We start from the raw sequence: 57,671 nt of genomic DNA on the forward strand, positions 1-57,671 counted from the left end.
TGGCCAATACGGTGTTCAGGGCCACCACAATTTCTGCAGTTTCCAAATAGGTAAATCCAATTTTTTTAAAAGTTTTATTTTTTGCCTTTACAGCTTCCATCTTTGTATTGTTTTTTTGTTCATACTCAATATACCCATCAGTAACAGGAGGTATTGATTCGTTTGATGGAAATATTGATTCAAAACGATTTTGACCAGAAAAGAGGTGTTTTTAGTGGTTTTGCCCCTCAAATAGGAAGTAGGTTAGTTTGATGCTGTTTGTTTTTGCCAACTATAGGGCACCTATACTTATTTCCAATTATTTACATCCGTTTACAAACGAAAACAAATATTTTAAAACCGATTCATGCTTTTTGGTGATTCTATGTTTGCCCTGTCGAATGAATCGATTCGATGTGCTAAATGTTTAATTCTTAAATCTTAAACCATGAATTCACTTAAAAACAAAGTACAGTTGATTGGAAACTTGGGCAATGACCCAGAAATCATCACCATAGAAAATGGCAACAAACTGGCCAAATTTTCCATCGCAACCAATGAAACCTACAAAAATTCAGAAGGCGAAAAGGTGACCGATACCCAATGGCACAATATAGTGGCATGGGGCAAACTGGCCGAAATCGCGGAGAACTATCTTACCAAAGGAAAAGAGGTGATGATAGAAGGCAAATTGATGTCCCGTTCCTATGAGACCAAAGAAGCGGAAAAACGCTACATCACAGAGGTTAAGTGCAACGAAATGTTGATGTTGGGCAAATAGATTGCTTTGCAAATCATCGGAAAAGGGGGCAATTTGTCCCCTTTCTTTTTCTTTTTCGTGTTTTCAACATAACTTAATATAGAACTGCGTAACACTTGGGGTGGTTGTACGTCAAATGAAGTAAGATTGTTATGAAAACCAAAGCCCTATTATTAGTTTTTATCCTGTGTTCCGGTCCTGTCTCTTTGGCCCAGGAAAGTGAGTCCACTGCCGCTAACCTCCAATTTTATGAAAAGTTGGCACATCGTGATGCCGCCTACGAACAAACGGTTCAGTTTGCCAATGAGCATGATGAGCGGGACTATTGGAAAGATCAGAAGAACTTTGAAAAATTGCTCTTGCAAGAAAACCCCGAGGCCAATCAGGTTTATATCAGCAACAAAGGGCCGTCCTATATTGATCATATTCAACAATGCCAGAAAGAATGTACACATGGCGATTTTTATCGCAGAGAGGTTGCTTTTTTTCTACTAAAGACTACCCAAGACCCGATGCAGGGATGGTCACTTACCAATACCACCAGAAAAGAAGGTTCAGGGCAATATAAATAGGAAAATTTCAAATTCTTCAACTTTTCAATTAGGGTATTTCCCGTCCTGGTTGTTCTACTACTGAAAACCTCATCTTTCGTAAGTAAGTTAAATTGTAAAACTTAGAATATGAAACGGTTAGGTTTTGTTACACTACTACTTTTTTTTGGTTGCTCCAATTTCGTATGGACCCAAGACCCTGATGAAAATCCCAATTTAGAAAAGGCCACTTTTTTTGAGCAACTCGCCTTGAAAGATGCCGATTATGAGCAGTCTTTGGTTCTAAGCAATGAAAAAGATGAATTGGACTTTTGGGAAGATCAAAAGCGCTATGAGCAGGATTTAATGAAAAGCGATGAAGCTGCCTACAGATCATACATGAAAGCAAAAAAGGAAGCCTATCATGAGCATTTTCAAAGTTGCTCCAATGTTTGCAATCACTCTAAACAAAACCTGAAAAGGGCAGAAGAGTATTTATCTTCACCACAGGAAGACTATACAACCAACGAGATCGTGGCGAATTCCTTCAATTGCGGGAATGAATAACTTCACAAAAAACAAAATCCACTGCGATGAGTGGATGTTTCTAGGCAACTTTCTTCATAAGGTCAAAGCAAGGGCATTTTTTACACCGTTTGCTCTCCTTTTTCTTGTATTTCTCACAGCATTTTGATTTTACATTGCCTTGGGACGGCAATTCTCTCAACAATGCTTTCTTGAGCTTCTTTTTTTCTTTCTTCTTTTTTCCCATCATGAATAAAGATGGGCAAATCTAACTATTTTAATTAAATCTAAATAAGAAATTAACACTAATGTGTCCTGATGTAATCAAAAGTGAAGTGACATCCCTATAGTATTGGGCCCAAAAGAGAGGTTCCAGCTCACATTTTTAGGTTTGCCATCATTATATTTTTCATTGTATTTTGAATCCAAGTATTTGTCGATGGATTCCACAATAAAAATACTCAACACCGTACTGAAGGCCACGTCAGAGACCCAGTGAAAATCATCCATGACCCTAACCAATCCCGGTATGGATCCCACTGTATAGAGTCCTATTTTCACCCAGGGACTTTTAAATTGTTTGGCAATGGCATAGGCATTGCTAAAGGCCAACATGGCATGGCCAGAGGGAAAAGAATCATAGTTGTATACCCTGTTGAGGTGAAAAGGATCATAAACATCTGAATTTTCCCCACTTTTGGGTCTGGCACGCCCAATAATACGCTTACTGACCTGCTGTAAAAACCCTCCAGCCGTGGCAGAAGAGATAAGAAGTACCCCGGTTCGACGTAATTTTTCATTTTTGGTAAAAAGTCCAGCGAGATAGACCCCTCCGGTCAACATATAATTGTTTTCGGGGCTTCCGTATTCGTGGCCGTAATCCATCACAAAATCGGGCACATCTTCCCGAAAACCGTTTTTCCAATCATTGAGTTCGTCATCCACCGTAAAAAGAAGCAATGTGCCACCGGCCAAATAGCCAAAGTTGGCCCAGTCATTTCCTTTCCAGTGATAGGGCCGTGAATAGGAATATCCCACCCCACCAAAAATGTTGCCGACATCATAGGTGAAATCGTTCCAAAGCGTTGTCTCTTTTTCAGATTGAAGTTCCTGTGCGGTAAGTGGCATTACCACCAGCAGGGCAATTGCGTATTTTACTAATTTCATTGAGGTTGAAAACTATATAGTCGGCAAAATTATGCAAAAATATCCTGAGCCAATCGAAATGTATTGGCATGGGCCTCCACAATAATCTTGATGTCAGGGGAATATCCACCACCCATGCTGCACTGCACCGGAATTTGTGCATCATAACAAGTTTGCAATACATAACGGTCACGTTCTTTGCAGCCTTCCAAAGTCATGGCCAGCGTGCCCAACTTGTCTGATTCCAAAATATCCACTCCACAGAGATAGAAAACAAAGTCAGGTTGTACTTGTTCCAACAATTCAGGAAGTGTCCTTTTAAGGATGGAAAGGTATTCTTGGTTCGTGGTTCCCTTCTCCAGAGGGATGTCCAAGTCAGAAGTTTCTTTTTTAAAGGGATAATTGCCCTTGCCATGCATGGAAAACGTAAAAACAGAATGGTCGGTCTTAAATATTTCTGCCGTACCATTGCCCTGGTGCACATCCAAATCAACAATCAAAATGTTGTTGGCCAGTCCTTTACCTTGCAGATAACGGGCGCCAATGGCTTGGTCGTTCAGCATGCAAAATGCCTCGCCTCTATTGGAATAGGCGTGGTGCGTGCCTCCCGCAATGTTCATGGCAATGCCATTTTCGAGCGCAAATTCACATCCTTTGATGGTCCCATCAGCTATAATTTGTTCCCGTTGTACCAGCTCTTTGCTCAAGGGGAACCCAATCTTTCGGGCAGCACTCGGGGCAAGTTCAAGGTTGACCAGATCCTGATAGTAGGTCGCATCATGGACTTCCAAAATATGGGAATCGTCAGGAAAATTGGGCTCAAAAAAATTTGCTTCGGTACAAGTGCCCTCATGGATCAACTGCTGGGGCAACAGATCATATTTCATCATGGGAAAGCGATGTCCATTGGGCAAATGGTGCTTGTAAATGGGATGGTAGGCTATTTTCAGCATTTTAAGTGCCTTGTTTGTGCAATGCCAACTGAATCCGTTTTCTTGGCACATCAACATCCAAAACTTTGACAACTACTTGTTGGTGCAAGCTTACATGCTCGTTGACATCCTTCACAAAAGTATCCGATAGGTTGGAAATGTGGATAAGGCCACTTTCCTTGATTCCGATATCCACGAAACAGCCAAAATTGGTAATGTTGTTGACAATACCCGGTAACAATTGACCCTGCCTCAAATCTGTAATTTCCTTGATGTTTTGATTAAAAGTAAACACCTTGGCTTTTTCGCGAAGGTCCAAGCCCGGTTTTTCCAGTTCCTTCAAAATATCTTCCAGAGTGGGCATGCCAATGGTGTCCGTGCAATAGGATTTTAGGTCGATGCCTTGCAGGGCCGATTTGTTCCCCACGATGTCATTGAGTGAGACGCCTTGATCTTTGGCCATTTTTGCCACCAAACCATAGCTTTCTGGGTGTACGGCGGAATCATCCAAAGGATTATCACCATTTTTGATGCGTAAAAATCCGGCACTTTGCTCAAAGGCCTTTCCTCCCAAACGGGGTACTTTCTTTATTTGGTCCCTGTTTTTGAACTTGCCATTTTCATTTCGGTGGGCCACAATGTTTTCGGCCAGTTTGGGTCCAATGCCGGACACATAACTCAAAAGTGGAACACTGGCCGTGTTTATGTTGACCCCAACGGAGTTTACACAGCTTTCTACTACGGTGTCCAAGGATGTTTTTAATTGGGTTTGGTCTACATCATGCTGATACTGCCCCACACCAATGGACTTGGCATCTATTTTTACCAGTTCGGCCAAGGGGTCGGCCAATCGGCGGCCAATGGAAACGGCACCCCGCACCGTAACATCATAATTGGGAAATTCATCACGGGCTATTTTAGAGGCCGAATAAATGGAGGCGCCAGCCTCACTCACCACAAATACCTCAATTTCTTTTTTAAAAGGGATGCGCTTTACCAATTGTTCCGTCTCGCGTGATGCCGTCCCGTTGCCAATGGCAATGGCCTCAATTTTATAGGCGTCCACCAAGGAACTAATTTTTTTGATGGCTCCAGAACTGTCCCGCTGTGGCGGATGGGGATAAATGGTTTCGTTGTGTTTTAAATCACCCTGCTCATCCAAACAGACCACTTTGCAACCCGTTCGAAAACCTGGGTCAATGGCCAAAATTCGTTTTTCGCCCAACGGCGCACCCAGGAGCAATTGCTTCAGGTTCTTGGAAAAAACCTGAATGGCAGAAGTATCCGCTTTTTCCTTGGCGGTCTTCACAAGTTCGTTGGAGAGCGAGGGGAACAAGAGTCGTTTGTAGGCATCCGCAATGGCCATTTCAATGTGCTCCGCACAGGCATTGTTGGATTTGATGACACGCCTTTCAATAGCATCCAGAGCTCTTTCATCATCTATTTCAATTTTCACTCGGATGAAACCTTCCTTTTCGGCTCGCATAATGGCCAAAAACCGATGGGAAGGACAACGGTTCAACGGTTCGCTCCAATCAAAATAATCCCGGAACTTTTGGGCTTTCTCATCCTCTTTTTTGGTCTTGATGACTTTCGTGGTGATAAGGGCATGGCGCTCCAACTGACCGCGCAGCTGATTTCGGATATCGGTACGTTCATTGATCCATTCGGCAATAATATGACGGGCCCCTTCCAGTGCATCATCTTCATTGATGACATTCTTGCTCAAGTATTTGGAGGCAATGAACTCGATTTCATCACTGTTTTGCGCCATAATGATCTTGGCCAAGGGTTCCAAACCGTTTTTACGCGCAGTTTCAGCTTTGGTTTTTTTGCTTTTCTTGAAGGGGAGATACAGATCTTCCAGACTGGTAAGGTCGGCACAGTTCAAAAATTTCGCCTCCAGTTCTGGGGTAAGGGCATCCTGCTCCTTAACCGCTTTGATGATGGCCGCCTTTCTCTTTTCCAGTGCCTCAAACTGGGTTTTGTATTCCACGATGGCACCAATTTGAACCTCGTCCAGATTACCCGTGCGTTCCTTTCTATACCGGGAAATAAAGGGAACGGTACAATCTTCGTTCAGCAGGGCCACGGTGTTCTCGACACTTTTTTCGGAAAGTTGGGTATGGTTTACAATGTAGGGGACAAGTTGCATGATGTTTGTTTAGTAGTTGTCACTTCGCGCGCAGTCGAGAAGTCTTACAATCCAAATTTTTTTAAGTGGGTCTCGACTGTGCCTGTCTGCCGACAAAGGCAGGCTCGACTGGACAGTTTCTTTGGATATGAATTAACTTATACCTTCCCCATTCCCAACACCATCCTCATCCGGATTCAGGAAAACGATTTTCCCATCCTTGTTTTCGGTCATCAAAATCATGCCCTCACTTTCCACGCCACGGAGTTTTCTGGGTGCCAAATTGACCAAAACGGTCACTTTTTTGCCCACAATATCTTCGGGTTTGAAACTTTTGGCTATCCCGGAAACAATGGTTCTCGTATCCAGTCCGGTATCCACTTTCAAAACCAAAAGCTTATCGGCCTTTGGCATTTTCTCAGCTTCGATGATGGTGCCTACGCGCATATCCAATTTGGCAAAATCCTCGTAGGTGATGGTTTCTTTTTGGGGAATTAGCTCTTTTTCCATGGAATCTGTAGTGTTTGTAGCCGAAGCATTCGTTTTTTTGGTGGCTTCCAGTTTGTCCAATTGCTGTTGAATCTCGGCATCCTCAATTTTTCGGAACAGCAGTTCGCTTTTGTTGATTTGATGGCCTCCAGGAAGTAATGTTTCTTTTGAACTAACATCGTCCCAAACGATAGATTTCTCACCTTCCTGCCCGTCCGGCAGGTGGGCGTTCGAAATGACTCCGTCTTTGTCATTCTGAGCAATGCGAAGAATCTTTTTCAACTTATTTGATGTAAATGGCAAAAATGGCTCACTCAATACTGCCAACCCAGTTGCAATTTGAAGCGCCACATACATAATGGTCTTTACCCGTTCCTCGTCTGTTTTAATGAGTTTCCACGGTTCGGCATCAGCCAGGTACTTATTGCCCAGTCGGGCCAAGTTCATCAATTCCTGACTGCCTTCACGGAATCGGTAGCGTTCCAACGAATTGGAAAGGATTTGGGGATACCCTTTTAAGGCTTCCAGTGTTTCTTTGTCCACAGATTCAAACGCATTGGGTGTGGGAACGATGCCATTATAATATTTGTGGGTCAATACGGTCACACGGTTCACAAAGTTGCCAAAAATGGCCACAAGTTCGTTGTTGTTCCTGGATTGAAAATCCTTCCAGGTAAAATCGTTGTCCTTGGTTTCCGGGGCATTTGCTGTTAATGCATAGCGAAGCACATCTTGCATATCCGGGAATTCTTCCAAATATTCATGCAACCAAACCGCCCAATTTTTGGAAGTGGAGAGCTTGTTGCCTTCCAGATTCAAGAATTCGTTGGCCGGGACATTTTCGGGAAGAATAAAATCACCATGTGCTTTTAACATGCTTGGGAAGATGATACAGTGGAAGACGATATTGTCCTTGCCGATAAAATGGACCAATTTGGTATCCTTGTCCATCCAATAGGGCTTCCAATCCTTTCCTTCACGTTCAGCCCATTCCTTGGTGGATGAAATATAACCAATGGGGGCATCGAACCACACATAAAGCACTTTTCCTTCGCCCCCTTCCACGGGCACGGGAATGCCCCAATCCAAATCGCGGGTGACGGCACGGGGTTTTAGCCCCTCATCTATCCAAGATTTGCACTGACCATATACATTGGGTTTCCAATCGGCTTTATGGCCTTCGAGAATCCATTTCCGTAAAAAACCTTCGTAACGGTCCAAGGGCAAAAACCAGTGTTTGGTCTTTTTTAGCACGGGAACGCCACCTGTTATGGTGGATTTTGGGTTGATAAGGTCCGTGGCGTTCAAGGAAGACCCACAATTTTCACATTGGTCACCATAGGCTTCTTCATGACCGCACCTGGGACAGGTGCCCACCACAAATCTATCGGCCAAGAATTGCTGCGCCTCTTCATCATAGAGTTGTTCGGTTTCTTCCTCAATAAAATCGCCTTGTTCGTAGAGTTTTTTGAAAAAATCCGAAGCCGTTTTGTGGTGTACCTCGGCAGAAGTTCTGGAATAATTGTCAAAAGAGATTCCAAAGTCTACAAACGACTTTTTTATGATGTTGTGGTATTTGTCAATAATTTCCTTGGGAGTGACTCCTTCTTTTTTGGCCTTCATGGAAATGGCAACACCATGCTCATCACTTCCGCAGACAAAAGCCACATCGTGCCCTTTTAGGCGAAGATATCGGGAATAGATGTCCGCAGGAACATAAACGCCAGCCAAATGGCCAATATGAATGGGGCCATTGGTATAGGGCAGGGCCGAAGTTATGGTATATCTTGAAGGGGTTGTTGTCTGAGACATGTACAAATTGAATTAAGCCCCAAAAATACTCATTTTAGGAGAAGCCAAAAACGGGATTTGCGCTAAAAAAGGAAACCTCCAAATTGTGCCTCCCAAAATTGGGGTGAGGTGATGCACAATCAGAGGTTTCCTAAAATGGATGATAAATGTTCCGCTTGTTTACATAATCATTACGGATTTACTCATTCGCTGATCCGCAACGGATATCCGATAAATATATTTTCCTGTGGACAGGCTATCCCGCACACGTTCCCTAATATTGATTTCGGTGGCGCCTTCGAGCATCATTTCATTGAAAACAGTGCCTACTTTCTGTCCCAAAATATTGAAGAGCTCAATATCAACATGGGCGGCAAAAGGCATTTCCAAATGGATATGGGGAGCGCGCTCATTTGGATAATATGGGACGTGCACAATGTTGTTCACCAATTCTGGATCTGGTGGTGTCATTCCATCATCACTTGGCGGTGTTTCCGGGAATGTTGGTGGATCGTTGTCCATGGCAATGTCATCAAATTCTTCACCACTACAGTTAAAGCCTAGATCAATGGCCCTGTATGGATAACCCAACAGGTGCTGTTCAACTGCAGTTCGGGGAACACAAAGCCATTCAGCGAGAACGGTTCCGTAGAGATCCCTAAAATCCATAGTGTATTCCAGGTTACCTCTATTGTTGGGCTCATCAAGGGAAGGGTGGTCACCCACAAAAGCGCTTCCATTTAAACCAGAACCAAAGAAAAGGGTAGGGGCAGCTTTTCCGTGGTCGGTTCCGTTGGAACCATTTTCGAAGATTCTACGGCCAAACTCAGAAAAGGTCATACTCAAGACCTTATCATCTTGTTCGGTACAGGCCAAATCCTCATAAAAGTTGTTGATGGCAATGGATAGGTTGGACATCAATTGCTCGTGAACAATAGGCTGATTGCCGTGTGTGTCAAACCCGCCCATGGAAATCATATAGACTTTGGTTCCGAGCCCCCCTTTGATCAATTTGGCCAAAAGGGACAATTGCCTTGCAAAACCGTTATCCTGATATTCAACGCATCTCAAGGCATCGCCACGCTCATAGGCTTCGTGGATTTTCCCGGCGTACTCATACGTGGTGTTGGCCACACCTCGTAAAAAGCGTAGCTGATCACCGTACATACAATCATCAAACGGTGCTGTTTCAATGTCGTAGAACAATCCTGTTTCTGCAATTTGCTCTAACTGGTCAACATTGTTGGTCACGAAAGCATAATTGGTCTCCTCTCCTTGGAAAACCAAATTGGACAAGTTCCCAATTTGAATGGCAGCCGGGGCTTCCGGTGGATTGATCAAATAATCTGGATAAATGTTTTCAAAGTGCCTACCCATCCAACCTGTGGGTTCACCACTAAAACCAGTGGTATTCAAGTCGGTGTTGGCAAAAATATCGGACCCAGTAAAATGGGACAGACTTTGGTTTTCGTACCCTACGCCGTGGACGGCCTTAAATTGGCCTTCGCCCCAAAGGGGTTCCAAGGAGCTCATGTAGGTGGGAACACCAAAATCATCAGTAAGTTTTAGGACTTTACTTTCTGGAATGTAGATGTTGGGCCTTGCATTGGCATACGTATCATATTGTTGTATTGGGATAACCGTGCTCAATCCGTCATTTCCCCCGGACAATCGAATAAGAATCAATATGTTGTCAGTTTCGGCGGCCGCAATGGCAGCGGTTAGGGGTGAGGGGGCGGAAGCAGAAATAAAATTGCTTCCCAAGAACATGGATCCAGATCCGGCAATGCCCAAAGCTTGGATAAAGGACCGTCTGCTCCAATTTTTATGTTCCAAATCGTGGCCTTTGTGTTCAAGACCTTTATGGGGTGATGTATGGTGGGTGTTGTGATTATCGCACATAATGGTAGGGGTTATTTAAGTTGAAATTCGGGTTCTCTGGACAAGTGACGCAACAGCACATACACTTGGGTAGGTGCTTCCATGCTCACTGCCAGCATCCAAAGGCTCAATCCGCCCGGGATATAATCCGGGGAATAATAATTCTCTGGCACATCATCAATTTTGAAGGCGTCCATGGCCTTTTCAAAATCAGCGTCCGTCAACAGGCCTTTTGGTGTAAACTTGTTCACCAAGGCCCTTACCACTATTTCAGGATTACTGGTATTGCTATCTGCAGCACCTACAGCATCCATGGCCAATGTTCTGAATTGCTCTGGATTTTCCTGGTAAAAACGTTCCAAGAACACTTCAGAGGTCAGCCAACGTCCAATAATGAAATTGGAGTTGATCCACTGGCGATCCCGTTGCCAACCGGCTACATCATACGGGTCAAAAAGTTCCTGTCCTATAAGCCCGGCAGAATCTATCATGTTGATGACAGTGCCGTCATCGTAAGCAAAGCCGGTTTCTTTGACCAAATGTAAATACAGGTCGAAAGGGCTTTTTATGATGACTCCAATTGCGGTTGGGTCAAAAAAGTGTTGGCTCTTCAACAATTGGCGCAATACCGGGGCAATTTCAAAATTGTTGGCGATAAAGGTCTGTGCCATCCCAGCAATAATATCCTGTGCATTGCCACCTTCTTCACCAGATGAATCGGGGTGCACATAATATTCGTACAACTTCATGCAGATGAAACCGGCAATCTCATTGGGCCTTTCGTTGAAAAGAATATCGATGACATCGTCATAGCCCCAATTTCCGGTCTGGCCAAGAATGGTTTTGTTCTCTGTATTAAAGTCCTCAGGGTTAAAGGTTACTTGGGTGCAACCCTCCTCACCTCTTTCGGTATAACCCGAAATTGCCTTTGCTGTTTCTATAATATCTTCTTCCGTGTAACCATTGCCCTCTCCCAAAGTGAAGAGTTCATAAAGTTCACGCGCGTAGTTTTCGTTTGGGTTGTCTCCCCGGTTCCGGACGCCGTCCAAATAATAGAGCATGGCACTGGTAAGGCCAATTTCATGGACAAAGGTCTTAAAGTTTCCGAGGGCATTACGTTGCAGGCAATTGATGTAGTAATACAAAAATTGGTTACAGTTGTACACGTCCAACTCCGTTACAAAGTGGTTGCTCCAAAAGAAGCTCAAGCGATCCCGAACACTGTTGTCCAACAGGGAATTTCCATAGGCCGTGGTGAATTCTTCCAACTGGGCACGCCTTATTTCCCTGGCCAAGTCGTCATCAGCGGGATAATTGGAATCGTTCCAATCTGCCCAAGCTGGGGCTGGAAGAACCGGAGCCGCAAGGGCCTGATCTATTAAGTTGTCTACTAAGGTTCCTGCTGTTTGTCCAACAGCAGCGTTAATGGTCTGTACTGAGGCACTGAAACCAAGCCTCCGATACAAGTGGGCAGCACGTAACTCGTCCAAGGGAGTAGTGTACGGCGCCAACGTTGAGGAATTACAATTAATGAAGTATTCCATAGCAATGTCTGGCGTTAATTAGGAACATAGTTTTGGGGCAACTATATGTTTAGCTAACGTTGGGCGTGGTTCAATTCAGCCAACAAATTACAATCTAAACGCTTTAATCACTGTGAACTACCAAATTTTTCGATGAACTGCACGTTTTTTTCAATAATTTTCCAAACCTATGGGAAAACATAACGAATTTGGTAGGCAAGGGGAGCAGCTTGCTGTGGATTTTTTAGTAAAGCAAGGGTATGAAATATGTACCCGTAATTTCCGCTATCGAAAGGCTGAAATAGACATCATTGCACGACAGGGTGAAATCCTTGCCATTGTTGAGGTAAAGTCAAGAAATACTGGGTTTCTTGAGGAAATGTCGACCACTATCAACCCCAAAAAAAGACAACTTTTGGTCCTGGCAGCCGATCAGTATGTCCAAGAAATGGATTTGGATGTTGAGGTTCGGTTTGACATAATCACCGTCATCAAAAAGGGAACGAATTTTGAAATTGACCATCTGGAAAATGCTTTTTATTTTTTCTAACCATTTGTTTGTTTTGTAACAATATGTTATTTTTGTGCCAAATCAAACCAAACAATAATGAAAACAATTTCTGCAGTAGTTGAGCATTACATTAAAAAGAAGCCATTTTTGCAAACTGCTCTTGCCCAAGGAATTATTAACCTTACCTCATTATCTAGACAAATAAAGCCCGAAATTGCCGATGCATTGGGCAAAGACGTGAAAGACGGGGCCATTGTTATGGCACTCAAACGACTTTCGGACGATTTGGAATTCAGGGCCACCCACAGAATTGTAAAGGTGCTCAAGAATATTGGGGAAATCACGGTACGTTCCAACTTAACGGATTATACCTTTTTGGCCTCAGATACCATTTTACAGCAACAAGCCCGTTTGTTGGAAGAGGTCAATGAAAATCAGGATGTGTTTTACACCTCTTCCCGTGGGGTGAACGAAATCAATATTGTGATCAGCAATATTATGGACAGTGTGGTGGAAAAATACTTCAAACACGAACGCTGCACCCAAAAAGCCGAAGGGTTGTCTTCCATAACCGTGAAATTGCCAGCGGAAAATGTATCGGTTCCGGGGATTTACTACTTTATTTTCCAACGATTGGCCTGGGAAGGCATTGTGCTTTACGAAGTAATTTCAACAACCAACGAGTTTACCATTTTGGTGAACGAGGAACAGGTGGACATTGCCTTTAAGACGATCAAGGACCTTAAATTGTTGTAGTACTCCCTTCTTTCGCAGTGTCTTAAACTAAAATGGCAATAAAACCGTTTTAGAAAAAGACACTTTTGGAAGAATGACCAAAAAAAGAATCTTTTTCGGATTGTTGGCCCTTTTGGTGCTCTATCTGTGCTACTTGGCCTACATTTTTATTCTTTCCCCAAAAACCAACCTGCAATCCATTTACCTTATCCCTAAGGATGCTGTTTTTGTGGTGGAATCTGAACAACCGGTGGAAAGCTGGAAAAAGATCAGTGAAAGTGAGGCCTGGCACCATCTTCAGAAAAACGAGTATTTTGCTGAACTGACCGAGAATATCCAAAAGGTGGATACGGTGTTCCAAAACAACCATAACCTGTTTGAGTTTTTTGATGGACGCTCCCTTTTTATCTCCGTCCATATGATCTCCCAGAAGGATTACGGGATTTTTTATGTGCTTGACCTCAAACGCATTGCCAAGCTGCAATTGCTCAAAAGCTATCTCAATACCCTGCTCAATGAAGATTATGTCCTGAGCAAACGTACCTACCACGACCATGAAATTTTGGAGGTACATGATCGCAAAAGCAAGGAGACCATGCACATGGCCTTCATAAAGAATCAACTGGTGGCCTCCTATACCCATACCTTGGTGGAAGCTTCCATAGATCAGTATCTGGAACCTGTTTTGGGGCGGAACCTCAATTTTATTGAAATCAACCAAAAGGTGGGACACGAAGATCTGTTCCGAATGTATGTGCAGTACAATTATGTTGATGATTACATAAAACGATTCACGGACCAGCCTTCAGATTGGGTGAAACGGGCAAGTGAAAACTTCCTTTTCTCGGGTTTTTATTTTGATTTGGACAAGAACAGCACCTTGGTCGCCAATGGCTTCACCAATATTGGTTCCGTCAATGAAAACTATTTGGAGGCCCTTCAAAAATCAGGAACGGCAGAGCGAACCATTCCCCAAATAGCCCCCAAACGTACCGCACTTTATATCAGTTATGGGTTTGATAGTTTTTCCGAATTCTACAAAAATTTTGAAATGGTCCAGCAAAATGACCCCAAACAATTTGAAAGTTATCAAGCTGGTATTGAAAAGGTAGAAAAATTTCTGAAAATAGATGTGAAGGAAAACTTTGTCAGTTGGATCGGGGATGAAATTGCCCTGTTGCAGATTCAATCCCATATTTCCAAAGGAAAAAATGATATGGCCCTGGTCTTGAAGGCCAACGATTCAGAAAAAGCCCAAACCAATTTGGATTTTGTGCTGGGCCAAATCAGGAAAAAGACCCCCGTAAAGTTCAAGGCGGTCAACTATAAGGAACATGAAATCAATTTTCTGTCCATAAAAGGATTTTTCAAAGTTTTATTGGGGAATCGATTTGAGGAATTTGATAAGCCCTATTTCACCCAAATTCAGGATTATGTCATTTTCAGTGACAACCCCAATACCCTTAAGACCATTATTGATGATTTGGTAGCAGGGGAGACCCTGTCCACTTCCGAAGAATTCAGAAAATTCAATGACCGTTTTGAATCCGAGTCAGCCGTATTTGTTTACAGCAATATTCCCGTGTTGTACGATAATATGTATGCTTTGGCCGATGCTGCCACTAAACAAAAAATGCGAAAGAACAAGGATTTTATCATCTGCTTTCCCCAAGTAGGATTTCAACTCACCCCCGAGGATAATTTGTTTGAAAGCCGGTTGGTCGTCAACTATCAAAATGTGGAGGAGGTAAAAAAGAACGCCCAATTTGAGGAAAAGGATCAAATCCGAAATCCCAATACCCAAAATCCCAATTCAACTGAGATTACGGATGCCGTTTTTGATTTGAAACCCATGTATCCCACAGATCTAAATGCAAAATCATTCCGTAGAAACTATGCCAACGGTTCGCTACGATTTGAAGTGGATTTGAAAGACGGCCTAAAACACGGCCGCTATACGGAATACTATCCGGATGGCACCGAAAAAATCACGGGCCGTTTCCGAAATGATGAGCAAGTGGGTACGTGGCGGTATTACAATCTCGAAGGGAAAATGGTCCTCAAAAAACGATTTTAGCTTTTTTTCAATTCACCCAAAAGGTCGTTTAGATCAAGAGATTTCGTGTACATGTCCAACGAACCATCCTCCTTTTTGGGCCAATTTTCTTGAGGTCTGTCCCAATAAAGTTCCACACCGTTTTCGTCTGGGTCGTTGAGGTACAGTGCCTCAGAAACACCATGATCGGCAGCCCCGGTGAGGGAATATTTTGCTTCCATCAACCGATTGAGAATACTGGCCAGATCCTTTCGGGTGGGGTACACAATGGCCGTATGGAAAAGTCCGGCAGAACGTTGCGGGGCCGGAGGGGCATCTTTACTGTACCAGGTGTTCAATCCAATATGGTGGTGGTAACCACCCGCCGAAATGAAGGCCGCTTGGTCGCCATAAGTTTGGGTGACCTCAAATCCCAGTAGACCGCAATAAAAATCCAAGGCACGTTGTAGATTAGCGACTTTCAGGTGCACATGGCCAATTTTGGTCTGCGAAGGGATGGTATATTCAGGAGTTTTGTCCATGGTTTGAAGATTAAAATACAAAGGTAGCCATTGGAACCGTTTCAAGAACAATTGTTAACTTGGGGCAATTTTTAAGTCAACCCTCAACATGAAACCATCATTTCCACTTTGTGCGCTTCTTTTTTTGGGCATCCTAAACACCGTATCTGCCCAAGACATTTATTTTCCTGAGCGCAATGAAACTTGGAAGGTCGCTGGGAATAATCAATTTAAACATGATGCAAAGCAATTGGCCGAAGCAGTGGATTTTGCCCATGCCAATGAATATTCCGGTTCCAGAGATCTTCGGGTTGCCATTTTGGAAGGATTCAAACAAGAGCCATTTCATAAGATTTTGGGACCCACCAAAAAAAGGGGAGGCCCTGCGGGCATGATTTTGAAAAACGGTCATGTGATGGCCTCTTGGGGCGACACCAAACGGGTAGACATGACCTTTAGCGTCACTAAAAGTTTTCTCTCCACCGTGGCGGGATTGGCGGAAGATCAAGGGTTGATTGTGGACACCAAGGACAAAGTCGGGGACTATATTTGGGACGGCACTTTTGATGGGGAACACAACGCCAAGATCACTTGGGAGCATCTGTTGCAACAGAATTCCGATTGGTCCGGTGAACTTTGGGGTGGTAAGGATTGGGCGGACCGTCCGCCAAGTGAAGGGGGTTTGGACGATTGGAAATTCCGAAAACTTAACGAACCCGGAACAGTGATGGAGTACAACGATGTGCGTGTGAACGTGCTGGCTTATGCACTCACTCATGTGTGGCGAAAACCTGTTCCACTGGTGCTGAAAGAACAACTGATGGACAAGATCGGGGCCACCACTACTTGGCGTTGGTTTGGCTACGAAGACGCTTGGACGGTAATCGATGGAATACAAATGAAATCGGTAACAGGTGGTGGTCACTCGGGAGCAGGACTTTTCATTTCCACGGAGGATATGGCCCGTTTTGGAATGCTGTTTTTGAACAATGGACAATGGGATGGCCAACGGTTGATCAGTGCCGACTGGATCAAAAAGGCCACTGCACCTTCGGTGCCCAATATGAACTATGGCTATATGTGGTGGTTGAACGAAAAAGGGCCCCGACATTGGGAAGGGGTGCCCAAGCATGTGTTCTATGCCGCAGGTTTTGGGGGCAACTTTATAGTTGTCGACCAAAAAAATGGATTGCTCATCGTGACCCGCTGGCTGGAACCTTCACAAATTGGGGAGTTTGTGAAGCAGGTGTATGAGGCTTTTTAATTACGACTGTCATTCCTTGCTTTTAGCTACTGTTTTATATCGAAAACAGGTCAGACTTTTTAAAAAATTCTTTTCATTTCTTTACATCATTTACTGGAAGGTTGACCCAAAAGGTCTTTACTTTATTGGTGTCATGATGTTCTATTTAATTTTTGTCACATAAGATTTCATTTCCTTGATTTTCGGATTTTTAAACCCACTTAATGTATACACATCGCAAAAAGCAAATTTGGACGGTTTGCCATTTTGGTCAAGGGCTTCAATAATGCCATTTACGGCAGCCGTGTTTCCATGGGTGATGATTTCGTCCAGTTCAAGGCCAGACTCAGATTGGACCATGGACTCAATTTCTTTTTTGAATGCTTCCAAACCATTAATGGTTTTATCACCAAACATGGTCCATTTAATGTCTTCTGTTACATTTTCCAGAATAAATGAAATATCTCCTTGAGCGAAAGCCTCATTGAATTTCTTTAAAAATTTCCCTTTTTCTGTCATGGGAATCAATTATTTACGGTTGTTCAAATATACAGGAGACAAAAAATTGTGCGCATGTGCAATAACGACAATCCCACGGGTCGATTGCGACACATTTTTATTTAAAACCGAACGAAGTAAGTGTGAGAAATCAATTTATTGGGACGGTGCCAATTCATAGGAAAAGGGTTCCAACACCTTCAACGCCTTGTCCACACTGGTAATTCGGTCAAACGTCAACAGCAACCGTAACCCGCTCCGGGTCTGTTTTTCCTTGAGCCTGACCTTTTGGGGGTGGCTCTGTACATATTGCAGCACTTGGGTAAACACAGGGCTTTGGTAAAAGGTGGACTGTTGGTCGGCAATAAAGTATCCGATGAACTTCCCTTTTTTCAAGATCACTTTTTCCAAGCCAATATGCGTCGCAATCCATTTGATCCGAACAGAATTGAGCAAATCCACCGCTTGGGTGGGCAGTTCGCCAAAACGGTCGACCAGTTCGGCCTCGAATTTTTGTAAGCCTTCCTCATCCTTCACCTCATTGAGTTGGGTGTAGAGGTTCAACCGCTCCGTGATATTGTTAATGTAATCGTCAGGGAAGAGCAATTCAAAATCGGTGTCCAGTTGCATTTCCTTCACATACACTTTTTCCTTGTGGCCCTCCACTTCTTCGTACAGTTCCTTGAACTCATTTTCCTTGAGCTCCTCAATGGCTTCTGCTAGTATTTTTTGGTAGGTCTCAAACCCGATCTCGTTGATGAACCCGCTCTGTTCCCCGCCCAAAAGATCACCGGCACCACGGATTTCAAGATCCTTCATGGCAATGCTGAAGCCACTCCCCAAATCGGTAAATTGTTCCAAGGCTTCGATACGTTTTCGGGCATCCGGGGTCATCACTTCGTAGGGCGGGGTAATGAAATAGCAAAAGGCCTTTTTGTTGCTCCGACCTACACGACCGCGCATCTGGTGCAGGTCGCTCAATCCAAAATTATTGGCATTATGGATGAAAATGGTGTTCGCATTGGTCACGTCAAGCCCACTTTCCACGATGGTGGTGGAGACCAGTACATCAAACTCCCCGTTCATAAAGGCGAGCATGAGCTGTTCCAGTTTTTTGCCCTCCATTTGCCCGTGACCGATTCCGATCTTGGCATCGGGGACCAGACGTTGGAGCATTCCGGCCACTTCCTTGATGTTCTCAATACGGTTATGGATGAAGAATATTTGGCCTCCCCGTTGGATCTCATAGGAAATGGCATCGCGGATGATTTCTTCATTAAAACCAATCACCTGGCTCTCGATGGGGTAGCGATTGGGTGGTGGGGTGTTGATCACGGAAAGGTCGCGGGCCGCCATCAAACTGAATTGGAGTGTTCTCGGAATAGGAGTGGCGGTCAAGGTGAGCACATCCACATTTTCCTTGATGGAGCGTAGCTTCTCCTTTACTGAAACCCCAAATTTTTGCTCTTCGTCCACAATGAGCAACCCCAAATCCTTGAACTTTACATTTTTGTTGACCAATTGATGGGTGCCGATGATGATATCGACCTTTCCATTGGCCAAATTTTCCAAGGTCTCCCTTTTTTCCTTGGCCGTTCTGAAACGATTGAGATAATCAACCGTTACCGGCATATCCTTGAGACGTTCCGAAAAAGTACGGTGGTGCTGAAAGGCCAGAATGGTGGTCGGCACCAGAATGGCCACCTGTTTGCCATTGTCCACCGCCTTGAAAGCGGCGCGGATGGCCACCTCGGTCTTTCCAAAGCCAACATCACCGCAGATGAGCCGGTCCATGGGGCGTTCGCTCTCCATGTCCCTTTTCACATCCTGAGTGCTTTTTTCCTGATCGGGCGTGTCCTCGTAGAGAAAAGAGGCTTCCAGTTCATACTGTAAATAACTGTCGGGTGCATATTGGAATCCCTTTTCCAACCGTCGTTTTGCATAAACTTGGATGAGGTCGAAAGCGATTTTCTTGACACGGCTTTTGGTCTTTTGTTTCAGGTTTTTCCAAGCTGCCGAACCCAGTTTGTAGATCTTGGGAGGGGCACTGTCCTTGCCGTTGTACTTGGAGATTTTGTGGAGCGAGTGGATGCTGACATACAAAATATCCCGGTCCCCATAAATCAATTTGATGGCCTCCTGTTGCTTCCCTTCCACATCTATTTTTTGAAGCCCTCCAAACTTTCCGATGCCATGGTCGATATGGGTCACGTAGTCCCCAATTTCCAGTTTGTTGAGTTCCTTGAGGGTGATCGCCTGTTTTTTGGCATAGCCATTTTTTAGATGGAACTTGTGGTATCGCTCAAAGATTTGATGGTCCGTGTAGCAGGCCAATTTCAGGTCCAGGTCGATGAAACCTTGAAAGAGTGGAAAAACCACAGTTTGATAATGGACAGTTTGGTCCACTTCCTCAAAAATATCGTGGAAACGTTTGGCCTGTTGTTCCGTGGAACAGAAAATATAATTAGTGAACCCTGCATCCCGATTCTCGTTCAGGTTTTCAATGAGCAGGTCAAACTTTTTGTTGAAAGCGGGTTGCGGTTTGGTGTTAAATTGAATAATGTCACTTCGACTCCGCTCAGTGACCATATTACTTGAATTTTGGGGGCTGAGCGGAGCCGAAGCTGCAATCTCCACACATAAAAAATCCTCCAACTGCTCTTTCAATAAAGCGGAATCCACAAAGAGTTCCTTGGGCTCGGCATGCTTGATTTCCTTGCTGAGCTTGGTAAAACTTTCTTCAGCCTTGGAAAAGAACGAATCAATACGGTCATAGATCAAGGCCGGATTTTTGGCAAAGACCACCGTTTTGGGCGAAATGTATTTCAGAAAACTTTCCCGACTTTCCTGCAAGAACTTATTCTCCACATTGGGGATAATGGTGATCTTCTTCACCTTGTCCGTGGAAAGTTGGGTTTCCACATCAAATGTTCGAATACTGTTCACTTCGTCCCCAAAAAACTCGATGCGATAGGGTTCGTCATGCGAAAAAGAGAAAACATCCACAATACCACCCCGCACCGAAAATTCCCCAGGTTCGGTGACAAAATCCACCCGTTTGAACTGGTATTCAAAAAGGACTTCGTTCAAAAAATCCAATGAAAGGGTATCCTCCAGTTTTATTTTGAGCGTGTTCTTGTCGAGTTCCTTTCGGGTGACCACCTTTTCAAAAAGCGCATCGGGGTAGGTGACAATGACCGCTGGCTTTTTCCTTGAGTTGATGCGGTTCAACACCTCGGCACGCAACAGCACATTGGCATTGTCCGTTTCTTCGATTTGGTAGGGTCTTCGGTAACTTCCGGGATAGAAAAGCACATCGTTCTCGCCGATGAGCTGTTCCAAATCGTTCAGATGATAGGCTGCTTCCTCCTTATCGTTCAATATCAATAGAAAAGGGGCATCAGCCGACTTGAAAGCCTCTGAAACCACAAAGGAAAGGGAAGAACCGACCAGGCCTTTAAGATTGATTTTGGCATTGTCATTAGGCGATCGGGCAATAGCATCCCGCAGTTTCCCAAGTGGGGGAGACTGTGCAAAGAGCTGCAAAATGGACGATTGGGTCAATCCAAAAAATTTGTGGCAAATATAAAATGAAATGTTTTTAGGAAGAGCATTTTTTGAGTTTTCTCATTCCCTTTTTAATATTGATTTTATCAAACGTCATTCCGTGCGATTGTTGAGCGAAGTCGAAACACGACACGGAATCCCATTATAAATGATTGAGATGCTGAAACACCCTGCCTGCAGCCGGCAGGAGTTCAGCATGACTATCAGATTTGAAACTGAGATATCTAAACCTTTACTACGGTATCTTCCACAATGGCATAGACCTCATCATGCTTTGAAGGTTCCATGGTATAGGTTCCGGTAAACTCCCCAAAAGCGGGCAGGATCAACTGGTTTTTGCTCCTAAAAAAGCAAGGAAGACGAAGTTTTTGCCGTCCAGACCCATGCAATTTCACTGCCGGATGAATGTGTCCGCAAAACGTAAAGAGGTCCTCGCGCTCCTCTGGATGATGGGTCAGTAAAAAACCGTCGATGATGAGTTCCGGGAAAATCTCGATCTTGAGCTGTGCATACTTTTCGGGGTCGATGATGTCGTGGTTGCCTGCCACCAAAATAATCTCGGCGGGGGTTTTGCCCACCCAATTTTCGAACAATTCCCATTCCTTGTTCAGGGAAGAGTGGAACAGATCACCCAAAAAACAGATTTGAAAGGGTTGAAAATCGGACACGATTTTATCGAGCAGGACGTAATTTTTATGAATGGCCTTTCGGGGAACGGCAGCACCAAATTTTCGAAAATGGGATACCTTGCCCAAGTGTACATCACTTATCAACAGCATGGACCTTTCAACCCATAAAAGGCCACCTAAGGGATGGAGTTGAAATTTTTGATCTTGTATGTGGATGGTCTCACTCACCATATTTAGTTCTTCCAAATTTAATATTATTGTCATTCCGTGCTCGACACGGAATCTCATTTTGTGAGATGCTGAAACAAGTTCAGCATGACATATCCCTTGTCTTTTTCAATCATCATTACACTCCTCATTTCGAAATGACATGCTCATGCTCATCTGTTTAGTTTTGCAGTCATCCGTTTAATCCTGTCCGCCAATTTCTCATTGGACAGTTTTTCCCGCAGCCTATCGGTGATGATGGGAAACGAAAAGGGAGTGGGCTGCGTACACTGTTTCCAGACAATTTCCTGTTGAGCAATTCGTTCCAAGGCCAGTCGCAACCGACCTTCCTCCAATTGGTGCTCAAAGGTTTCGGTAAAAGCCTGTTGGTAGAGCAGGTTATCGTCCTCAAAATCCTTGAACACATCAAACAACAATTCCGAACTGCTTTGCAGGTGCTTCATTTTCACCCCTTTTTCGGGATAGCCCGTGAACACCATGCCACTGATCACCGCAATATCCCTGAATTTTCGCCTGGCCATTTCGTTGGAGTTCAAACTTTTTTGAAGATCGGACAACATGAATTCCGGTGTAAAAAGGTTGTTGTCCAAAATGGCCTGAATGTCGATGGGCTTATCCGAAAGCAACTCAAATCCATAGTCGTTGAAGGCAAGCGAACAGGTGATGGGGGTCAACAAACTGATGCGATAGGCCAATAGACTGCTCATTCCTTCATGAATGGCTCTGCCTTCAAAGGGATAAAAGATATGATGATGACCGTCGTTGGTCCCAAAAGTCTCGATAAGGAATTGGTGGGGTAGGGGCACCATACTCTCTTCCTGTTGCTTTGCAAACATGGGGGCGAGGGACTGAATTTCTTTGGATTGTTCGTTTAAAGGCAGTTCAGCGGTGTAGAGTTCTTGCCGGAGCAGTTCGGACATTTTTGCCGAAAAACTGAGTCGGCCACCCATCCAACTGGGCACTTTATTGGTGCGTTTGGAGGAATTCCGCACATGGGCGGACATCCCTTTTATCCGAATAAATTCCAAATTCCTTCCCGCAAAGGTGAACACATCCCCCGGACTCAGTTTGGAGATAAAATATTCCTCAATGGAACCGATATACCCTCCTTTTTGGTAGCGAACCGAAATGGTGGCATCGCCCACAATGGTCCCGATCTGGAATCGGTGCCGCATGGCTACCATCCGGCTGTTCACTTTGAACCTGCCATCTTCCTCCACCTCCACTTTTTTGTACTCGTCATACGTTTTCAGGCTTTGACTGCCCATCACCAAAAAATTCAGCAACCATTGCCATTGCTCATCAGTGATGGCTTGGTAACAGAAGGTCTGTTTGATTTCTGGATAGATTTCATCAGGAAAAAATCCATCGGAAACTGCCAAGGTCGTCAGGTATTGAATGAGTACATCAAAGCTGTTCAGGTAGGGAATGCGGTCTTCCACAGCACTGTTCAAAACCGCCTTTTGCATGGCCGAAGCCTCAATGAGTTCCATGGCATGGGTGGGCAAAAAATAGATGACACTTTCCTTTCCAGGTCGATGCCCGCTACGCCCAGCGCGTTGTAAAAAACGGGCCACGCCCTTGGGCCCACCAATCTGGATCACGGTTTCCACTGGGGCAAAATCCACCCCCAAATCCAAGCTGGAGGTGCAGACCACAGCCTTTAGACTTTCATTGCGGATGGCCTGCTCTACCCACAATCGGGTCTCTTTGTTGATACTGCCATGGTGCATGGCCATTTCTCCGGCAAACTCGGGATATTTTTCAAGAATTTTTTGGAACCAGATTTCACATTGACTTCGGGTGTTGGTGAAGAGCAATGTGGTCTTACTGTTGATGATGATGGGCACCACTTCGTCCAAAAGATGTAACCCTAAATGGCCACGCCACGGAAAGGTTTCCATTTCTTTGGGAATGATACTCCTGACGGTGATTTTTTTACTGAGCTTGGCTTTGATCAAGACCGAGTTCTCCAGTTCTTTGGAGGTTGGTCCCAAAAGTACTTCCCTTGCCTGTCCCAAATTACCAATGGTGGCCGATATGCCCCAAATCCGAAGATTTTTGCAAACGGTTTTCAATCGGGACAGGCCCAGTTCCATCTGAACCCCACGTTTTGTCCCCAAAAGCTCGTGCCACTCGTCCACAACAATGGCAGAGCAGTCCTTAAAGAGCTTGGCATATCCTTTTGAGGAAAGCAATAATTGCAGGCTTTCCGGAGTGGTGATCAAAAGGTCAGGCATGGTGGTTTTCTGTCTGGCCCTTTCTTTCGTGGAAGTGTCACCCGTTCGGATGCCCACCGTCATTTGGGTTTCCAAATCTTGCGTAATGCGCTCTGCGGATTGTTTGATTTCCTGTGAAAGTGCCCGAAGCGGAGTGATCCAAATGGCTTTCAGTCCCTTTTTGTGCTTGGCTTTGTAGTTGGGGTGGTTTTTGATGTAATTTAAAACTATTGGAAACCATAGCGCATAGGTCTTTCCGCTGCCGGTCGGAGCGTTCAAAAGCCCATGTTTTCCATCCAAAAAAGCATTCCAAGTCTCTTTTTGAAAAGGAAAGGGCTCCCAATTTTGTTCATGGAACCATTTTTCGGCAATATGGAACAGTTTGGAATCTTGCAGGGCCTTTTTTTATTGAAGTTGTACTTGGATTGAAAATTACGAATTTCTTTGACGGGGATCTACCTTCCTTTTTCCGATAAGATTTATATTTGTGCCACAAAATTTGAGATATGCCCATTTTAGACCTTTACGAGCACGGAGACCATAGGACAAACTTGGCACACTTTGCCACTTTAGCCAGTTTGGCGGCCATAGATGGAGAAATCAACCCTAAAGAGAAAGCCATTCTGGAAAAGTTTGCCTTTAAATTGAATATTTCCGAGGATGAATTCAAAGAGGTCATGAAGAAGGAGAACAAATATCCGATTGAAACTCCACACAGTGGTGAAAAACGCTACAAGAGGCTTTTCGAATTTTTTCAAATTATTTTTTCGGACCACGAAATTGACGATGAGGAACGTAGGATTGTAGAAAAATATGCAATAGGTCTAGGGTTTTCCCCAAAAACTGCTTCGCAGATCATTGATAAGTCCATAGCGATTTTCACAGGGAAAATCGATTTTGAGGATTACCACAGAATCGTCATACGGGAAGATTAGGCGTTTGCCATAAACTCTTCCGCTTTTTCCACCATTTTTTTACTTCCGCAGAAAAAAGGAACGCGTTCGTGCAGTTCAGTGGGCTGAATGTCCATGATACGTTGAAAACCATCACTGGCTTTGCCACCGGCTTGTTCTGCTAAAAAGGCCATAGGGTTGCACTCATACAACAAACGTAGTTTTCCATTTTGTGCCACACTGCTTTTGGGATACATGTAAATTCCACCTTTGATCATGTTCCGGTGAAAGTCGGACACCAGGGAGCCAATATATCTGGATGTGTACGGCCTGTCTCCTTCTTCCTTTTGGCAGTATTTGATGTAGTCCTTGACCCCTTGCGGAAAATGGATGTAATTACCTTCATTAACGGAGTAAATTTTTCCGGTTTCCGGGAATTGCATGTTGGGATGGGAAAGGTAAAACGTTCCCAGGGCCGGGTTTAGGGTAAAACCATTTACACCATGTCCCGTAGTGTATACATACATGGTTGATGTTCCATAAATGATATACCCCGCGGCAATCTGGTTTTTGCCGGGTTGCAGAAAATCTTCTAAAGTAACCGGTGTGCCAACTGGGGTAACCCTCCTGTAAATGGAAAAAATGGTTCCCACCGATACATTCACATCGATATTGGATGAGCCATCCAAAGGGTCAATGAGCACTACATACTTATTCTGGTGCTGTTTGTCAAAACTGTTGATGCTGATAAAATCGTCTTCTTCTTCCGAAGCTATCCCGCACACAATTTCTCGGTTCTTTAAGGTCTGAATAAACTTCTCATTGGCCAACACGTCCAGTTTTTGTTGATCTTCTCCCTGTATATTGGTATCCCCAGCGGTACCAATAATGTCAACAAGACCAGCTTTGTTTACCTCATGGTTTACCACTTTGGCAGCTAAACGGATGCCGTTGAGCAATCTAGAGAGTTCTCCGGAAGTATATTGAAATGATTCTTGGTTGGCAATGATGAACTCGCCCATGGTGAGGCGCTGTTTGTCAGACATGGTAAAAGCTGTTTTATTTGAGGACAAATATCGGGCATTTTGTGAATCTACAACGATTTCGTGAGGCTAAAATTTTAGATATTTATAACTTTGAGTTTTATTTGTAACAATTATGGAGTATGTAATCAGAGATGCGAGGAAGGAGGACATGGCCCAAGTCTTGGCACTGGTTCAGGAACTGGCCGATTTTGAAAAGGAACCTGATGCTGTTGTACTATCAAAAGAGGATCTGGAAAGAGATGGCTTTGGGGAACAGAAGCAATTCCATTGCTTTGTTGCCGAAGTGGGCGATGAAATTGTGGGCATAGCCTTGGTTTACCCACGATATTCCACCTGGAAAGGTCCGGTAATCCATTTGGAAGATCTTATAGTTGCAGAACAGATGCGGGGCAGCGGTCTCGGAACTGCATTGCTGGATGAGGTGATAAAATATGGCCATAAATTAGGGGTACGCAGGATTTGTTGGGAGGTCTTGGACTGGAACGAACCCGCCATTGAATTCTACCAAAAAAAGGGGGCAAAAGTGCTCAGGGATTGGGACGTGGTTCAAATGGATGAGCGAGGAATCCAAAATTATATTGAGAGTTTAAACTAATTTTTACAAGTAAATATACTGAATGAGAGTATTTAAGTTTGGTGGGGCATCCGTAAAAGATGCCGATGCGGTTAGGAATGTGGTACGAGTGTTGCAGGAAGTGGGCCATGAGGATACCTTGGTAGTGATTTCGGCCATGGGCAAGACCACCAATGCCATGGAAAAAGTGGTGGAATCTTATTTTAAGGATAAGAACACCATTACAGCAGCGTTGCAGGAGGTCATGGATTATCATGATCATATCCTGTCCAATTTGTTTGAAAATCCCAAGCATCCCATTTACGATAGGATAACATTGCTTTTTGAAGAAGTCAAGGGCTTTTTAACCTGGAACAAATCACCCAAATATGCCTTTGTTTATGATCAAGTGGTGGGCTATGGAGAATTGCTATCCACATCAATCATCAGTGCATACCTGAACGAAATTGGTTTGACCAATACTTGGTTGGATGTGCGTCAGTTGATCAAAACCGATACCAATTACCGAGATGCCCAAATCAATTGGGAGCGTACCCAAGCCGAGGTCTCAGATAGGGTAGATATGTCCAAATTGAACATTACCCAAGGGTTTTTGGGCAGTGATGACAATAATTTTACCACAACTCTGGGCAGGGAAGGTTCCGATTATACAGCGGCAATTTTGGCGTACTGTCTCAATGCTGAATCGGTGACCATTTGGAAGGATGTCCCCGGGGTTTTGAATGCAGACCCAAGAAACTTTAAGGAGACCCAGTTGCTGGAAAAGATTTCATATCGTGAAGCCATAGAATTGGCATTTTACGGTGCTTCGGTGATTCACCCTAAAACCCTTCAACCGCTGCAACGAAAAGAAATACCCTTGCATGTAAAATCCTTCCTTAACCCCAAAGATTTGGGGACCACTGTGGGCAAAGGAGTGGGAATTGTTCCCAAAACGCCCTGTTTTATTGTTAAAAAAAATCAGGTGTTGCTAAAACTTTCCGCTTTGGACTTCTCATTTATGGTGGAGGACAACATCAGTGAGATTTTCAAATTGTTCCACGACCATCGATTGAAAGTGGATTTGATCCAAAACTCAGCCATTAGCTTTTCGGTGTGTTTGGACAATAAGTTCAATGGACTTCAACCTTTGCTGGAAGTGCTCAAACGAAAATTCAAGGTGGTATGCCATGAAGATGTTTCACTTTATACCATTCGCCATTTTGATGACAATGCCGTAAAATCACTCCAAAATGGAAAGTCCGTGCTTGTGGAACAACGCGGTAAGGAAACCGTGCAACTAGTGGTAAAATAGGGTTGGAGCGCCAACTTTTTTGTTGAAGGGGCCAATAGCCGTAATTTTCTATCTTTACACATACCTAAATAATAAAGATAGTTCATGGGGTTGGTTTCTGCGAAAGAAGTTGCTAAGGTAATTCACTTGGATAAGTATGGGTTCTTGGGCACTTTTGTTGGATGGCTTTTAATGGTCGCCACCAAGATCACCACCATAAATCGATTCTACAACAAGAACAAGGAACTTCCCGGGCCTGAATTTTTGGATGCCATTCTGGAACACTACGAAATTGACTTTGAGGTTCCGGAAGAGGATTTAAAACGATTGCCCAAATCTGGGCCTTACATTACCATCAGCAATCATCCGCTTGGCGGAATTGATGGGGTTCTTTTGCTCAAACTGTTGTTGAAAGAACGTCCCGATTTTAAGATCATAGCCAATTTTTTGTTGCACCGTATTGAGCCATTGAGGCCTTACATCATGCCCGTGAACCCTTTTGAGAACCATAAGGATGCCAAGAGCAGCATCATGGGTTTTAAAAGTGCAATGGCCCACTTAAAGGAAGGACATCCTTTGGGAATTTTTCCTGCTGGTGAGGTATCTACCTACCGGGACGGGAAATTGGTGGTTGACAGACCATGGGAGGAAGCCGCCCTTAAATTAATTCGGAAGGCAGAGGTTCCCGTGGTTCCCATTTATTTTCATGCCCGAAACAGCCGACTTTTTTACAGGCTTTCCAAAATAAACGATGTGTTTCGAACGGCCAAGTTGCCATCGGAGCTTACTTCACAGAGCAGAAGGCCCATAAAAGTGCGGATTGGTCAACCCATTTCAGTAAATACACAGAATGAAGAGGAGACCTTGGAATCTTTTACCGAATTGCTTCGAAAGAAAACCTATCTCCTGGCCAATGTTTTTGAAAAGGAGCGCTTGATCGACAAGGTGCCCACCAGTTTAAAAATCCCTAAACCTCCCAAAAAGATAGCCACACAAGTGAGTACAAAAGTATTGGAGGGTGAAATAGAGCGATTGCGTGAAAAGGATTGCAGGGTGTTGCAGAGCAAAAATTACGAAGTCTATTTGGCGCAGCAACAGGATATCCCTTTTTGTTTGAACGAGATTGGAAGACAGCGTGAAATTACGTTTCGGGAAGTGGGCGAAGGGACCAACAACGCCATTGATCTGGACAAGTTTGATTCGTATTACCATCACCTCTTTTTATGGGATAATGATGCAAAAAAGATTGTAGGGGCCTACAGAATGGGCTTGGGGTCGGAAATCTTCAAAAAGTATGGCATTGATGGATTTTATCTTCAGGACTTGTTCCGTTTTGAACCGGAACTTTACCCAATGATGGAAAAATCCATTGAAATGGGCCGAGCCTATATCGTAAAGGAATATCAGCAAAAACCCATGCCCTTGTTCTTGTTGTGGAAAGGTATTGTGCATACCACCTTACGACATCCGGAGCATAAATATTTAATTGGAGGCGTGAGCATCAGCAACCAGTTCTCCAATTTTTCCAAATCCTTGATGATCGAGTTTATGAAATCCAACTATTGGGACCCTTATGTGGCCCAGTACATTCGTCCCAAAAAAGAATTCAAGGTACAATTGAAGGATGCGGACAAGGAGTTTGTATTTGACGAGACCCAGGCCGACCTGAACAAGTTTGACAAGTTGATCAGCGAGGTGGAACCCGGAAGTCTGCGATTGCCGGTTTTGATCAAAAAATACATCAAACAGAATGCAAAAGTGGTGGCCTTTAATGTAGATCCGCTTTTCAACAATTCGGTGGATGGATTAATGTACATCAAAATAGCTGACCTTCCAGAAGATACCGTCAAGCCGGTCATGGAGGAATTTCAAGCGGAATTGGAGCGGAAAATGGCGGAGGGAATCACCAATAATATTGATTAAGATTACTTCAATCCATAAGCTCTTCCCGAACAAAATCGTGGCAAAATTCCTTTATTTCGTCCCTTGTATTTACAAAAGCTGCATGAATTTCTTCTTCTGAGCCTTCAACTTTGGAGGGATCGGCAAAATTTTGATGGAGGCGACGCGCATTTTTGGACGGGATAAAAGGGCAGTGCTCTTTGGCATGGTCACATACTGTAATGATATAATCCCACTCTATTCCAGCATGTTCATCCACATGGTTGGAGGTATGGTGCGAAATGTCCACTTTATCCTCTTTCATGATGGCCACGGCCATGGGATTGAGCCCGTGGGTTTCAATTCCGGCACTGTAAATGGTTGCCAGTTTGTCTTGAAAATGGTTTAAATAGCCATGGGCCATTTGGCTACGGCACGAGTTTCCGGTACAAAGTACCAATACGTTTTTCATGCTTTTTAGTTTGATAATCAGTCTATTCCAACTTTGTGGCTGCGTTTTTCAAATAACAGGTTGTCCTTCCAGACACCGTGTATTTTACCCACGCGTTCACGCCTGCCAATATAGCGAAAACCTACTTTCTCATGGAGTTTTATGCTGGCTTTATTTTCAGGAAAAACACCGGATTGGATGGTCCAGAATCCGGCATTTTCACTTTCTTCAATGAGTTGCTCCATCAGTAGTTTTCCAACACCTTTTCCTCGACTTTTGGCACTAATGTAAACGCTCACTTCACCCACACCGCCATAAACACACCTACTGGAAACAGGGGATAGTGCGGCCCAACCCAAAATGTTACCATCTTCCTCCGCCACCAAGCGACAAGAAGAAACATGGGCTTTGTCCCAACTCTCATAGTTGGGTGCATTGGTCTCAAAAGTGGCAATGCCCGTGGCAATACCTTCGGTATAGATTTGGTGTACGTGCTGCCAGTCGGAGGCTTGCATACTGCGAATTATCATATTGGAGTTTTAGCAACACCCAGATTCTGGGGTACAACATGCGGAGGCTGCTTCTTTGACTTCAGCTTTGGGTTCCACCCCACAGGTTTCCTTGGCCTTGCAATCTGTTTTTTGAACCGATAGTTTTAGGATCAAGGAGTTGTTGTCCAGTGCAAAGTCGCTCACAAAAAGTTGAGCCGTGTGGAAGTCTGCGTTACTATATTCAAATTTAATTTCGGCATCCTGTACCATGGGCTTGATGCGATCTACCTTGTTGAGTATGGCCAACGCTTTGTATACGGACATATACTCTCTTTTATCCTTTTCTTTTGGACTTTCCCAAAGTTGAACAATGGTTTCTTTCCAAAAGTCGGTTCCAGCACCACAATCAACCGAATCAACGGTGATGTTTTTTACTTCGGTGATGTGGTAATTGGCTCCAACAAATTTGCTTGGAGCATATTCAAAAAGCAGATTTTTGTCTTGATGTTGTTTCAATACGGATAGAAATTCTGATGTTTTCATAGTTAACAGCAATTACGATTAATATTGGAAAAGAACGCATGGAAGGAATGCTGTAATTCTTCCCATCGCTCTTGGTTGATACAATAACAGAGGTTTTTACCCTCAAAAGTTCCCTTTAGGAGCCCAATTTTCTTGATTTCATTCAAATGTTGCGATATGGTGGGCTGGGCCAGACCGATCACATCCACCAGATCGTTACAGATACAGCCATCCTGCTTGCTGATGTATTCCAAAATGGCAACACGGGCAGGGTGGGCCAAAACTTTGGCAACATGGGCCAGTTCATTGTGGACAGGTGAAAAGATATGTGTTTTGGAAGCTCCCATAGGTTTTACTTTGGCAACAAATATAAATTTAATATTGCAATATTACGATAAAGATAGTAAATAAAAAAGCCAGAGTGAGATTCTCTGGCCAATTTTTTTAGAACCAAGGCTTTTTGCCAACTTGGTAGGTATTGTAAAATTCCTCATCGGATTTGGTCAAATAGATGATACCTTCAATAAGACCGATGATTCCAGGGATCCAGGCCAAAAAGGCACCAATAACAAAACAGACCAAAATATAGGCCACTATGGAAAAGCCCAATAATATAAAGCCTTCCTTGTTATAGCCCAATATAAATTTATGTACCCCAAGAGAGCCCAATAAAATTGCAAGAATACCTGCAAGAATTTTTTTATTGTCACCCCCTACATCTTTGAGGCCTTCTTTAAACTCGTCAGCGGTTTTTTTAGCTTCTTCTTTGAAGTCTTTTCCAGCTTCTTCAGCTTGGTCTCCTAAGTCTTTTTTTTCTTCGGACATGGTTTTAATGTGTTGGTTAAACGATTTCTAAATGTAACAAATAATTCAATACCTATGGAAACGCTTTATCAACAGGTTCCCAAAGCTCCAATTTGTTCCCCTCGGGATCCATGATCCATCCAAATTTGCCATAATCGTATTCCTCTATTTCCCCAACAATGGTAACGCCTTCTTTCTTTAATGTCTCAAGTAGTTCCACCAAATTTTCTACCCTAAAATTCATCATGAACTGTTTTTCGCTGGGTTGAAAATAGGAGGTATCCTCCTTAAAAGGACCCCATTGCGTGGAACAGTCATTACCTTGCTTGTCCTTCCACCAAAACGTACAACCGTATTGGTCGGTATTCAATCCCAAGTGGGTATTGTACCATTCTTTTATTTTTTGTGGGTCCTTGCTCTTAAAGAAAAACCCGCCGATTCCAGTTACTCTATTTTTCATGATATTTGTTTATGATTATTTTCTCTGCAACACCAAAGCGGAAAGTAGCGAAATAATGAACCCGATGGCGAAGACCGTCATGGCCATTAGGGCAAAGGAGAACAAGGGGTTTGAAAACAGTTCTTTTTGGGATTCCATTTCAGTCAATTTTGCTTCAAACTCATCTGCTGGAAGCGAAGCTTTCATGGTCTCAACGCTTTGGTTGTAATATTCGGACATAAAATCTGGGTTGAGCACTTCGGTATAAAACACATCAAGAATACCAAAAACCAAAGCAGTGATCAAACTGATCAAAACACCAATAAGTAGCGCTTTTTTGAAACTCACCTTGCCATCATTTTCCTTGTCCCGATACTGTTTGATGCCAAAAAAGACAAAGCCCAACGCTAAAATCATGGAGACATATCCCAAAACTTCCTGGGTGGAATAGGGGAGGCCGTCCAATACAAACCAGCTTATGAGAAAGAGTACGCAAATGGTAATGGATCCATACAGCCCAAATCGGAGAACAGTTTTTTTCATGGTCAATTGTTTAAATGGTTGACTCAAAAGTAGGAATTGGGACAATGGAAAGACTCATACTAAAGTACCAAAATCAGGGTGTACTGACCTTAAAATGAGCTAAATGCCCAAAATTTCAAGATCTTTTGCCCGTTGAATGGCCTGTGTGCGGCGTTTGGCATCCAACTTTACCAAAAGGTTGGAAACATGGGTTTTGATGGTACTTTCCGAAACAAAAAGTGCATTGGCAATTTCTTTGTTGGACAATCCTTTGGATATCTGTACCAACACTTCGTATTCCCGTTGGCTTATTCCAAGCTGTTCAACCTTTTTTAGATTGATTTCAGGAGTGGTTTTCTCTTTTTTTCGCAACGCTTTTTTGTTGATATGGATGCCAATGAAGAAAAAAACGACGGCGATTATGGCAATGATGATTTCTATGGAAATATCACCGGACAGATAGGCATATTTGCTCAATTGAAAGAGGACGAGCAACGCGACAATCAAGGCCGAAAAAACAAAAATGGTCTTTTTCACCCACTAAAATTAGCAAAATCTTGCTTTTACCTTATCCACAATGGTCTGTGCCAGTTTTTCCTTGCTCTCCACCGTCCATCCTGCCACATGGGGGGTTAGGAGCACGTTTTTGGCCTTTCGGAGATACTTAAAAGCCTTTGGTTTTTGGATGAACATATTCTCAAAGGACTTTTTTTCATATTCCAACACATCCAATCCGGCACCCAATATTTTTCCAGACTTTAAAGCGGTTACCAAATCTTTGGTGACCACACATTTTCCTCGGGCTGTGCTCAATAACCAGAACGGTTTGTGAAACGCATCAATGAACTCAGAATTGACCATTCCAACGGTAAGTTCGGTCTGGGGTACATGCAAGCTCACCACATCGGAACGTTGCTGGAATTCCATAATGCCCACTTGTCGCGCATTTTCATCGCCAACGCCCCCCACAATATCATAACAAATGACCTCCACATCAAAACCCCGCAATTTTTTGGCAAAGGCCTTGCCCATATTTCCGTAACCGATAATACCCACAGTTTTGCCATCGAGCTCCTCACCTCTGTTGCCTTCTCGGTCCCATTTTCCTTTCTTGACCTCGCGGTTGGCCTTGGTCAATTTGTTTAAAAGCGACAACAACATACCCAGGGTGTGCTCACCTACGGCGTTTCGGTTGCCTTCCGGGGCGGAAGCCAGAAAAATATCCTTGTCTTTGGCATATTGAGTGTCTATATTTTCCAATCCAGCCCCAACCCTACCAATGAATTTTAAATTGGTGGCCTTGTCCAAAAATTGTTGGTCAATGGTAAACCGGCTTCGGATTACAATTCCATCGTATTGATGAATGGTTTTTTCAATCGCTTCCTTGCTGGAAGTATAGTCTTCATGGTTTTCAAAGCCCAATTGGGCAAATTGTTCCAAAAGTAGAGGGTGGTTGGTGTCCAGGTGGAGAACTTTCATGGGTCAAATATACAACTCCTAGATTTTTGGGTAGTGGGTCTGTGTTTTTTCATGCTGTACTTCTCCAGTGTGGGCAGTAGTGAGTTTTTCGAACAGCAATACATGCACCTCTTCCCCATTTTTGGTCATGGGATTGTGCTCCACTCCTTTGGGCACCACAATGATTTCTCCTTCGTTCACCACTTCGGTTCGGTCCCGGAACTGCATGTACAAAGTGCCTTTGATCACTTGGAAGAGTTCGTCTTCATGCTCGTGGGCATGCCAAACAAATTCCCCTTGCAGTTTGGCCAAAAGCACTTGCATATCATCTACCACAGCTATTTGGTGTGGATGCCACTGTTTAGTGAACTCGGCATGTTTTTGTTTTAGGTTGATGGGTTTCATACAGGATTTTGCAATTTATTGGGTAGGTATGGGCAGATTGTGCATGCGTAAAAATGATAATTTGTCCCAATAGCCCCGTTGGAATTTGATTTTTCCATCAACAATATGAAAAAATCCACATCCCCTTAGGCCCAATGGATCTTTCCATTCCAAAATGGCCCATTCCCCATCTTCAAAAATATGTTCAACGATGCATACCATGTCTGCAGTGGAAAACTCATTCTTGAACATGTTGTAGATGGCATCCTTGCCAACAACGGGGTCATTGGTCACTTGATGGTTTATGGCATCGGTATGGTAAAGTTCAGCAATTTTTTGGGCATCGCCTTGGTTGAAAATATCAACCCAATGTTCAACAACTTGTTTTGGATTTTTGTTCACAGCTTTTTAGGTATGTAATTTAAATCCCCAAAATCATTTTGGCTATCCAAAAATAAATCAATATCCCAAAAATATCATTGCTTGTGGTAATAAACGGACCCGTGGCAATGGCGGGGTCAATGTTTCTTTTGTGGAGGAACAAGGGGATGAAAGTACCAATCAACCCGGCAACAACAATTACGACCACCAAGGAGAGCGATATGGCCAAAGCTGTGGCAAAAGCTCCTTTCCAGATCCAAGTGAATATCAAAAGTAAAATGGCAAGGATGAGCCCGTTTAACAGTGCCAATAGCATTTCTTTGACAAGACGGCTGCTTACACTTCCTTTTAGATCATCATTTGCAAGACCTTGAACAATTATGGCACTGGACTGTACACCTACGTTACCAGCCATTGCAGCAATCAATGGGGTAAAGAAAAATAAGACTGCATGTTTGGCGATCATCTCTTCAAATCCACCCATTATCGCAGCGGCTCCCAATCCACCTAACAACCCAAGTATAAGCCAGGGCAATCGGGCACGGGTCAGTATCCAAATATTGTCATTGACTTCCACACCCTGAGAGATACCGGCCGCCATTTGATAATCCTTGTCAGCTTCCTCCCGGATCACGTCCACAATGTCATCAATGGTGATTCGGCCTACCAATCTCCCGATCTCATCTACTACGGGAATGGCCTCCAAATCATATTTGGACATGACTTTGGCTACTTCTTCGCCTTTTTCGTTGACATTCACCGAATCCACCTTGGAAATGTATACATCCTTAATGTGTGTTTTGGAAGAGGCGGTTAGTAAATCTTTGAGCGAAAGACGTCCTTTTAGCTTGCCTTCATCGTCCACCACATAAATGGAGTGTACCCGGGTCACATTTTCGGCCTGGGCCCGCATTTCCTTGACACAGGTGGTCACGGTCCAATTTTCATTGACCTTTACCAACTCTTTGGCCATGAGTCCCCCGGCGGAATCATCGTCATAACGCAAAAGGTCCACAATGTCCTTGGCGTGTTCTCGGTCCTCTATCTCAGATATGACCTCCTGAACGAGTTCCTTTGGAAGTTCGTTGATGATATCCGCGGCATCATCCGTATCCAGTTCGGACAGCTCATCTGCAATTTCTTTGGCGGTAAGGTTCTTCAGAACGGCTTCCCGGATATCCTCGTGCATTTCCGCAAGGATGTCCGAAGTCTTTTCACTATCCAAAAGTTTGATGAGATAGGTCGCCTCCTCCACGTTCAGCTCGTCCGCTATTTCGGCAATATCGGCATAGTGGAATTCTTGCATCATCAACTGCAGATCGCCGTTCTTTTCATCTGCGATCAGTTGTCGGATGTCTTCTAAAAGCTCGTCTGTAAGTTTAAACGGGGTCATCGGCTATCTTTTGGGTCAACGTTACAAAATCTGCCACACTGAGCTGTTCCGGGCGCTGGTCAAAGATAGTATCTTCTTTTAGATTATCGGTGAGATTAAAGGTTTTAAGACTGTTGCGAAGGGTCTTTCTCCTTTGGTTGAATGCTGTTTTCACCACTTTAAAAAAGAGGCGTTCGTCACAAGGCAGGCTGAGCTCTTTTTTTCGAGTCAACCGTAACACCCCAGAATCCACCTTTGGTGGAGGGTCAAATACCCCGGGAGGAACCGTGAACAAATATTCAGCTTGGTAATATGCTTGAACCAATACGGAGAGGATACCGTAGGTCTTGCTTCCTGGCCCTTCACAAATACGCTGGGCCACTTCTTTTTGGAACATGCCGGAGAATTCTGGTACCTGTTTTCGCATTTCCAACATTTTAAAAACAATCTGGCTGGAAATGTTGTAGGGAAAGTTTCCGATGACAGCAAATTGCTCATCCCCGTACAATTGTTGTAAGTCAAATTTCAGGAAATCCGCCTCGATGACATTGAGTTGATTGTTTTTCTTGAACAATTCTGGATGTTCCAAGGGAAAACTATGGTTCAGGTACACAATGGATTCCTCGTCCAAGTCCATAGCTACCAAGTCGATGCCCCGCATCAGCAGGTATTTGGTGAGCACGCCCATGCCCGGTCCAATTTCCAAGACATTGGTGTATCCGTTCAAGGAAAGGGTGTCGGCTATTTGCTTGGCAATGGCCTCATCTTTTAGAAAGTGCTGTCCCAAGTGCTTCTTGGCTTTTACGGCACCATCTTGTTGTCCATTTTCGGTCTTTCTTACTTTGCCGTTACCCAGCTTTCTTTTGTTCTTTCTGGACACAGGGGTTTTTTTGCAAGTTACTGGGAATTTTCGATATACACCCATGCCACGGTCCCGGATTCCAATCGGAATTTTTCACGTTTGTACGCACTGGTTTCGTAAATATCGGCTTTTTTTAGGTCAGTTATGGACACTTCATATACCATCCCCTCCACCTTGTCTTCCCCATTTTCGGTCTGAAGCACCAAGGGATATTGGCCATACACCGCATTTTCGAATCTCTTAAAACCAAAAAGGGAATCGGGTCTTCCCGCTAAAATATATCCAAAAATATACTCCTGTACCTGGGAATCCTGTAAAGTGCCGTAGGTAAAAAGATATTCCAACAGGTTAGGGTATTTGTTGATGGATCACTTCGAGTTCGGTTCTAAAGGCCACAAATTTATTGGGAAACTTTTTTTGGGCTTCTTCCCGTAACCGTTCGGCATCGAACTCGTAGTAGCATTCCAAAGTTTTTCGGTCTGGCGTGGTATACTGAACGGAATAGGTGATGCCTCCCATTTCTTCCTCCACCAAAACCTTGACCATTTTGGCATGGGAAAACCTTCCGGTATTCAACATATCTGGAATGTGTTTGTCGCGCATCCAAATAAGCCATTCATCATGGACACTTTCATCGATGTTAATGGTAACGTTGTATATGAGCATTGACCGTGAATTTCTTGGCCTAAATGTAGGGAAGAATTAGTTAATGGCATCACCACGAAGCCTTCTAAAATTCTTCCGCGCTTGGGGGAAGTAATAGCTGTCTTGATAGTTGTAGATGATCTTCTCGTAATGGCTTTTTGCCTTTTCGGGCTCGTTCAGGATATTTCGGTACAGTTCTCCCAAAGCAAAATGGGCATCATCGGCCAAAATTCCATCGGAATAAAATTCCACAATCTTTTTATAGTTGAACTCGGCGCTTTCATAATCCTTTTGTTCTTCCAAAAGCTGGGCCTGTTTCAACAAGGCCTCATCCTCAATTTTTTCACCCTTATGGTTCTGTAAGATGTCCTCCAAAACAGCAATGGCTTCCTTGTTCTTATTTTGATAGGCCATTAGGTCGGCGCGGGCATATTTTTTCAATGCGGTCTGGGTGGAATCTTCCAAGGAGTTGTCCGAAATCAACAGGCTCAATTGCATGGCATCATTGGCGATGAGTTGCGAGGTGGAACCCCGGAGCACTTTCAACTGGGTAAGGGCCCAGTCAAAATCACCCTTATAAAAACTGGTCTGTGCCACCTTGAATCGGGCATTTTGACCCAAAACATCATTTTTCAGGCTTTTTTGTACTTGGGTAAAATTGATCAGGGCCTGATTGAATTTTTGATCATATACCAAAATATCGCCCAAAGCCAATTTTACATACGCTATTGCCATACGGTTCATAGGGAGTTCCAAACTTTCTTTGAGTATGGCTATGGCAGGTTCTGGTCTTTCTCTTTTAAACGTCAGGAAATTGGCATAGGCAATTTGAAGTTGAAGCGTCCTGCTTTCATTTCCATATTCGGCTTCCAAATCCTGAAACTTTTTTTCAACGGCAGCAAGTATTTTTTCGGTTGGATCCATCAACTCGATATCAATGAGATGGAGTTGGGCATTGAGCCGGGTTCTGGGTTCTTCGGCGTTGTCCACGATATATTCAAAAATGGCTGTGGCATTTTCAGTATCATTTTCCTCCAGAGCAATCTGGCCCAAATTCTCCAATCGATCCAAGGAGTTTTCATCGGTACGCTTAAAAATGGCTTTTTCCTGACTGAAGGCACTGCTGTATTGTTTTTGTTGAACGAAGAGCCAACTCAACAGTTCGTTCCAAAGAATATCTGGATTTTTCTGGGCATTTTGCAGCAACACTTTTCGTAGCAGCACATTGTTTTCATCCGAAGGGTCCTCAGAAATGAAATCATCAATATTGCGGAGTACATTGGAACGTGATGTTCGTCCTTGCCAAATCAGGTTCAGGTAGGATTGGTACATTTTTTCAATATCGCCTTGTTCCCCATAAATCCGGGCCAACTGAAAATCGTAGTTCAACTCAGGCTTCAACGCCATGGCCTTGGAATAGGCTCTAACCGCATAGTCGAGGAGGGCATATTTTTGAAACCGATAGCCCACACTATACCCGTAATTGGGGTTTTCATCAATCTTTTGGATGGCCTTGTCATAAAACTCTGTTGCGCGCCCAGCCTGATTTTGAAGGGTGTAATTATAGCCCAGCTCAATAAAAAAAGTGGGAAAGGCATAGGTGTCCTCAATTTTTTCCAATAGGAAATTCTCAGCATCGCCATACCGCTCCAATTGTTGATAGCAGGCTACCAAACCTTCGGAATAATCGGTGCGCCGTGGGTTTTGTTCCACCAATTTTTCATAGAAGACCAAAGCTTTTTCGTAGTCTCCGTCATTGAAGTACTGCTTCGCCAAAAAGTCTTCTTGGGAATAGGAAGAAGTCAGTAGGAAAAAGCACGATATGAGAAATAAAAGGTACCGCAAATAGCTCATTTTATTTCAAATATAACGTAGAAAAGCTGGGGATTCTGTTAAGCGAATCCAAATAAATCGATGAAATCCCTAGTCAATCGTATCAAAACCGCAGTAGGGAACCAAAACCTCGGGGATTTTAATGCCACTTTCAGTCTGATAGTTCTCCAAGATTCCCGCCAATACCCGTGGCAGTGCCAAAGCACTTCCGTTCAAGGTATGCGCCAATTGACTCTTCCCATTCTCATCCTTAAAACGAAGTTTTAAACGGTTGGCCTGGAAAGTCTCAAAATTGGAGACGGAACTGATTTCCAACCATCGATCCTGAGCCGTGGAGAAAACCTCAAAATCGTAGGTGAGGGCAGAGGTAAAGCCCAAATCGCCACCACAGAGCCGAAGGATGCGATAGGGCAATTTCAACTCCCGAAGGATGTTTTTAACGTGCCCCACCATCTCATCCAAGGCTTGGTAGGAGTTGTTGGGATGTTCCATGCGCACAATCTCCACTTTGTCAAATTGGTGCAAACGGTTCAAACCGCGGACATGCGCCCCATAGCTTCCGGCCTCCCTTCTAAAACAGGGCGTGTAGCCCGTATATTTTATGGGGAAATCACTTTCGGCCAACATATCGCCTCGGTGCAAATTGGTCACCGGCACCTCGGCAGTGGGAATCAAATAGAGATCATCTGCCTGCACATGGTACATTTGGCCTTCCTTATCGGGTAATTGCCCGGTTCCATAGCCGGATGCTTCATTGACCATGAGCGGAACCTGCATTTCGGTATACCCGGCTTCGGTGTTTTTGTCCAAGAAATAAGAAATCAAAGCACGTTGCAAACGGGCTCCTTTTCCTTTGTAAACGGGAAATCCGGCCCCGGTGATCTTCACCCCAAGTTCAAAATCGATGATATCGTATTTTTTGGCGAGCTCCCAGTGGGGTAGGGCACCTTCTGCCAATTTAGGAATATCCCCTTCACGAAAAACCTCTTCATTGTCCTCGTCACTGCTTCCCGCAGGTACGGAATCATGTGGAATATTGGGAATAAGGTACAACTGTTCCTGTAAAGCTTCTGAAGTAGCGCTTAGGTCATCGCCCAATTGCTTAGAGGCTTCTTTAAGCCCTGCCGTTTTTTCCTTTAGGGCATTGGCTTCCTGTGCTTTTCCAGATTTAAAAAGCATACCAATTTCCTTGGAAAGTTTGTTGGATTCGGCCAAGGTGCTGTCCAGTTCGGTTTGGATGGAACGTCTTTTTTCATCCAACTCAATGACTTTGGATAGCATGGGTAATGCATCAATATTTCGCTTTTTTAAAGCGGTGATAATACTTTCCTTGTTTTCCCTAATGGTCTGTAATTGAAGCATGGCCTTATTTTGAGCGGCAAATTTAGGGAATTTACCAATCTTACCCTACAAGCGAAACAATTACCTTTGCGGTGTTAAATTAAATAATACAGTATGATTTTTGAGCACTTTGCAGTGAATGTGGCCGATGCCGTGTCGGTTGTTGAATGGTATGAGTCCAACATGGGCCTAAAGGCACGGGTGGCCGATAAAAAAACCCCTTTTATGACCTTTTTGGAAGATAGCACAGGGCGTGTGGTGATTGAGCTTTACCAACGTTCTGATGCCCCTGTCACTGATTTTTCCAAAGAGAATTCGTTGAGTTTTCACGTGGCCTTTGTGTCTGAAAATGCCGAACAGGACAAGAAACGTTTGCTGGAGAACGGTGCTACTTTTGAGGTGGAGGTGAACTTGGAAGATGGGAGTCATATTGTGATGCTCCGAGACCCTTGGGGCATGCCCTTGCAATTGTGCCAAAGAGCCAATCCTTTTTAGTTGCTGGTTTTTAACGAATCTGGTGGTGACTGACTGGGCAAGATCCAGTCATTGTGGGCGAAGTGTTTCCAAGGAACACTGGCCAGGTCCACTTTGGGGTCGATAAAGTCATAATACTCCCCATTGTTCACCTTGACCTCGTTTGTGACAAAGACTTGAATGTCTTCGCCCTTTTTGGCATATTCCTTTTTTAAATGTTGGGCAAACTGCCATGCAAAATCAGGGTAACAGGCCACCCTTCTTCGTTGTTTTTTGGTGAGATAGTCGTCAAGATCAATAAAATTGACCTTGTCCGTTTCTTTGTTGACGACACGGTACCGGATGGTCCCGGAACGACTTCGGAGCATCATGCGCCAACTGAGTCTGTGACCTTCCTCGGTCCATAATACATCGTCCTTAAAGGCATGGTGGCGCAGGGGAAGCACCAGTTGGATAATGAAATAAATTCCCAGCACACCAACGATTACATTCCTGTTTTTTGGTACTGTAAAAACTTGGTCAACCGCAACTTTTTTGGTTCGCAAAAAGATGTTCCTGATGGTCTGGGGTTCAAAAAAGAAGACGATAAATGCCAAAGATAGATAGGGAAATATCCCAATCCTAAAAACATAACTGTTGAACAAATGAAAGAATATGGCAAAACCAAAGGCTATTTTTCGGGTTGGTTTCCAAAGCAATGCAGGTACAATGAGCAAATCAAAGAAAATACCGGCATAGGCAATGATTTTGTGCACCCATTTTTGTTGTAGCAGTTCGCCGATCAAGGGGTAGTCACCTTTGGAATTCATCAAAAGTTCAATGATGCTAAAGTCCAGCCAATCCCCATACAATTTGGCCACGGATGCGTAGGTGTACACAATGAACAATTGTAGAATAATGGTCCACCGTACCCAATTGTGCATGGTATGCGAACGAAGTTTAGGATTCAACTTGGCATCTAAGGAAGCATCACTTCCGGCAGGGAAAAAGGCCATGATAAAGGCGAGGAGCATCAACAGGTAGTAATGGTTGTTGTACGATGTCTTCTGCATCAAATACACCCCGGCCCACATAAATGCAAATGCAAAGGCACTGAATCGGTATTTGTATCCGAGGGTAATTAATACGCCAAGGGTGCCCATAATGGCAAAATAGATGTACATGCCATTACCGGGCAAGGGTTGCAGCCATTCAAAACCTATAAAACTAAAGGTGAATTGGGGCTCAACGAGGGTTCTCCGTACCCAGCCCGTGGCTATGGCCCCATAACATTCGGCGCTGACCAACAGCCCATAGAAAATTCGGAAAACAACGAGTTGGGCATTGTCTATTTTCTTAAAAAGAAACCGATTGAGCATCTATTTGGAGATTAGGTCCAGCGAAAAATTCTTGTCTTTTTTCAATTGCTCCCGCAATTCTTCAACGGAGTTGAACTTGTGCTCATCGCGAATGCGGTGTAGGATCTCGACCTGTATTTTTTGGTCGTATAGGTTGCCATCGAACTCAAAGAAATTGACCTCAATACTTTTTTCGGTACCGTATACCGTTGGATTGAACCCAATGTTCATCATTCCAAAATACGCCTTGCCATTGAGGGTGCTTTTCACCACATAGGCCCCATTTTTTGGGATGAGCTTATAGGCTTCGGCAATGTGAAGGTTGGCCGTGGGAAAACCAAATCCTTTGCCCAATCCCTTCCCTTTTTTTACAGTGCCGGTGAGCATATAGGCATAGCTTAGGTAACTGTTGGCCGTAGCGACATCGCCGTCCAAAAGGGCATTTCTGATTTTAGTGGAACTCACCGAGACATCGTCGATTTCCTGTGCGGGAATTTCCTCCACTTCAAAACCCAACGAGTTTCCAAAGGCCATTAAATCTTGGATGTTGGCATTGCGGTTGCGCCCAAATCTATGATCATAACCAATGATGATTTTTTTGGCCTTTAGGCTGTTGACCAAAATATCGCGAACGAACTCGGTTGCCGAAAGTCGGGAAAAAGCCTTGGTAAAAGGGTGTATGATCAAATAATCGATGCCCAAACCTTCCATGATCTGGGTTTTCTCCTCAATGGTGTTCAGTAATTTTATGTCCGTATCTTTCTGCAACACCATTCGCGGATGCGGGAAAAAAGTAAGTACAGTGGACTTTAATCCGGTGTTTTTGGCACTATTTATGAGACGTTCCAATATCTTACGATGGCCCAAATGGACACCGTCAAAAGTACCGATGGTAATAACGGTTTGATTTGTAAGATGCTTATAAAGAGAAATGTCTTGGATTGTTTCCACCTAATCAAGAAATAAAAAAAGGCTTATTTTTGAAATTGACTGACGCCCTACATATGTATGAAAGCTAAATTACATCTTGTTTTTTCAATAACCATATTTTTTAGCTGCTTTTGTGCCTATGGGCAGCAGGCATATTGGAAATCCATCCCCAAACAATCAAGTTTGAAGAGCGCATCCATCAAGGATATGGATAAGGCTAGAGCCGTTTTTTCCTTGGAGAAAAATCTTTTTTCAGAAAAACTTCAAGATTTTTCGGTCTCCAAAAACGGAAAGAACATCATATACCTTCCGGACAGTGATGGGAATGTAATTCCCTTTACCCTCAAGGAAACCCCTGTTCTTCACCCAGAATTGGCCCAAAAATATCCCCAGATAAAGTCCTTTACGGGCTTGAGTGTCAATGGAAAATATAAGATCAAACTCAGCAGTTCCCATAAGGGGATTGAAAGTATGGTTATTGATGTGAGCAATCAAAAAACGGCCTTTTTGGAACCCATGTTGAATGATGACGATGCCTATGTTTTGTACAATAAAGGAGAGCATTCTTCGCTGGAGAACACTTTCTTGTGCAAGACCGAGGTACTATTACAGGATAAGATGAATTCCGGAGGGGGAACGGCCAAGACCATTGTGCCCTTGGTGGATGACCAACTGCTCAGAAAATTCCGGATTGCGGTTTCGGTGACCGGCGAGTATACCGAATACCATGGCGGAACGGTTGCGGATGCCTTGGCGGCCATCAATACCACACTCACCCGGATCAATGAAGTCTTTGAAACGGATTTGGGTGTTACGTTGGAATTAATTGCGAACAATGACCTTGTTGTTTTCACGGACCCAGATACCGACCCGTATACCAACAGTCTCAATTCCCAAGTGCAAAATACACTTACATCAACCATTGGTGAAGCCAATTATGATGTGGGGCATTTGTTCCATCGGGTAGATGACCCTGAGCAGAACAACGGTAATGCAGGGTTTATAGGTGCTGTTTGTGCCGACAACCAAAAAGGGAGCGGGTTCTCCGCTTCTTTTGAACCGGAAGGTGATGTTTTTGACTTGGATTATGTGGCCCACGAGCTGGGACATCAATTTGGGGCCAACCACACATGGTCCTATGAGTCGGAGGGGACTGGGGTACAAGCAGAACCTGCCAGTGGAACCACCATTATGGGATATGCAGGAATTGTTTTGGGCAACAATGTGGCCCCCAATGGCGATGATTATTTCCATTTTAACAGTATACTTCAAATAGCCACTTACCTGCAATCCGTTGCGTGTGCGCAGACCACGGTTCAGACCAATTCACCACCTGTTTTAACGCCGGTGGGCGATTATACTATTCCAAAAGGCACTGCATTTGTATTGGAGGGGGTGGCAACCGACCCAGATGTTGGTGATGTGCTTACGTATACCTGGGAACAAATCAATGATGGAGTGGTCACCACCAGTACCTTCGGTCCCACCAATCCCAGCGGCGCCAATTTTCGATCACTGCCACCCACTACGGACCCTGCACGATATTTTCCTAGATTGACGGAAGTGGTCCAAGGGAATTTAACACAGATCAATCCTGTGATAAACGATGTTTGGGAAACCGTTTCCGATATTGAACGAACTTTGAGCTTTGCCTGCACGGTTCGGGACAATGCCGTAGGCGGAGGGCAAGTGGTTTCTGATGTCCTCGATGTAAATGTCATTAAGGCAGCTGGACCTTTTGTAGTGACTTCGCAAACTTCCAATGAAACCTATCAAGCAGGTTCGCTGCAAGAAGTCACTTGGGATGTGGCCAACACCAATAGTTCACCCATTGATGCCCAAACCGTGGATATTTTCCTTTCATTGGATGGAGGAATGAGCTTTCCCATTACTTTGGCCGATGACACACTCAATGATGGGTCTGAGGAAGTCCTTATCCCAGGGGATGTGACCAATTCAGCCCGTATTATGGTCAAGGCCAGCGACAATGTGTTTTTTGCGATAAATGCATCCGACTTTACCATTGAACAATCGGAAGTGGTTCTGAGCTTCCAAGAGCTATCCTTTACCGTATGTCAACCCAACGATATTGTCATTCCCTTTACCTACCAAACGTTTGGCGGGTTCAGTGAAACTTCAACTTTTTCAGCGGATGTGCCTGTGGGGTTGTCAGCATCTTTTTCCCCAACCCAGGCCAGTACGGATGATACTGCGGTGGACTTGACCATTTCCAACACCAATGCTGTTGCAGCAGGAGTATATGATATTACGGTAACATCCACGTCAGCTTCTGTAACCAAGAATGTAGCCTTATCTCTCACTATTGGCGATGGGACCTTTGCTGATGTGGTTCTTGTAGCACCTGCAAATACACAAACGGGCATCACTTCAAATCCTCAATTGAGTTGGGAGGCCAATCCGTTGTATTCAACTTACGATGTAGAGGTGGCCACCGATGTTGGGTTTACCGATATTGTTTCATCCGCAACAGTCCCTTTTACGTTTTATCAAGTAAATGGACTGGAGGAACAGACCGAATATTTTTGGAGGGTCCGCCCAGGCAACGATTGTGGAACAGGAACTTATGGTCCGCCCTTTAGTTTTACCACAATCCAATTGGATTGTAAAAGCGTGGAACCCAGAAACGGCCTTCCTTTGGAGATTTCTTCCATTGGAACCCCAACAGTGAGCAGTTCAATACATTTTTTTGAAGACCTTTCCATTTCGGATATCAATGTGAGTCTGGAGGTTGACCATACCTTTCTGGAAGATTTGATCATTACTTTGATTTCACCAGCCGGCACCCGTGTTGCCCTTGTCTCCAATACCTGTGGTGGGCTGAACAATATCAACGCTGTTTTTGATGATGACGGTTCACCCATTACATGCTCGGGAAACCCCGCAATTATGGGAACTGTTAGTCCATTGGGGTCTTTGGCATCCCTCAACGGAGAATCAATTTTGGGAGAATGGATATTGGAAATCCAAGATACCGCCCCAAGCGATGGTGGCGCTTTGGTAGCTTTTTCCATGGATGTTTGCGTGGAAGGAACATTTAGGCCCGATGAGGACGAAGATGGGGTATTTGATGATGGTGATGATCTGTGTCTGGGCACACCAAAAGGAGTTGAGGTAAATACCAATGGTTGTCCCGTGTACCGATTCCCTCCAGACAATTTTGCAATAATAATTCAAAGTGAAACCTGTAGAAGCAGCAACAACGGCACAATCACCATAACACCATTTGATACCTCCATAACCTACACGGCTGTATTGGATGGGGGAGGAACGCCATTGAGCATGGATTTCACCGATGAACATACGTTCCTGAACCTTGGAGCCGGAAATTATGCATTGTGTATTACGGGGACAAACGGGTTGGTTACATACCAAGAAACGTGTTTTGATATCAGCATTACAGAACCAGACGTATTGGATGTGGAAGCTGTTACAACTGCTGAAACCTTGGAAGTTACGCTGAGCGGAGCTGAATTATACAACGTGGAACTCAATGGGTTGGTAACACAGACGGATAGTTCCAAACTCCAACTCAGATTGGCCGAGGGTAAAAATGTATTGCGGGTTTATTCCAACCTTCCTTGTCAAGGAGTTGTTGAAAAAACCTTGTTTTATTCCTCACGCCCTGTTCTTTTCCCTAATCCCGTAGATTCGGTCACAGAAGTGTATTTGAATGGTTTTGAAGGAAATGTTGAAATCCAGATTTTTTCTGCGGATGGCCGTTTGGTTAGGATCGATTCCAAATCGGTCAGTGGGAACAATCTTGAGTTGGATTTGTCTTCCCTATCCAAAGGCATCTATTATCTGGGGATAGAAAAGGCAGGCGTAAAGGAAATGTTTAAATTCATAAAAAGATGATTCGGAATATAGCAATGTTGTCCATATTGGCCTTATTGATTTCTTGCGGGGGCAATGACGATCCGCCACCAGTTCCGGAAGGGGCAGCTTTGGTATTTCCTGAAGAAAATTCGGAATGCACCACAGGGGTCAGCATAAATGAAACGTTGAGCCAAGTTACGTTCCAGTGGATGGCTTCCTCGAACACCGACAGATATTCGTTAAGTGTCGTAAATCTGGACACGAATGTCCCACAGACTGTATCCACCGCGGCAACATCGGCAAGTCTGTCCATAGCCAAAGGCACTCCCTTTGCATGGTCTGTTACCTCCATTAGTTCCAATTCCGATCAAACCGCAACAAGTGAAACATGGTTGTTCTACAATGCAGGATTTGAAACTACCTATGCTCCTTTTCCAGCACAGTTGGTAAATCCAGTTTCTGGATCCACTGTCCAAAAAGATTTGGCCAACGAAGTACTTTTAGAATGGCAGGGAGCAGATGTGGATAATGATATTGTTTCGTTTGAAGTGTTTTTTTCTGATGAAAACCCACCCACAACGTCAATGGGTACTGTTGACCCGGAGACCATGGAGTTTTCCGTTACGGTGAATTCTGACACCGTATATTATTGGAGTGTCATCACAACAGATTTGGAGGGGAACCGTTCAGATTCCGGGGTGTTTGAGTTTAAAGTATTCTGATTATGTGCCGTTGAATTGGTTCATGGTGTTTTTTACTCCGGCAAAGACGAAGGAACGTATAAGGTCTGTGGATTTTTTTAATCGTTCGGGAAGTGCCTCAAGCTGTTCGGTGTTCCATTCTCCCAAAACATAATCCACTTGTTTTCCCTTGCTGAATTCTGCACCCACGCCAAATCGAAATCGATGATATTGGGTCGTCTGCAAGGTATTCTGAATGTCTTTAAGGCCATTGTGCCCGCCATCGCTACCTTTGGTCTTCAAACGGATGGTGCCGAACGGCAAATTGATGTCATCCGTAATGATAAGCACATTGTCCAAGGCAATGTGCTCCTTTTCCATCCAGTATTTAACCGCTTTTCCGCTCAAATTCATATAAGTGGATGGCTTTAGGCATAGCACGTTTCTTCCTTTGTATGTAAAGGTGGCCACAGCGCCCAATTTGGCACTTTCAAAAGTGAGGTTTTCCTGTTCGGCCAAAAAATCCAACACCTTGAAACCGATGTTGTGCCGGGTTTCTTCATATTCCGAACCGATGTTTCCGAGACCGACAACGAGGAATTTTTTCATGGGATCAGTTTCTTGTAAAAGGGGTTTTTGAATACCAAAAAGGGTTTTTATAAACGGGAACATTAGGGAACCATTTTGGCTAAAAATACAAAAGCATCCCAAATTTTACAGCTTGGTAAAACCGGGATGCTTCATGATAAGATCTATATGCTATTCAGTAGCTTCCGCTTCTGGGGCCTCACCACCTTCGGCTCCGCCTTCAGCAGCAGCTTCTGCTCCTTCTTCTGCTCCTTCTTCATCTTCATCTTCAAGTTCTTCATCAATGGAAGTTCTGGAAGCTTTCACCTGAACAATAGCGGTGCTTTCTGGGTGTAAAATGGTATAGTCGTCATTCAACACGGTTTCTACAGCAATGGTACCACCGATTCTCAGCTTGGAGATATCCACAGTGATGAAATCGGGAAGTAGATCAGGCAATGCCTTAATGGAAAGTTTTCGCTTTCTGAACAGCAATCTACCACCGTTTCGCACCCCTGGGGAATTACCTTCCAAACGAACAGGAATGTTCATGGTAACAGGTTTGTCCTCAAACAATTGATAGAAATCGATGTGCAAAATTTTGTCGGTCACAGGATGAAACTGGATATCCTGCAATACGGCACTTAATTTTTTGCCATCTTCCAACTTAATCACAACCGTGTGTGCGTTGGGGGTGTAGACCAAATCTCTGAACGAGATTTCATCAGCTGAAAAGTGCAATGGCTTATCCCCTCCGTACAGCACGCAAGGGACCTTTCCAGCATTACGTAAGGCCTTGGTAGATACCTTGCCCACGCTTTCTCTTTGGGATCCTTTGATAGTAATTGACTTCATAATTTTAGTAACTGTTTATATTTAATTTTTCTACTAACTTATTTTTCTATTTCTTCATTATGTCAGCCTGAGCACTTCGACTTCGCTCAGTGTAAACTTCATCGAAGGCTACATTAAAAACTTTGAAGATATTGAGGTGTTGTGGTGTACCCGGTGCATTACGTCTGCAAAAAGGTCGGCACAACTCAATACCTTTATTTTTTTCTTGGTCTCGTCAATGGGAATGGAATCGGTAACGATCAATTCCGTCAACTTTGATTCCTCTATTCTTTCATAGGCTTTGCCAGACAATAAACCATGTGTGGTAACTGCTCTAACGCTTTCCGCTCCTCGCTCCATCATCAGGTCTGCGGCCTTGGTAAGTGTGCCTGCGGTATCCACCATATCATCCACCAAAACCACATTTTTCCCCTGTACATCACCAATGAGCTCCATGTGTGAGATGATATTGGCCTTGGCGCGCTGCTTGTAACAGATGACCACATCACATTCCAATGCTTTGGAATAGGCATAGGCCCTTTTGGAACCTCCCATATCGGGTGAAGCAATGCAAAGATTGTCCAAGTTTAAGCCCCTCAAATAGGGAAGGAACAAGGTCGATGCAAAAAGATGGTCCACAGGTTTTTCAAAAAAACCTTGAATCTGATCAGCATGGAGATCCATGGTGATGATTCGTGTGGCACCGGCAGTTTCCAACATTTTAGCGACCAATTTTGCTGCAATGGGAACACGGGGTTTGTCCTTTCGGTCTTGACGCGCCCATCCAAAATAAGGCATTACCGCGGTAATATGCCTGGCGGATGCCCTTTTGGCGGCATCGAGCATCAAGAGCATTTCCATAAGGTTCTCCGAGCTCGGATTTGTGGATCCAATGATAAAAATGCGCGCACCCCTAATGGATTCCTCGAAAGAAGGCTGAAACTCCCCGTCACTGTATCTGGAAAATTGAATCTTTCCCAAATCAGCACCATAAGAAGCCGCTATCTTCTTTCCAAGATCAACACTTTGCGTACAAGCAAAAATTTTGGGCTCGGGAACTTGATATGCCATTGCAAACTCTTGTTAACTAGCTTTTTGAAGCGCTTTTTTATAAAGAGGTGCAAATTTATAAATTAATTCGGGTTGCTAAAGGAATAAAGGAAGTATTTTTTGGTGGTAAATGAAATTATTTTTTAGCTTTGCATCCGCAATTCAAATAAGTCACTCTAATTGCTCTATGCCTTGGTGGCGGAACTGGTAGACGCGCTGGATTCAAAATCCAGTTCTTTCGGGAGTGTGGGTTCGATTCCCACCCAAGGTACAAAGGCCTTTCAACAAATTTGTTGAAAGGCCTTTTGTTTTTTGGTACAACATCTTAAATTCTTCAACTTTAACATTTTGGTTGTCCTTTTTTAGTATTCTTTGGCCCTATTCTTAATTATAGGCTAGTTTTACCTGACACCATCCATCCATTTAATAATTTCTAGTTATCAGGACTGGCATGCCAATCCAACCTTAAAAAGTCCCCAAAGGCCATTCTAATGTCATAACTTGAGGATTGAAGATGTTTTTAATGCGTGAGAAATGACATGTTAAAAAAATCGTATATTGCAGATAAACAGATAATTATGAAAAAATCAAGAAGAGCTCAAGAAGGATATGGCTTTTGGTGGAACCTTGTCCATATTTTCCAAGGATTGTTTGCGATTTCATTGTTATGGAATTTCGCTAGTGAGACATTAAACAAAGCATCAAGCACATTGGTGGGTAATGAATTTTTGCCTGCTGCCCCTTTGAGTTTAAAGGGTATTGACTTTTGTAGTTTGCAATTTGATGACAATGGTAATATTATAGGGTCAGAAGGCCCGTTACCTCCAGAACTATGCGCGATTTTAGGGGGGTGTATTTTTGGTGGTTTCTTGGTTTGGCTAATCTTTAAATTGATATGTTGGACTGAGTGGGTAAAGGAAGAGATAGAGTGGGAAGAATGTTGGAAGGAAAAAAAGTGGTACAACCCATGGGATTGGATAACTACATTGGTTTGTGTGACAAAGAAGGCAGTTCAGTGGGTCTTGCAGAAAGTCTGTAAATTCCTTGATACGGTTATCGTTATTTTAGTTATCATTTGTGTTGTAATAGGAATTATTGCTGTACTTTAAGAAAGGTTAAAACCCTTAAGACAGGTAATATACTTTTTGGGCTTTTTGTGCGCTTTTTGTTTGAACCCTGAGTTTTTAAAACAATCAGCAAATATTATTGTTCCGTTTGGAAATAGGGCAGAATCATTAATTGCCTTTGAATATGCCATCTATTTATCAATATTGAATATGACTAACACTAAACTTGAAACCAACATAAAGCATCTTATTATTACTATAGATCACCAACTTACCATTGGGAATTTAGGGGAATACCTCGAGTATATTAATTTTCAATGGGGGTAGCAAGGCATAGTCTAGGCCGCAAAGGTTCGGATAATTAATTGCTTATTGCAAAACATATTGAAAATCAATATGTTAAAAACTTATTTTATAGCATATAGGCGAGTTATAGTTATGATAATAAATTCTATTTTTTTGTAAACATCTGTTTATTAAGCAATTAGATTTGACTATTTTGTGCTTTCAAATTCAAAATCCAGTGTCTTAGGACGTGTGGGTTCGATTCCCACCCAAGGTACTTCCAAACCCTGATTATGGATTCATAATCAGGGTTTTGTTTTTTATAAAGTAACGGCTTGGTAAAAAAATATGGTCCAAGAGATAGATCTGTTTTTAACCCTAATTCTGTTTGGACATCCCTATTACCATAGTTTGCTATTTTAGACCTGCCCTCTTATATACTAAGGTAGAGTAAGCTTCTTGAAACTTTTGTAAGATAGTTTTGCAATCAACCAATTCCTTTGTTTATTTTCGATTCTTACAATATAAATCTTATGGCAGTCTGGGCTTTTTTTCTTTTGGGAATCTTTTTTTTCTTGGCGCTGGATCTTGGTGTTTTCAATAGAAAGGCACATGTTATTAGTGTCCGGGAAGCATCAATTTGGACCGGGATTTGGGTAACACTGTCCATTTTGTTTTCGGGCATCATTTATTGGTTGTACGCTACGGGACGGGTTGACAACGTGGATTCCTTGAAGCCCATGGATGCCAGCTTAAAATATATTACCGGTTACCTCATTGAGCTTTCATTGAGCATTGACAATATTTTTGTCATTGCGGTTATCTTTGGATCTTTCAATATACCCCAAAAATACCAGCACAGGGTATTGTTCTGGGGCATTTTGGGCGCTATTGTGTTCCGCGCCCTGATGATTTTCTTTGGAGTGGCATTGATTAAGAAATTCAGTTTCGCAACCTATATTTTCGGCGCATTTTTAATTTTTACCGCCATAAAGATGTTGGTCTCCAAACAAAAGGCGTTCAACCCCAAAAAGTCATTTATTTACAGGAACTTACGCAAGGTAATGCCCATAACCTCACACATGCAGGGGCAGAAATTTTTCATTAAGTTGCGGCATATAACCGCGGCGACCCCCTTGTTTATGGCCTTGGTCATCATTGAATTTTCGGATGTTCTTTTTGCCTTGGACAGTGTCCCGGCTATTTTGGCCATTACCTCCGACCCCTTTTTGGTTTTCAGCTCAAATATATTTGCCATATTGGGCCTGCGATCTATGTACTTTTTCCTTGCCCACATGATCAACAAGTTTTACTACCTCAAGTATAGTTTGGTGGCCATCCTGACCTTTGTGGGAGTAAAGCTGATACTGGCACATCACTTTACCTTTCCCGAATGGTTCTCATTGGGCTTTATTTTATTATCGCTGTTAATCGGTATTTTGGTGTCATCAAGAGAGAAAAATGAATAATTCCCTTTTTTGGAAAAAGTATATCGAAACAACAAGACAATTGCCCCGATAAGAACTTGTTCCAGGTTAAGTGGAAAATTAAACATTGGGACTTGTAGGGCATTTCCTTTTGTTTTTTACTTTTGAAGTATGAGAGTTTTGGCGGTGATTTTATCTTTGCTAACCATTCTGTTGTCGTCATACCCATGTTGTCAGGAGACAGGTTCCTGTTCCGAAACATCAGCAGTAGATCAATGTGGGCATGATGATCCAGAAGAGGTTCCCCATGGCACTGATGCACCCTGTTCCCCTTTTTATACTTGTGGCAGATGCCCGGGATTTACGGTTACGTATGAAACCTTGGATTTTGTCTGCTTGAAACTTGAAAAGGAAACTCCCCCCGTAACTTATGTTGAACTCCTGCCGAAAGAAGTCTATTTTTTCTCCCTGAAGCCTCCGCGCATTTTTGAAGTATAACCCGTTGTAAATTAAAAATAATCTTGGCTAAAAACCAGGATTAAGCATATTTCAAAAATCCAAATAAATGAGAATAAGATTGTTTTGGGTGCTGTTCCTTTTTGGCATAGTATCCGTTCTTGCACAGAATACTTTAGACATTACGGTCAAAGATTCCATAAGTGGAGAACCCTTGATCGGGGTCACAGCGGTTTTGGCATCCCTGGACAAAGGGGCCATATCCAATGAAGAGGGAAAAATATATATGGAGAACATTCCCAATGGTAGGTTTCAACTGCGATTAAGCTATGTTGGCTATGCCACTATGGTGCGTAACCTAGATTTTCCTTTGGATGAAACAATCCAAGGGCAGCCCTTTTTCCTTGTTCCGCAGACTGAGGAGATGGAAGAAATCACCTTGGTTTCCACTAGGAGCAGCCGTACCATTGAGGATATCCCCACGCGAGTAGAGGTCATTGCAGGGGAGGAACTCTCCGAGAAGGGAAACATGAAACCGGGGGACATCCGCATGTTGCTCAATGAGAGTACGGGCATTAGGACGCAACAGACTTCGGCCACCAGTTACAATTCCAGCATACGTATCCAAGGACTGGACGGAAAGTATACCCAGCTCCTTCGGGATGGATTTCCCCTGTATTCCGGGTTTGCCAGTGGGCTAAGTTTGATGCAAATAGCACCTTTGGACCTAAAACAAGTGGAGGTCATCAAGGGATCCAGCTCTACCTTGTACGGGGGCGGGGCCATTGCCGGATTGGTAAACCTGATTTCCAAGACTCCAGAGGATGAACCCGAGCTCAGCTTTATGGCCAACGGTACTTCCGCTCTTGGGTTGGACCTCAGTGGTTTTTATTCAGAAAAGTTCAATAAAGTGGGAACAACCGTATTTGCTTCCTATAATTTGGGTTCGCCCTATGACCCTGCGGATATTGGATTGACAGCCATTCCAGAGTTCGACCGTTTTACCCTTAATCCCAAGCTGTATTGGTATCCTGGGGAACATACCGAACTGTTGCTGGGCATCAATGCCATTTTTGAGGACCGTCTTGGGGGAAATATGGACTATGTTGAGGGGGAATCCGTGACTGACCCCTATTTTGAGTCCAATGAAACGGAACGGGTATCCACTCAGTTGGGATTCAAGCATACCTTTAATGGAAGAAACCAATTGGAAATCAAGAACAGTTTTAGTTTTTACGACAGAACTATCCAAATCCCGGACTTCACCTTTTCGGGCTACCAACGTTCTTCTTTCAGTGAGTTGAACTTTTCCACAAGTTCGGAAGACGATGTGGAATGGGTCTTTGGCACCAATCTTTGGACGGAATATTTTAATGATACCCGAGAAAATCAGACTGAAGCATTGGACCAATCCTACCAAATTTTTGGACTGTTCGCCCAAAATGTATGGCGTATTGATGAAACCCTTTCCGTGGAGACCGGGTTCCGGGCCGACTTCCATTCCGATTACGGGGCCATGGCCCTCCCTCGACTTTCAGTGCTCTACGAGCCCAATAGTGCGTTAACCTTTAGGCTTGGTGGCGGCATGGGATACAAGACTCCCACCGTGTTCACTGAAGATGCGGAACGGGTGCAGTTCAGGAATGTATTGCCCATCGATTCAGATGAGGCCGATCTGGAACGCTCCCTGGGGTTCAATTTTGACATAAACTATAAATGGATCCCCCTGCCGGGGATGACAATGTCCATCAACACGCTCCTTTTCTATACCAAGATCAATGATCCCATGCTATTGGTGCCAAACGGGAACGGATTCTATGAATTTCAACAACCCAGCGGACATGTTGATACCCGTGGTGCCGAGGTCAACCTCAAGATCAAATATGGGGATTTTAAACTGTTCACGGGGTATACCCATGCCAACGTAAAACAACATGAAAATGGAATGGTATCAGATTTCCCGTTGGTGGCCAAGCACCGTTTGAACAATGTGTTGATGTTTGAAAAGGAGGATAACCTTTGGGTGGGCCTTGAGGCTTATTATTACAGTCCACAGCGATTGGAAAGCGGTGAAACAGGACAGTCTTATTGGATCTTGGGGCTGATGAGCGAAAAGAAACTTGGGGAAAAATTTTCGGTCTTCCTGAACTTTGAGAATTTTTTGGATACACGCCAAACCCGTTTTGGTGCAATCTATACTGGAAATATCAGTGATCCACAGTTTTTGGATATCTATGCCCCTGTTGATGGTTTCGTGATTAATGGTGGATTTAAGCTTAAACTATAGCTTTCGCAAAAAAAGATGAGGGTGTCCAAAAAGCTCGTTATCTGTCAGTTCGAGCGCAGTCGAGAACCTAAGCATGTTGATAATCAATGGGTTTCGACTTAAGTTTATCCTGAGCGCAGCCGAAGGACTCAACCTGACAAATTCAAACTTTTGTTGCTTTTTGGACACCCTCATCCTACTCTTTAAAGCATTGAATGCGATTTAGATAAGGCATGTTCAATGTTATTTTCTTTTCTTGGCATTGAACCAATAGCTGATTCCAGCGGACCAATAGAACACATTTTCCAACTCCTCCTCAAAAACGGCATCCTCTGTGGTCAATGTGGCATTGCTCTGGGGAAATGCCCAAACCGGAGTGAAGGAAAAAATGAATTGTTTATGATGGTACTGCAATGGAATGCTCAGTTCCATGTTCAACAGATTGAATTCCGATGCTTCTGCAACTTCAACCGTGGTTATTTCCATGGGCTCAGTGTCACCCGAACCTTTGCCCTGGCCTTTTCGGTTTCCCAAACGACTGGTGCTATAATATTCTTCGTAAAAATATTGGGAACCGGCAAACAAGGAAGCCCTTGGGATTATCAATAACGAATTGTTGAATCCATAAAACGTATGGTCCATCATCAATCCCAAGAAAATATCAGGCGTGCTATTGTTGTTGAAATAGCTGCTCGCATATATTGATAATTCAACTGCCTTTAGGTCGTAACTCAGAATTCCAGTGATATCGGCCACGACCTCAGACTGCACATTATAGCTGTTTTCATTGTAAAAATAGGCTGTTCCCGAAACCCCGCCGCTCAATTTTTTGGATTTGAACAAATACCCTGCAGTGGCAAGGAACAGATCCACCCGTTGTTCGCCTGAACTCGTAAGATAAGATGCGGATACATCCAAGAACAAGCCGGATTTGTCATAATAGCCAATGGAGGGCAGAATATAGGGTGCCGCAATGGAGTCTCGCCTACCCATGAAAATAGCATCGTTCATATAGCTCAAGTCCACTAAGAAATAGGATTCTTCAGTGCTTGAACTTTCCTTAGTGGTTTTCTGGGCATGGATTTTAATACCCACTGAAAGCAAAAAGAGCAAAAAAATGAATAGGTTACGCTTCATAGTGTTCAAATTCAATTTATCAGGGGCCTTGCCATAGTTACATACATTACATACAGCAAGGCCCATAATACAAATACATTACATGCTTGTCCCTTTTTTCTTTTGGATGGCATTGCCCTTAATACCTTTTTTAGCTTTCATGTTCTTCATGTTCTTCATGTTTTTTTGAACCATCATTTTTCGATGTTGGTAGGTATTCATGAATTTTTCTCCCGCTAGGTTCAAACACTCCCCATTTTGAAGTCTCATCTGTTTACGGTCTTGGTTCATGTAGGT

At 43.7% G+C, this 57,671-nt stretch carries 54 protein-coding genes and 1 tRNA gene (2 of these 55 running past the window's edge); 18 read left to right on the forward strand and 37 right to left on the reverse strand.

All coding sequences use genetic code 11. From position 1 onward, the window contains the following. Positions 1–100, reverse strand: the 5' end (the start) of a protein-coding gene (locus tag A7D14_RS06095) for a Dps family protein (RefSeq protein WP_067031462.1). It extends 395 nt beyond the left edge of the window; only the first 100 of its 495 coding nucleotides appear in the window; the start codon lies at positions 98–100; its stop codon lies off the left edge, out of view. Between the two features lie 327 nt (positions 101–427). On the opposite strand from A7D14_RS06095, the gene A7D14_RS06100 reads away from it, so the two are divergent. The 3 genes from A7D14_RS06100 (at position 428) to A7D14_RS06110 (ending at position 1,836) form a co-directional block, all read left to right on the forward strand. Further along, positions 428–760 carry a single-stranded DNA-binding protein gene (locus tag A7D14_RS06100; RefSeq protein ID WP_067031465.1) on the forward strand — a complete coding sequence of 111 codons (333 nt, stop codon included), beginning with the start codon at positions 428–430 and terminating at the stop codon, positions 758–760. A 131-nt stretch (positions 761–891) separates the two neighbouring features. Beyond that, on the forward strand, positions 892–1,311 hold the full coding sequence (locus A7D14_RS06105) for a hypothetical protein (protein WP_067031468.1): 420 nt from the start codon (positions 892–894) through the stop codon (positions 1,309–1,311). Positions 1,312–1,419: 108 nt separating this feature from the next. Beyond that, complete coding sequence (locus tag A7D14_RS06110) at positions 1,420–1,836, forward strand: hypothetical protein (RefSeq protein WP_067031471.1); 417 nt, start codon at positions 1,420–1,422, stop codon at positions 1,834–1,836. A gap of 282 nt (positions 1,837–2,118) precedes the next feature. On the opposite strand, the gene A7D14_RS06115 is transcribed toward A7D14_RS06110, so the two are convergent. From A7D14_RS06115 to A7D14_RS06140, 6 genes are all read right to left on the reverse strand, one after another. Then, positions 2,119–2,961, reverse strand: coding sequence for a phosphatase PAP2 family protein (locus tag A7D14_RS06115; RefSeq protein WP_067031474.1), 843 nt, complete (start codon positions 2,959–2,961; stop codon positions 2,119–2,121). Positions 2,962–2,990: 29 nt separating this feature from the next. Beyond that, a complete protein-coding gene (locus A7D14_RS06120) occupies positions 2,991–3,893 on the reverse strand; it encodes a histone deacetylase (RefSeq protein ID WP_067031477.1) in 903 nt (300 codons plus the stop codon). A gap of 1 nt (position 3,894) precedes the next feature. Then, on the reverse strand, positions 3,895–6,027 hold the full coding sequence (locus tag A7D14_RS06125; RefSeq protein WP_067031480.1) for a Tex family protein: 2,133 nt from the start codon (positions 6,025–6,027) through the stop codon (positions 3,895–3,897). Positions 6,028–6,159: 132 nt separating this feature from the next. Continuing rightward, positions 6,160–8,307, reverse strand: coding sequence for a methionine--tRNA ligase (gene metG / locus A7D14_RS06130; RefSeq protein WP_067031483.1), 2,148 nt, complete (start codon positions 8,305–8,307; stop codon positions 6,160–6,162). 159 nt (positions 8,308–8,466) lie between these two features. Further along, positions 8,467–10,188 (reverse strand): DUF1501 domain-containing protein, encoded by a 1,722-nt coding sequence (locus A7D14_RS06135; RefSeq protein WP_067031488.1) that lies wholly within the window; start codon positions 10,186–10,188, stop codon positions 8,467–8,469. Between the two features lie 11 nt (positions 10,189–10,199). Continuing rightward, a complete protein-coding gene (locus A7D14_RS06140) occupies positions 10,200–11,711 on the reverse strand; it encodes a DUF1800 family protein (RefSeq protein WP_067031491.1) in 1,512 nt (503 codons plus the stop codon). 169 nt (positions 11,712–11,880) lie between these two features. On the opposite strand from A7D14_RS06140, the gene A7D14_RS06145 reads away from it, so the two are divergent. From A7D14_RS06145 to A7D14_RS06155, 3 genes are all read left to right on the forward strand, one after another. Then, positions 11,881–12,240 carry a YraN family protein gene (locus A7D14_RS06145; RefSeq protein WP_067031493.1) on the forward strand — a complete coding sequence of 120 codons (360 nt, stop codon included), beginning with the start codon at positions 11,881–11,883 and terminating at the stop codon, positions 12,238–12,240. A 57-nt stretch (positions 12,241–12,297) separates the two neighbouring features. Continuing rightward, on the forward strand, positions 12,298–12,957 hold the full coding sequence (locus A7D14_RS06150; RefSeq protein ID WP_067031495.1) for an aspartate kinase: 660 nt from the start codon (positions 12,298–12,300) through the stop codon (positions 12,955–12,957). 73 nt (positions 12,958–13,030) lie between these two features. Continuing rightward, complete coding sequence (locus A7D14_RS06155) at positions 13,031–15,013, forward strand: DUF3352 domain-containing protein (RefSeq protein ID WP_067031498.1); 1,983 nt, start codon at positions 13,031–13,033, stop codon at positions 15,011–15,013. On the opposite strand, the gene A7D14_RS06160 is transcribed toward A7D14_RS06155, so the two are convergent. Then, on the reverse strand, positions 15,010–15,513 hold the full coding sequence (locus tag A7D14_RS06160) for a VOC family protein (protein ID WP_067031501.1): 504 nt from the start codon (positions 15,511–15,513) through the stop codon (positions 15,010–15,012). The two genes, A7D14_RS06155 and A7D14_RS06160, sit on opposite strands and share 4 nt — an antisense overlap. Before the next feature lie 88 nt (positions 15,514–15,601). Between A7D14_RS06160 and A7D14_RS06165 the strand changes: the two genes are divergently transcribed. Then, entirely contained in the window at positions 15,602–16,756 is a 1,155-nt protein-coding gene (locus tag A7D14_RS06165) for a serine hydrolase domain-containing protein (protein ID WP_067031504.1), read from the forward strand. 141 nt (positions 16,757–16,897) lie between these two features. Here the strand turns inward: A7D14_RS06165 and A7D14_RS06170 are convergent, their stop codons facing one another. The 4 genes from A7D14_RS06170 to A7D14_RS06185 all read right to left on the reverse strand — a co-directional run bounded on the left by A7D14_RS06170 (position 16,898) and on the right by A7D14_RS06185 (position 24,272). Next, positions 16,898–17,254 carry a nuclear transport factor 2 family protein gene (locus tag A7D14_RS06170; protein ID WP_067031507.1) on the reverse strand — a complete coding sequence of 119 codons (357 nt, stop codon included), beginning with the start codon at positions 17,252–17,254 and terminating at the stop codon, positions 16,898–16,900. A 135-nt stretch (positions 17,255–17,389) separates the two neighbouring features. Beyond that, on the reverse strand, positions 17,390–20,797 hold the full coding sequence (gene mfd, locus A7D14_RS06175; RefSeq protein WP_067031510.1) for a transcription-repair coupling factor: 3,408 nt from the start codon (positions 20,795–20,797) through the stop codon (positions 17,390–17,392). Positions 20,798–21,024: 227 nt separating this feature from the next. After that, positions 21,025–21,657: a ligase-associated DNA damage response endonuclease PdeM gene (gene pdeM, locus A7D14_RS06180; protein WP_067031627.1), complete on the reverse strand. Its 633-nt coding sequence runs from the start codon at positions 21,655–21,657 to the stop codon at positions 21,025–21,027. Between the two features lie 152 nt (positions 21,658–21,809). Beyond that, positions 21,810–24,272: a ligase-associated DNA damage response DEXH box helicase gene (locus A7D14_RS06185; protein WP_067031513.1), complete on the reverse strand. Its 2,463-nt coding sequence runs from the start codon at positions 24,270–24,272 to the stop codon at positions 21,810–21,812. A 110-nt stretch (positions 24,273–24,382) separates the two neighbouring features. Between A7D14_RS06185 and A7D14_RS06190 the strand changes: the two genes are divergently transcribed. Further along, entirely contained in the window at positions 24,383–24,811 is a 429-nt protein-coding gene (locus A7D14_RS06190) for a TerB family tellurite resistance protein (RefSeq protein WP_067031516.1), read from the forward strand. On the opposite strand, the gene fbp is transcribed toward A7D14_RS06190, so the two are convergent. Next, positions 24,808–25,815: a class 1 fructose-bisphosphatase gene (fbp, locus tag A7D14_RS06195; protein WP_067031519.1), complete on the reverse strand. Its 1,008-nt coding sequence runs from the start codon at positions 25,813–25,815 to the stop codon at positions 24,808–24,810. The two genes, A7D14_RS06190 and fbp, sit on opposite strands and share 4 nt — an antisense overlap. A 112-nt stretch (positions 25,816–25,927) precedes the next feature. Here fbp and A7D14_RS06200 point away from each other — a divergent pair, with 112 nt between their 5' ends. From A7D14_RS06200 to A7D14_RS06210, 3 genes are all read left to right on the forward strand, one after another. Beyond that, complete coding sequence (locus A7D14_RS06200) at positions 25,928–26,410, forward strand: GNAT family N-acetyltransferase (protein WP_067031522.1); 483 nt, start codon at positions 25,928–25,930, stop codon at positions 26,408–26,410. Positions 26,411–26,432: 22 nt separating this feature from the next. Further along, positions 26,433–27,683 (forward strand): aspartate kinase, encoded by a 1,251-nt coding sequence (locus tag A7D14_RS06205; protein ID WP_067031525.1) that lies wholly within the window; start codon positions 26,433–26,435, stop codon positions 27,681–27,683. 84 nt (positions 27,684–27,767) lie between these two features. Next, complete coding sequence (locus A7D14_RS06210) at positions 27,768–29,585, forward strand: GNAT family N-acyltransferase (RefSeq protein ID WP_067031528.1); 1,818 nt, start codon at positions 27,768–27,770, stop codon at positions 29,583–29,585. A 7-nt stretch (positions 29,586–29,592) separates the two neighbouring features. On the opposite strand, the gene A7D14_RS06215 is transcribed toward A7D14_RS06210, so the two are convergent. The 17 genes from A7D14_RS06215 to serS all read right to left on the reverse strand — a co-directional run bounded on the left by A7D14_RS06215 (position 29,593) and on the right by serS (position 41,069). Further along, positions 29,593–30,015, reverse strand: a complete 423-nt coding sequence (locus A7D14_RS06215) for an arsenate reductase ArsC (RefSeq protein WP_067031532.1) — start codon at positions 30,013–30,015, stop codon at positions 29,593–29,595. Between the two features lie 17 nt (positions 30,016–30,032). Beyond that, on the reverse strand, positions 30,033–30,524 hold the full coding sequence (locus A7D14_RS06220) for a GNAT family N-acetyltransferase (protein WP_067031535.1): 492 nt from the start codon (positions 30,522–30,524) through the stop codon (positions 30,033–30,035). A gap of 9 nt (positions 30,525–30,533) precedes the next feature. Then, positions 30,534–31,028 carry a DUF6428 family protein gene (locus tag A7D14_RS06225; RefSeq protein ID WP_067031538.1) on the reverse strand — a complete coding sequence of 165 codons (495 nt, stop codon included), beginning with the start codon at positions 31,026–31,028 and terminating at the stop codon, positions 30,534–30,536. Positions 31,029–31,030: 2 nt separating this feature from the next. Next, the gene (locus tag A7D14_RS06230; protein ID WP_067031541.1) at positions 31,031–31,354 is read right to left on the reverse strand and encodes an ArsR/SmtB family transcription factor; all 324 of its coding nucleotides are present in this window, start codon (positions 31,352–31,354) and stop codon (positions 31,031–31,033) included. Positions 31,355–31,451: 97 nt separating this feature from the next. Beyond that, entirely contained in the window at positions 31,452–31,832 is a 381-nt protein-coding gene (locus tag A7D14_RS06235) for a TM2 domain-containing protein (protein WP_067031543.1), read from the reverse strand. A 52-nt stretch (positions 31,833–31,884) separates the two neighbouring features. Then, entirely contained in the window at positions 31,885–32,271 is a 387-nt protein-coding gene (locus A7D14_RS06240; RefSeq protein WP_067031546.1) for a VOC family protein, read from the reverse strand. A 15-nt stretch (positions 32,272–32,286) separates the two neighbouring features. Continuing rightward, positions 32,287–32,793: a DUF4199 domain-containing protein gene (locus A7D14_RS06245; RefSeq protein ID WP_067031549.1), complete on the reverse strand. Its 507-nt coding sequence runs from the start codon at positions 32,791–32,793 to the stop codon at positions 32,287–32,289. A 99-nt stretch (positions 32,794–32,892) separates the two neighbouring features. Further along, the gene (locus A7D14_RS20485) at positions 32,893–33,309 is read right to left on the reverse strand and encodes a response regulator transcription factor (RefSeq protein WP_067031552.1); all 417 of its coding nucleotides are present in this window, start codon (positions 33,307–33,309) and stop codon (positions 32,893–32,895) included. Between the two features lie 9 nt (positions 33,310–33,318). After that, complete coding sequence (locus tag A7D14_RS06255; protein ID WP_067031555.1) at positions 33,319–34,251, reverse strand: 2-hydroxyacid dehydrogenase; 933 nt, start codon at positions 34,249–34,251, stop codon at positions 33,319–33,321. 18 nt (positions 34,252–34,269) lie between these two features. Further along, a complete protein-coding gene (locus tag A7D14_RS06260; RefSeq protein WP_067031558.1) occupies positions 34,270–34,635 on the reverse strand; it encodes a cupin domain-containing protein in 366 nt (121 codons plus the stop codon). Between the two features lie 15 nt (positions 34,636–34,650). Then, on the reverse strand, positions 34,651–35,016 hold the full coding sequence (locus tag A7D14_RS06265) for a nuclear transport factor 2 family protein (RefSeq protein ID WP_067031561.1): 366 nt from the start codon (positions 35,014–35,016) through the stop codon (positions 34,651–34,653). A 19-nt stretch (positions 35,017–35,035) separates the two neighbouring features. Then, complete coding sequence (gene mgtE / locus A7D14_RS06270; protein WP_067031564.1) at positions 35,036–36,388, reverse strand: magnesium transporter; 1,353 nt, start codon at positions 36,386–36,388, stop codon at positions 35,036–35,038. Continuing rightward, complete coding sequence (gene rsmA / locus A7D14_RS06275) at positions 36,375–37,247, reverse strand: 16S rRNA (adenine(1518)-N(6)/adenine(1519)-N(6))-dimethyltransferase RsmA (RefSeq protein WP_067031630.1); 873 nt, start codon at positions 37,245–37,247, stop codon at positions 36,375–36,377. The genes mgtE and rsmA overlap by 14 nt, the downstream gene beginning before the upstream one ends. 17 nt (positions 37,248–37,264) lie before the next feature. After that, on the reverse strand, positions 37,265–37,573 hold the full coding sequence (locus tag A7D14_RS06280; RefSeq protein WP_176712371.1) for a gamma-glutamylcyclotransferase family protein: 309 nt from the start codon (positions 37,571–37,573) through the stop codon (positions 37,265–37,267). Positions 37,574–37,577: 4 nt separating this feature from the next. After that, entirely contained in the window at positions 37,578–37,895 is a 318-nt protein-coding gene (locus A7D14_RS06285) for a DUF4286 family protein (RefSeq protein ID WP_067031570.1), read from the reverse strand. 36 nt (positions 37,896–37,931) lie between these two features. Then, positions 37,932–39,728: a tetratricopeptide repeat protein gene (locus A7D14_RS06290; RefSeq protein ID WP_083158001.1), complete on the reverse strand. Its 1,797-nt coding sequence runs from the start codon at positions 39,726–39,728 to the stop codon at positions 37,932–37,934. 69 nt (positions 39,729–39,797) lie between these two features. Continuing rightward, complete coding sequence (gene serS, locus A7D14_RS06295; protein ID WP_067031573.1) at positions 39,798–41,069, reverse strand: serine--tRNA ligase; 1,272 nt, start codon at positions 41,067–41,069, stop codon at positions 39,798–39,800. A 93-nt stretch (positions 41,070–41,162) separates the two neighbouring features. Between serS and A7D14_RS06300 the strand changes: the two genes are divergently transcribed. Beyond that, on the forward strand, positions 41,163–41,543 hold the full coding sequence (locus A7D14_RS06300; RefSeq protein ID WP_067031576.1) for a VOC family protein: 381 nt from the start codon (positions 41,163–41,165) through the stop codon (positions 41,541–41,543). Here A7D14_RS06300 and A7D14_RS06305 read toward each other — a convergent pair. Both A7D14_RS06305 and A7D14_RS06310 read right to left on the reverse strand, forming a co-directional pair. Beyond that, entirely contained in the window at positions 41,540–42,880 is a 1,341-nt protein-coding gene (locus A7D14_RS06305; protein ID WP_067031579.1) for an HTTM domain-containing protein, read from the reverse strand. The two genes, A7D14_RS06300 and A7D14_RS06305, sit on opposite strands and share 4 nt — an antisense overlap. Next, on the reverse strand, positions 42,881–43,810 hold the full coding sequence (locus tag A7D14_RS06310) for a bifunctional riboflavin kinase/FAD synthetase (protein ID WP_067031582.1): 930 nt from the start codon (positions 43,808–43,810) through the stop codon (positions 42,881–42,883). It lies immediately after the preceding gene. Between the two features lie 162 nt (positions 43,811–43,972). On the opposite strand from A7D14_RS06310, the gene A7D14_RS06315 reads away from it, so the two are divergent. Further along, positions 43,973–47,665 carry a reprolysin-like metallopeptidase gene (locus A7D14_RS06315; protein ID WP_255307400.1) on the forward strand — a complete coding sequence of 1,231 codons (3,693 nt, stop codon included), beginning with the start codon at positions 43,973–43,975 and terminating at the stop codon, positions 47,663–47,665. Continuing rightward, positions 47,662–48,348 (forward strand): hypothetical protein, encoded by a 687-nt coding sequence (locus A7D14_RS06320; protein ID WP_067031587.1) that lies wholly within the window; start codon positions 47,662–47,664, stop codon positions 48,346–48,348. Before A7D14_RS06315 ends, A7D14_RS06320 begins: the two co-directional genes overlap by 4 nt. Here A7D14_RS06320 and pth read toward each other — a convergent pair whose 3' ends face one another. The 3 genes from pth to A7D14_RS06335 all read right to left on the reverse strand — a co-directional run bounded on the left by pth (position 48,349) and on the right by A7D14_RS06335 (position 50,778). Beyond that, positions 48,349–48,978 carry an aminoacyl-tRNA hydrolase gene (gene pth, locus A7D14_RS06325; protein WP_067031590.1) on the reverse strand — a complete coding sequence of 210 codons (630 nt, stop codon included), beginning with the start codon at positions 48,976–48,978 and terminating at the stop codon, positions 48,349–48,351. Between the two features lie 87 nt (positions 48,979–49,065). After that, positions 49,066–49,728, reverse strand: coding sequence for a 50S ribosomal protein L25/general stress protein Ctc (locus A7D14_RS06330; protein ID WP_067031593.1), 663 nt, complete (start codon positions 49,726–49,728; stop codon positions 49,066–49,068). Between the two features lie 108 nt (positions 49,729–49,836). Continuing rightward, on the reverse strand, positions 49,837–50,778 hold the full coding sequence (locus A7D14_RS06335; RefSeq protein WP_067031596.1) for a ribose-phosphate pyrophosphokinase: 942 nt from the start codon (positions 50,776–50,778) through the stop codon (positions 49,837–49,839). Positions 50,779–50,946: 168 nt separating this feature from the next. Between A7D14_RS06335 and A7D14_RS06340 the strand changes: the two genes are divergently transcribed. From A7D14_RS06340 to A7D14_RS06365, 4 genes are all read left to right on the forward strand, one after another. Further along, positions 50,947–51,028: transfer RNA gene (locus tag A7D14_RS06340), tRNA-Leu, on the forward strand. Between the two features lie 307 nt (positions 51,029–51,335). Continuing rightward, positions 51,336–51,866 (forward strand): hypothetical protein, encoded by a 531-nt coding sequence (locus A7D14_RS06345; protein WP_141673245.1) that lies wholly within the window; start codon positions 51,336–51,338, stop codon positions 51,864–51,866. Positions 51,867–52,642: 776 nt separating this feature from the next. Next, a complete protein-coding gene (locus A7D14_RS06355) occupies positions 52,643–53,578 on the forward strand; it encodes a TerC/Alx family metal homeostasis membrane protein (RefSeq protein ID WP_067031604.1) in 936 nt (311 codons plus the stop codon). Positions 53,579–54,101: 523 nt separating this feature from the next. Then, positions 54,102–56,279: a TonB-dependent receptor gene (locus A7D14_RS06365; RefSeq protein ID WP_083158002.1), complete on the forward strand. Its 2,178-nt coding sequence runs from the start codon at positions 54,102–54,104 to the stop codon at positions 56,277–56,279. Between the two features lie 222 nt (positions 56,280–56,501). Here A7D14_RS06365 and A7D14_RS06370 read toward each other — a convergent pair whose 3' ends face one another. Next, positions 56,502–57,395, reverse strand: a complete 894-nt coding sequence (locus tag A7D14_RS06370) for a hypothetical protein (RefSeq protein WP_067031641.1) — start codon at positions 57,393–57,395, stop codon at positions 56,502–56,504. Positions 57,396–57,473: 78 nt separating this feature from the next. Beyond that, positions 57,474–57,671 carry the 3' end of a DUF6799 domain-containing protein gene (locus tag A7D14_RS06375; protein ID WP_067031644.1) on the reverse strand. It continues 486 nt past the right edge of the window, so only the last 198 of its 684 coding nucleotides appear in the window; the start codon falls outside the window, past its right edge; its stop codon occupies positions 57,474–57,476.

This window comes from Allomuricauda sp. CP2A (assembly GCF_001683915.1).
Lineage (GTDB): Bacteria > Bacteroidota > Bacteroidia > Flavobacteriales > Flavobacteriaceae > Flagellimonas.

Bases quoted from the DNA above. Each gene is read 5' to 3' on its own strand.
- A7D14_RS06100 (WP_067031465.1), top strand. From the start codon at position 428: ATGAATTCACTTAAAAACAAAGTACAGTTGATTGGAAACTTGGGCAAT.
- A7D14_RS06105 (WP_067031468.1), top strand. From the start codon at position 892: ATGAAAACCAAAGCCCTATTATTAGTTTTTATCCTGTGTTCCGGTCCT.
- A7D14_RS06110 (WP_067031471.1), top strand. From the start codon at position 1,420: ATGAAACGGTTAGGTTTTGTTACACTACTACTTTTTTTTGGTTGCTCC.
- A7D14_RS06115 (WP_067031474.1), bottom strand. From the start codon at position 2,961: ATGAAATTAGTAAAATACGCAATTGCCCTGCTGGTGGTAATGCCACTT.
- A7D14_RS06120 (WP_067031477.1), bottom strand. From the start codon at position 3,893: ATGCTGAAAATAGCCTACCATCCCATTTACAAGCACCATTTGCCCAAT.
- A7D14_RS06125 (WP_067031480.1), bottom strand. From the start codon at position 6,027: ATGCAACTTGTCCCCTACATTGTAAACCATACCCAACTTTCCGAAAAA.
- metG (WP_067031483.1), bottom strand. From the start codon at position 8,307: ATGTCTCAGACAACAACCCCTTCAAGATATACCATAACTTCGGCCCTG.
- A7D14_RS06135 (WP_067031488.1), bottom strand. From the start codon at position 10,188: ATGTGCGATAATCACAACACCCACCATACATCACCCCATAAAGGTCTT.
- A7D14_RS06140 (WP_067031491.1), bottom strand. From the start codon at position 11,711: ATGGAATACTTCATTAATTGTAATTCCTCAACGTTGGCGCCGTACACT.
- A7D14_RS06145 (WP_067031493.1), top strand. From the start codon at position 11,881: ATGGGAAAACATAACGAATTTGGTAGGCAAGGGGAGCAGCTTGCTGTG.
- A7D14_RS06150 (WP_067031495.1), top strand. From the start codon at position 12,298: ATGAAAACAATTTCTGCAGTAGTTGAGCATTACATTAAAAAGAAGCCA.
- A7D14_RS06155 (WP_067031498.1), top strand. From the start codon at position 13,031: ATGACCAAAAAAAGAATCTTTTTCGGATTGTTGGCCCTTTTGGTGCTC.
- A7D14_RS06160 (WP_067031501.1), bottom strand. From the start codon at position 15,513: ATGGACAAAACTCCTGAATATACCATCCCTTCGCAGACCAAAATTGGC.
- A7D14_RS06165 (WP_067031504.1), top strand. From the start codon at position 15,602: ATGAAACCATCATTTCCACTTTGTGCGCTTCTTTTTTTGGGCATCCTA.
- A7D14_RS06170 (WP_067031507.1), bottom strand. From the start codon at position 17,254: ATGACAGAAAAAGGGAAATTTTTAAAGAAATTCAATGAGGCTTTCGCT.
- A7D14_RS06190 (WP_067031516.1), top strand. From the start codon at position 24,383: ATGCCCATTTTAGACCTTTACGAGCACGGAGACCATAGGACAAACTTG.
- fbp (WP_067031519.1), bottom strand. From the start codon at position 25,815: ATGTCTGACAAACAGCGCCTCACCATGGGCGAGTTCATCATTGCCAAC.
- A7D14_RS06200 (WP_067031522.1), top strand. From the start codon at position 25,928: ATGGAGTATGTAATCAGAGATGCGAGGAAGGAGGACATGGCCCAAGTC.
- A7D14_RS06205 (WP_067031525.1), top strand. From the start codon at position 26,433: ATGAGAGTATTTAAGTTTGGTGGGGCATCCGTAAAAGATGCCGATGCG.
- A7D14_RS06210 (WP_067031528.1), top strand. From the start codon at position 27,768: ATGGGGTTGGTTTCTGCGAAAGAAGTTGCTAAGGTAATTCACTTGGAT.
- A7D14_RS06215 (WP_067031532.1), bottom strand. From the start codon at position 30,015: ATGAAAAACGTATTGGTACTTTGTACCGGAAACTCGTGCCGTAGCCAA.
- A7D14_RS06220 (WP_067031535.1), bottom strand. From the start codon at position 30,524: ATGATAATTCGCAGTATGCAAGCCTCCGACTGGCAGCACGTACACCAA.
- A7D14_RS06225 (WP_067031538.1), bottom strand. From the start codon at position 31,028: ATGAAAACATCAGAATTTCTATCCGTATTGAAACAACATCAAGACAAA.
- A7D14_RS06230 (WP_067031541.1), bottom strand. From the start codon at position 31,354: ATGGGAGCTTCCAAAACACATATCTTTTCACCTGTCCACAATGAACTG.
- A7D14_RS06235 (WP_067031543.1), bottom strand. From the start codon at position 31,832: ATGTCCGAAGAAAAAAAAGACTTAGGAGACCAAGCTGAAGAAGCTGGA.
- A7D14_RS06240 (WP_067031546.1), bottom strand. From the start codon at position 32,271: ATGAAAAATAGAGTAACTGGAATCGGCGGGTTTTTCTTTAAGAGCAAG.
- A7D14_RS06245 (WP_067031549.1), bottom strand. From the start codon at position 32,793: ATGAAAAAAACTGTTCTCCGATTTGGGCTGTATGGATCCATTACCATT.
- A7D14_RS06255 (WP_067031555.1), bottom strand. From the start codon at position 34,251: ATGAAAGTTCTCCACCTGGACACCAACCACCCTCTACTTTTGGAACAA.
- A7D14_RS06260 (WP_067031558.1), bottom strand. From the start codon at position 34,635: ATGAAACCCATCAACCTAAAACAAAAACATGCCGAGTTCACTAAACAG.
- mgtE (WP_067031564.1), bottom strand. From the start codon at position 36,388: ATGACCCCGTTTAAACTTACAGACGAGCTTTTAGAAGACATCCGACAA.
- A7D14_RS06285 (WP_067031570.1), bottom strand. From the start codon at position 37,895: ATGCTCATATACAACGTTACCATTAACATCGATGAAAGTGTCCATGAT.
- A7D14_RS06290 (WP_083158001.1), bottom strand. From the start codon at position 39,728: ATGAGCTATTTGCGGTACCTTTTATTTCTCATATCGTGCTTTTTCCTA.
- serS (WP_067031573.1), bottom strand. From the start codon at position 41,069: ATGCTTCAATTACAGACCATTAGGGAAAACAAGGAAAGTATTATCACC.
- A7D14_RS06300 (WP_067031576.1), top strand. From the start codon at position 41,163: ATGATTTTTGAGCACTTTGCAGTGAATGTGGCCGATGCCGTGTCGGTT.
- A7D14_RS06305 (WP_067031579.1), bottom strand. From the start codon at position 42,880: ATGCTCAATCGGTTTCTTTTTAAGAAAATAGACAATGCCCAACTCGTT.
- A7D14_RS06320 (WP_067031587.1), top strand. From the start codon at position 47,662: ATGATTCGGAATATAGCAATGTTGTCCATATTGGCCTTATTGATTTCT.
- pth (WP_067031590.1), bottom strand. From the start codon at position 48,978: ATGTTCCCGTTTATAAAAACCCTTTTTGGTATTCAAAAACCCCTTTTA.
- A7D14_RS06330 (WP_067031593.1), bottom strand. From the start codon at position 49,728: ATGAAGTCAATTACTATCAAAGGATCCCAAAGAGAAAGCGTGGGCAAG.
- A7D14_RS06335 (WP_067031596.1), bottom strand. From the start codon at position 50,778: ATGGCATATCAAGTTCCCGAGCCCAAAATTTTTGCTTGTACGCAAAGT.
- A7D14_RS06345 (WP_141673245.1), top strand. From the start codon at position 51,336: ATGAAAAAATCAAGAAGAGCTCAAGAAGGATATGGCTTTTGGTGGAAC.
- A7D14_RS06355 (WP_067031604.1), top strand. From the start codon at position 52,643: ATGGCAGTCTGGGCTTTTTTTCTTTTGGGAATCTTTTTTTTCTTGGCG.
- A7D14_RS06365 (WP_083158002.1), top strand. From the start codon at position 54,102: ATGAGAATAAGATTGTTTTGGGTGCTGTTCCTTTTTGGCATAGTATCC.
- A7D14_RS06370 (WP_067031641.1), bottom strand. From the start codon at position 57,395: ATGAAGCGTAACCTATTCATTTTTTTGCTCTTTTTGCTTTCAGTGGGT.